Source organism: Sphingopyxis sp., from assembly GCF_025869345.1.
GTDB lineage: Bacteria > Pseudomonadota > Alphaproteobacteria > Sphingomonadales > Sphingomonadaceae > Sphingopyxis.
Window position 1 is genome coordinate 1 of record NZ_JAOZVW010000040.1, and the last position, 54,077, is coordinate 54,077.

The 54,077-nt window shown below is 65.9% G+C and carries 59 protein-coding genes and 1 tRNA gene (1 of these 60 running past the window's edge); 24 read left to right on the forward strand and 36 right to left on the reverse strand.

Features of this window, described 5'->3' with window-relative positions; genetic code table 11:
* Positions 1-202: 202 nt before the first annotated feature.
* Positions 203-538, reverse strand: coding sequence for a 2Fe-2S iron-sulfur cluster-binding protein (locus OJI97_RS04765; protein WP_297661628.1), 336 nt, complete (start codon positions 536-538; stop codon positions 203-205).
* Positions 539-1,624: an aminotransferase class V-fold PLP-dependent enzyme gene (locus OJI97_RS04770; protein ID WP_297661631.1), complete on the reverse strand. Its 1,086-nt coding sequence runs from the start codon at positions 1,622-1,624 to the stop codon at positions 539-541.
* 277 nt (positions 1,625-1,901) lie between these two features.
* Between OJI97_RS04770 and OJI97_RS04775 the strand changes: the two genes are divergently transcribed.
* Positions 1,902-2,558: an alpha/beta hydrolase gene (locus OJI97_RS04775; protein WP_297661633.1), complete on the forward strand. Its 657-nt coding sequence runs from the start codon at positions 1,902-1,904 to the stop codon at positions 2,556-2,558.
* A gap of 111 nt (positions 2,559-2,669) precedes the next feature.
* Here the strand turns inward: OJI97_RS04775 and OJI97_RS04780 are convergent, their stop codons facing one another.
* A complete protein-coding gene (locus OJI97_RS04780) occupies positions 2,670-2,834 on the reverse strand; it encodes a hypothetical protein (protein ID WP_297661634.1) in 165 nt (54 codons plus the stop codon).
* 114 nt (positions 2,835-2,948) lie between these two features.
* Between OJI97_RS04780 and rpiB the strand changes: the two genes are divergently transcribed.
* From rpiB to OJI97_RS04810, 6 genes are all read left to right on the forward strand, one after another.
* A complete protein-coding gene (gene rpiB, locus OJI97_RS04785) occupies positions 2,949-3,401 on the forward strand; it encodes a ribose 5-phosphate isomerase B (protein ID WP_297661636.1) in 453 nt (150 codons plus the stop codon).
* Entirely contained in the window at positions 3,398-4,705 is a 1,308-nt protein-coding gene (gene glyA, locus OJI97_RS04790; protein ID WP_297661638.1) for a serine hydroxymethyltransferase, read from the forward strand. Before rpiB ends, glyA begins: the two co-directional genes overlap by 4 nt.
* 5 nt (positions 4,706-4,710) lie before the next feature.
* A complete protein-coding gene (locus tag OJI97_RS04795; protein ID WP_297661639.1) occupies positions 4,711-4,929 on the forward strand; it encodes a hypothetical protein in 219 nt (72 codons plus the stop codon).
* A gap of 3 nt (positions 4,930-4,932) precedes the next feature.
* Entirely contained in the window at positions 4,933-5,397 is a 465-nt protein-coding gene (gene nrdR, locus OJI97_RS04800) for a transcriptional regulator NrdR (protein WP_297661640.1), read from the forward strand.
* Between the two features lie 78 nt (positions 5,398-5,475).
* Positions 5,476-6,621 (forward strand): TrmH family RNA methyltransferase, encoded by a 1,146-nt coding sequence (locus OJI97_RS04805; RefSeq protein WP_297661642.1) that lies wholly within the window; start codon positions 5,476-5,478, stop codon positions 6,619-6,621.
* A 31-nt stretch (positions 6,622-6,652) separates the two neighbouring features.
* Positions 6,653-6,874 carry a hypothetical protein gene (locus tag OJI97_RS04810; RefSeq protein WP_297661644.1) on the forward strand — a complete coding sequence of 74 codons (222 nt, stop codon included), beginning with the start codon at positions 6,653-6,655 and terminating at the stop codon, positions 6,872-6,874.
* Positions 6,875-6,895: 21 nt separating this feature from the next.
* Here OJI97_RS04810 and OJI97_RS04815 read toward each other — a convergent pair whose 3' ends face one another.
* Complete coding sequence (locus OJI97_RS04815) at positions 6,896-7,204, reverse strand: chorismate mutase (protein ID WP_297661646.1); 309 nt, start codon at positions 7,202-7,204, stop codon at positions 6,896-6,898.
* Between the two features lie 210 nt (positions 7,205-7,414).
* Between OJI97_RS04815 and rpsD the strand changes: the two genes are divergently transcribed.
* Positions 7,415-8,026: a 30S ribosomal protein S4 gene (rpsD, locus tag OJI97_RS04820; RefSeq protein WP_257550473.1), complete on the forward strand. Its 612-nt coding sequence runs from the start codon at positions 7,415-7,417 to the stop codon at positions 8,024-8,026.
* A 57-nt stretch (positions 8,027-8,083) separates the two neighbouring features.
* Here rpsD and OJI97_RS04825 read toward each other — a convergent pair whose 3' ends face one another.
* On the reverse strand, positions 8,084-10,006 hold the full coding sequence (locus OJI97_RS04825; protein WP_297661649.1) for an alpha/beta fold hydrolase: 1,923 nt from the start codon (positions 10,004-10,006) through the stop codon (positions 8,084-8,086).
* 189 nt (positions 10,007-10,195) lie between these two features.
* Between OJI97_RS04825 and OJI97_RS04830 the strand changes: the two genes are divergently transcribed.
* From OJI97_RS04830 to OJI97_RS04845, 4 genes are read left to right on the forward strand one after another with little or no spacing between them, the layout of a single operon-like run.
* The gene (locus OJI97_RS04830) at positions 10,196-11,881 is read left to right on the forward strand and encodes a M28 family metallopeptidase (protein ID WP_297661651.1); all 1,686 of its coding nucleotides are present in this window, start codon (positions 10,196-10,198) and stop codon (positions 11,879-11,881) included.
* A 13-nt stretch (positions 11,882-11,894) separates the two neighbouring features.
* Positions 11,895-12,878, forward strand: coding sequence for an agmatine deiminase family protein (locus OJI97_RS04835; protein WP_297661653.1), 984 nt, complete (start codon positions 11,895-11,897; stop codon positions 12,876-12,878).
* Between the two features lie 53 nt (positions 12,879-12,931).
* On the forward strand, positions 12,932-13,783 hold the full coding sequence (aguB, locus tag OJI97_RS04840) for an N-carbamoylputrescine amidase (RefSeq protein ID WP_297661655.1): 852 nt from the start codon (positions 12,932-12,934) through the stop codon (positions 13,781-13,783).
* A gap of 20 nt (positions 13,784-13,803) precedes the next feature.
* The gene (locus tag OJI97_RS04845; RefSeq protein WP_297661657.1) at positions 13,804-14,445 is read left to right on the forward strand and encodes a heme-binding beta-barrel domain-containing protein; all 642 of its coding nucleotides are present in this window, start codon (positions 13,804-13,806) and stop codon (positions 14,443-14,445) included.
* A 4-nt stretch (positions 14,446-14,449) separates the two neighbouring features.
* Here the strand turns inward: OJI97_RS04845 and OJI97_RS04850 are convergent, their stop codons facing one another.
* From OJI97_RS04850 to OJI97_RS04860, 3 genes are all read right to left on the reverse strand, one after another.
* A complete protein-coding gene (locus tag OJI97_RS04850) occupies positions 14,450-15,070 on the reverse strand; it encodes a PilZ domain-containing protein (RefSeq protein WP_297661659.1) in 621 nt (206 codons plus the stop codon).
* 293 nt (positions 15,071-15,363) lie between these two features.
* Positions 15,364-16,701, reverse strand: a complete 1,338-nt coding sequence (locus tag OJI97_RS04855) for a sigma-54 dependent transcriptional regulator (RefSeq protein ID WP_297661661.1) — start codon at positions 16,699-16,701, stop codon at positions 15,364-15,366.
* Positions 16,698-18,452, reverse strand: coding sequence for an ATP-binding protein (locus OJI97_RS04860; protein ID WP_297661663.1), 1,755 nt, complete (start codon positions 18,450-18,452; stop codon positions 16,698-16,700). The genes OJI97_RS04855 and OJI97_RS04860 overlap by 4 nt, the downstream gene beginning before the upstream one ends.
* Before the next feature lie 205 nt (positions 18,453-18,657).
* Between OJI97_RS04860 and OJI97_RS04865 the strand changes: the two genes are divergently transcribed.
* Genes OJI97_RS04865 through OJI97_RS04875 form a run of 3 tightly spaced genes read left to right on the forward strand, consistent with a single transcriptional unit; the run spans position 18,658 to position 24,024 of the window.
* A complete protein-coding gene (locus OJI97_RS04865; RefSeq protein WP_297661752.1) occupies positions 18,658-19,989 on the forward strand; it encodes a dicarboxylate/amino acid:cation symporter in 1,332 nt (443 codons plus the stop codon).
* Between the two features lie 19 nt (positions 19,990-20,008).
* Entirely contained in the window at positions 20,009-23,077 is a 3,069-nt protein-coding gene (locus OJI97_RS04870) for a TonB-dependent siderophore receptor (RefSeq protein ID WP_297661665.1), read from the forward strand.
* Positions 23,078-23,079: 2 nt separating this feature from the next.
* Positions 23,080-24,024: a DUF4886 domain-containing protein gene (locus tag OJI97_RS04875; protein WP_297661667.1), complete on the forward strand. Its 945-nt coding sequence runs from the start codon at positions 23,080-23,082 to the stop codon at positions 24,022-24,024.
* Positions 24,025-24,027: 3 nt separating this feature from the next.
* Here OJI97_RS04875 and OJI97_RS04880 read toward each other — a convergent pair whose 3' ends face one another.
* Complete coding sequence (locus OJI97_RS04880; protein ID WP_297661669.1) at positions 24,028-25,098, reverse strand: nitronate monooxygenase; 1,071 nt, start codon at positions 25,096-25,098, stop codon at positions 24,028-24,030.
* Positions 25,099-25,154: 56 nt separating this feature from the next.
* Positions 25,155-25,247 (reverse strand) — tRNA-Ser (locus OJI97_RS04885).
* Between the two features lie 239 nt (positions 25,248-25,486).
* Between OJI97_RS04885 and OJI97_RS04890 the strand changes: the two genes are divergently transcribed.
* Both OJI97_RS04890 and OJI97_RS04895 read left to right on the forward strand, forming a co-directional pair.
* Positions 25,487-26,263, forward strand: coding sequence for a DUF1134 domain-containing protein (locus OJI97_RS04890; RefSeq protein WP_297661671.1), 777 nt, complete (start codon positions 25,487-25,489; stop codon positions 26,261-26,263).
* Positions 26,264-26,381: 118 nt separating this feature from the next.
* Positions 26,382-27,317 carry a hypothetical protein gene (locus OJI97_RS04895; RefSeq protein ID WP_297661673.1) on the forward strand — a complete coding sequence of 312 codons (936 nt, stop codon included), beginning with the start codon at positions 26,382-26,384 and terminating at the stop codon, positions 27,315-27,317.
* A 209-nt stretch (positions 27,318-27,526) separates the two neighbouring features.
* On the opposite strand, the gene OJI97_RS04900 is transcribed toward OJI97_RS04895, so the two are convergent.
* From OJI97_RS04900 to petA, 3 genes are read right to left on the reverse strand one after another with little or no spacing between them, the layout of a single operon-like run.
* The gene (locus tag OJI97_RS04900) at positions 27,527-28,339 is read right to left on the reverse strand and encodes a cytochrome c1 (RefSeq protein WP_297661674.1); all 813 of its coding nucleotides are present in this window, start codon (positions 28,337-28,339) and stop codon (positions 27,527-27,529) included.
* Between the two features lie 31 nt (positions 28,340-28,370).
* Positions 28,371-29,651 carry a cytochrome b/b6 gene (locus OJI97_RS04905; protein WP_297661675.1) on the reverse strand — a complete coding sequence of 427 codons (1,281 nt, stop codon included), beginning with the start codon at positions 29,649-29,651 and terminating at the stop codon, positions 28,371-28,373.
* A gap of 13 nt (positions 29,652-29,664) precedes the next feature.
* Complete coding sequence (gene petA / locus OJI97_RS04910; protein ID WP_297661676.1) at positions 29,665-30,222, reverse strand: ubiquinol-cytochrome c reductase iron-sulfur subunit; 558 nt, start codon at positions 30,220-30,222, stop codon at positions 29,665-29,667.
* A 224-nt stretch (positions 30,223-30,446) separates the two neighbouring features.
* Here petA and OJI97_RS04915 point away from each other — a divergent pair, with 224 nt between their 5' ends.
* Together OJI97_RS04915 and hemF are read left to right on the forward strand one after the other, a co-directional pair.
* Positions 30,447-30,905: a tRNA (cytidine(34)-2'-O)-methyltransferase gene (locus OJI97_RS04915; protein WP_297661678.1), complete on the forward strand. Its 459-nt coding sequence runs from the start codon at positions 30,447-30,449 to the stop codon at positions 30,903-30,905.
* Positions 30,902-31,762 (forward strand): oxygen-dependent coproporphyrinogen oxidase, encoded by an 861-nt coding sequence (gene hemF / locus OJI97_RS04920; protein ID WP_297661679.1) that lies wholly within the window; start codon positions 30,902-30,904, stop codon positions 31,760-31,762. Before OJI97_RS04915 ends, hemF begins: the two co-directional genes overlap by 4 nt.
* A gap of 54 nt (positions 31,763-31,816) precedes the next feature.
* Here the strand turns inward: hemF and OJI97_RS04925 are convergent, their stop codons facing one another.
* Together OJI97_RS04925 and OJI97_RS04930 are read right to left on the reverse strand one after the other, a co-directional pair.
* On the reverse strand, positions 31,817-32,713 hold the full coding sequence (locus tag OJI97_RS04925; protein ID WP_297661681.1) for a hypothetical protein: 897 nt from the start codon (positions 32,711-32,713) through the stop codon (positions 31,817-31,819).
* 60 nt (positions 32,714-32,773) lie between these two features.
* The gene (locus OJI97_RS04930; RefSeq protein WP_297661683.1) at positions 32,774-33,517 is read right to left on the reverse strand and encodes a hypothetical protein; all 744 of its coding nucleotides are present in this window, start codon (positions 33,515-33,517) and stop codon (positions 32,774-32,776) included.
* 108 nt (positions 33,518-33,625) lie between these two features.
* Between OJI97_RS04930 and lipB the strand changes: the two genes are divergently transcribed.
* Positions 33,626-34,279, forward strand: a complete 654-nt coding sequence (gene lipB, locus OJI97_RS04935; RefSeq protein WP_297661685.1) for a lipoyl(octanoyl) transferase LipB — start codon at positions 33,626-33,628, stop codon at positions 34,277-34,279.
* A 10-nt stretch (positions 34,280-34,289) separates the two neighbouring features.
* The gene (locus tag OJI97_RS04940; RefSeq protein ID WP_297661687.1) at positions 34,290-34,619 is read left to right on the forward strand and encodes a hypothetical protein; all 330 of its coding nucleotides are present in this window, start codon (positions 34,290-34,292) and stop codon (positions 34,617-34,619) included.
* 110 nt (positions 34,620-34,729) lie between these two features.
* On the opposite strand, the gene queE is transcribed toward OJI97_RS04940, so the two are convergent.
* From queE to OJI97_RS04980, 8 genes are all read right to left on the reverse strand, one after another.
* Positions 34,730-35,362: a 7-carboxy-7-deazaguanine synthase gene (gene queE, locus OJI97_RS04945; protein ID WP_297661689.1), complete on the reverse strand. Its 633-nt coding sequence runs from the start codon at positions 35,360-35,362 to the stop codon at positions 34,730-34,732.
* A gap of 4 nt (positions 35,363-35,366) precedes the next feature.
* On the reverse strand, positions 35,367-36,050 hold the full coding sequence (queC, locus tag OJI97_RS04950) for a 7-cyano-7-deazaguanine synthase QueC (RefSeq protein WP_297661691.1): 684 nt from the start codon (positions 36,048-36,050) through the stop codon (positions 35,367-35,369).
* A gap of 181 nt (positions 36,051-36,231) precedes the next feature.
* Positions 36,232-36,636, reverse strand: a complete 405-nt coding sequence (locus OJI97_RS04955; protein WP_297661693.1) for a hypothetical protein — start codon at positions 36,634-36,636, stop codon at positions 36,232-36,234.
* A gap of 137 nt (positions 36,637-36,773) precedes the next feature.
* Complete coding sequence (locus tag OJI97_RS04960) at positions 36,774-37,688, reverse strand: Hsp33 family molecular chaperone HslO (RefSeq protein WP_297661754.1); 915 nt, start codon at positions 37,686-37,688, stop codon at positions 36,774-36,776.
* A gap of 5 nt (positions 37,689-37,693) precedes the next feature.
* Positions 37,694-38,620 (reverse strand): ornithine carbamoyltransferase, encoded by a 927-nt coding sequence (gene argF / locus OJI97_RS04965; RefSeq protein ID WP_297661756.1) that lies wholly within the window; start codon positions 38,618-38,620, stop codon positions 37,694-37,696.
* The gene (locus OJI97_RS04970; protein WP_297661695.1) at positions 38,617-39,804 is read right to left on the reverse strand and encodes an aspartate aminotransferase family protein; all 1,188 of its coding nucleotides are present in this window, start codon (positions 39,802-39,804) and stop codon (positions 38,617-38,619) included. The genes argF and OJI97_RS04970 overlap by 4 nt, the downstream gene beginning before the upstream one ends.
* A 257-nt stretch (positions 39,805-40,061) precedes the next feature.
* Complete coding sequence (locus OJI97_RS04975; protein WP_297661697.1) at positions 40,062-41,048, reverse strand: LLM class flavin-dependent oxidoreductase; 987 nt, start codon at positions 41,046-41,048, stop codon at positions 40,062-40,064.
* 141 nt (positions 41,049-41,189) lie between these two features.
* Positions 41,190-41,642 carry an Lrp/AsnC family transcriptional regulator gene (locus OJI97_RS04980; RefSeq protein WP_257550539.1) on the reverse strand — a complete coding sequence of 151 codons (453 nt, stop codon included), beginning with the start codon at positions 41,640-41,642 and terminating at the stop codon, positions 41,190-41,192.
* A gap of 72 nt (positions 41,643-41,714) precedes the next feature.
* On the opposite strand from OJI97_RS04980, the gene OJI97_RS04985 reads away from it, so the two are divergent.
* Complete coding sequence (locus tag OJI97_RS04985; RefSeq protein ID WP_297661699.1) at positions 41,715-42,305, forward strand: LysE family translocator; 591 nt, start codon at positions 41,715-41,717, stop codon at positions 42,303-42,305.
* A 63-nt stretch (positions 42,306-42,368) separates the two neighbouring features.
* Entirely contained in the window at positions 42,369-43,385 is a 1,017-nt protein-coding gene (locus OJI97_RS04990) for an aldo/keto reductase (protein WP_297661701.1), read from the forward strand.
* Here the strand turns inward: OJI97_RS04990 and OJI97_RS04995 are convergent.
* The 10 genes from OJI97_RS04995 to glmU form a co-directional block, all read right to left on the reverse strand.
* Positions 43,370-43,951, reverse strand: coding sequence for a hypothetical protein (locus tag OJI97_RS04995; protein ID WP_297661703.1), 582 nt, complete (start codon positions 43,949-43,951; stop codon positions 43,370-43,372). The genes OJI97_RS04990 and OJI97_RS04995 overlap by 16 nt on opposite strands.
* Positions 43,952-43,967: 16 nt before the next feature.
* Positions 43,968-44,837 (reverse strand): dienelactone hydrolase family protein, encoded by an 870-nt coding sequence (locus OJI97_RS05000; protein WP_297661705.1) that lies wholly within the window; start codon positions 44,835-44,837, stop codon positions 43,968-43,970.
* Positions 44,838-45,222: 385 nt separating this feature from the next.
* A complete protein-coding gene (locus OJI97_RS05005) occupies positions 45,223-45,882 on the reverse strand; it encodes an HAD family phosphatase (RefSeq protein WP_297661707.1) in 660 nt (219 codons plus the stop codon).
* Positions 45,882-46,487: a hypothetical protein gene (locus tag OJI97_RS05010; RefSeq protein ID WP_297661709.1), complete on the reverse strand. Its 606-nt coding sequence runs from the start codon at positions 46,485-46,487 to the stop codon at positions 45,882-45,884. The genes OJI97_RS05005 and OJI97_RS05010 overlap by 1 nt, the downstream gene beginning before the upstream one ends.
* Positions 46,484-48,307, reverse strand: coding sequence for a glutamine--fructose-6-phosphate transaminase (isomerizing) (gene glmS / locus OJI97_RS05015; protein WP_297661711.1), 1,824 nt, complete (start codon positions 48,305-48,307; stop codon positions 46,484-46,486). The genes OJI97_RS05010 and glmS overlap by 4 nt, the downstream gene beginning before the upstream one ends.
* A 16-nt stretch (positions 48,308-48,323) precedes the next feature.
* The gene (locus OJI97_RS05020; protein WP_297661712.1) at positions 48,324-48,689 is read right to left on the reverse strand and encodes a type II toxin-antitoxin system VapC family toxin; all 366 of its coding nucleotides are present in this window, start codon (positions 48,687-48,689) and stop codon (positions 48,324-48,326) included.
* A 3-nt stretch (positions 48,690-48,692) separates the two neighbouring features.
* A complete protein-coding gene (locus OJI97_RS05025) occupies positions 48,693-48,938 on the reverse strand; it encodes a ribbon-helix-helix domain-containing protein (protein WP_297661714.1) in 246 nt (81 codons plus the stop codon).
* A 32-nt stretch (positions 48,939-48,970) separates the two neighbouring features.
* Positions 48,971-49,435 (reverse strand): GNAT family N-acetyltransferase, encoded by a 465-nt coding sequence (locus OJI97_RS05030; protein WP_297661716.1) that lies wholly within the window; start codon positions 49,433-49,435, stop codon positions 48,971-48,973.
* Between the two features lies 1 nt (position 49,436).
* Positions 49,437-49,751 (reverse strand): hypothetical protein, encoded by a 315-nt coding sequence (locus OJI97_RS05035; RefSeq protein WP_297661718.1) that lies wholly within the window; start codon positions 49,749-49,751, stop codon positions 49,437-49,439.
* Entirely contained in the window at positions 49,748-51,103 is a 1,356-nt protein-coding gene (gene glmU / locus OJI97_RS05040; protein WP_297661720.1) for a bifunctional UDP-N-acetylglucosamine diphosphorylase/glucosamine-1-phosphate N-acetyltransferase GlmU, read from the reverse strand. The genes OJI97_RS05035 and glmU overlap by 4 nt, the downstream gene beginning before the upstream one ends.
* A 47-nt stretch (positions 51,104-51,150) precedes the next feature.
* Here glmU and OJI97_RS05045 point away from each other — a divergent pair, with 47 nt between their 5' ends.
* Positions 51,151-51,831, forward strand: coding sequence for an HAD-IA family hydrolase (locus OJI97_RS05045; RefSeq protein ID WP_297661722.1), 681 nt, complete (start codon positions 51,151-51,153; stop codon positions 51,829-51,831).
* A 111-nt stretch (positions 51,832-51,942) separates the two neighbouring features.
* Here the strand turns inward: OJI97_RS05045 and OJI97_RS05050 are convergent, their stop codons facing one another.
* The 3 genes in view from OJI97_RS05050 to OJI97_RS05060 are tightly spaced (each overlapping or abutting the next) and all read right to left on the reverse strand, a layout consistent with a single transcriptional unit that may run on beyond the window.
* Positions 51,943-52,956, reverse strand: a complete 1,014-nt coding sequence (locus OJI97_RS05050; RefSeq protein ID WP_297661723.1) for a nucleotidyltransferase family protein — start codon at positions 52,954-52,956, stop codon at positions 51,943-51,945.
* Positions 52,953-53,819: an HprK-related kinase A gene (locus OJI97_RS05055; protein WP_297661725.1), complete on the reverse strand. Its 867-nt coding sequence runs from the start codon at positions 53,817-53,819 to the stop codon at positions 52,953-52,955. The genes OJI97_RS05050 and OJI97_RS05055 overlap by 4 nt, the downstream gene beginning before the upstream one ends.
* Positions 53,816-54,077, reverse strand: partial view of an HPr-rel-A system PqqD family peptide chaperone gene (locus OJI97_RS05060; protein WP_297661727.1) — the 3' portion only. 20 nt of this gene lie beyond the right edge of the window; 262 of the gene's 282 nt are visible here — the last part of the coding sequence; the start codon falls outside the window, past its right edge — the gene reads right to left on this strand; its stop codon occupies positions 53,816-53,818. Before OJI97_RS05060 ends, OJI97_RS05055 begins: the two co-directional genes overlap by 4 nt.

The following is a 54,077-nucleotide window of genomic DNA, read 5'->3' on the forward strand; positions in this document are numbered from 1 at the left end:
CGTCATTCCCGCGAAAGCGGGAACCCAGAGCGGGCGTCGGCTGACCCCACCCTAGGTTCCCGCTTTCGCGGGAATGACGAAAATAGGAGATGAAAACTGTCACTTACCTGCCGCCTATGAGCTCTCGTCATCCCGGACTTGATCCGGGATGACGATGGAGGATAGGTCAGCTTCCGATCGAAAACGATCCCCGCCGACCCGATCAGCGCGGCCCCTGCATATTGCGGCTCTCCGCCGGGATATGCACCGTCAGCCCATCGAGATCGCCGGTCAGGACGATCTGGCAGGCAAGCCGGCTGGTGCGCCGGGCCCCGGCGGCCAGGTCGAGCATATCTTCCTCCTCCTCGCTCGCGGGCGGCAGGCGGTCGAAATCCGCTTTCGCGACGATGACGTGGCAGGTCGAGCAGGCCATCTGCCCCTCGCACGTCCCTTCGAGCGGCATCAGATGCGCCTGCGCGACGTCGAGCAGGACGTCGCCCGCATTTGCTTCGGTCTCGGTGCGCCCCTTGCCGTCGGCGTGGATGAAGGTCACGCGCACTCAATTCACTCCCTGAAGCCGCGCCGCATCCTTGATCGCGGTCAGCCCGGCGCGCAATTCCGCTTCGCTGGTATAGCGTCCCCAGCCGAGCCGGATCGAGGCGCGGGCGTCGGCTTCACTCACCCCCATCGCGCGCAGCACATGGCTGACCTTGCCCGATCCGCTGCCGCACGCGCTGCCGAGCGAGAAAGCGACGTTCCGGGCGTCGGACATCAGCCGCAGCCCGTTCACCCCATCGCGCCGGACATTGAGATTGCCGTGATAGCGCGGGGCCGCGGCGCCGCCCAGCGTCCATTCGGGCAGCATGTCCATCGCCAGCGACCAGAGCCGCTCGACATGCGCGGCGTCCGCATCGAAGCGCTCGGCCGCGAGCGCCGCCGCCGCGCCGAATCCGGCGCACAGAGCCGGGGAGACGGTGCCCGAGCGCATCCCCTGCTCCTGCGCGCCGCCGAGCATCAGCGGTTCGAGGTCGACGCCGTCGCGCACCCACAGCGCGCCGATCCCCTTCGGCCCATGAATCTTGTGCGCCGAAAGCGCGATCAGGTCCGCGCCATCGGGAATCGCGACCCGGCCGTAACCCTGCACCGCGTCGCAGAGCAGCAAGCTGTTCTTCGCGTGCGCGGCGGCGGCGAAATCGGCGACCGGCTGGATCGTTCCGACCTCATTGTTCACCAGCATCGCCGCGACGAGGCCGTTTTCGGGGATCAGCGCGTCATCGGGCGGCAGCGCCAGCCCCGCACCATCGACCGGCAGAATGTTCGCATTCAGCCGTTCGAGACATTGCAACGACGCGGCATGTTCGATGCTCAGCCCCGCAACGCCGCCGGGTTTCGCCTCCGCGCCGCGAAACAGGGCCCAGTTGAGCGCCTCGGTCGCGCCCGAAGTGAAGAAGACGCGTCCGCCCCGCGGCAGCAGCGCCGCGACCTGATCGCGCGCGACCTCGACCGCCGCCGCCGCGGCGCGGCCCGCCTTGTGCGTGCTGGAGGGATTCGCAAAGGTGTCGCCTTCGTCGCCCAGCCAGCGCAGCATCGCCTCCCGCGCCTCGGGTGCGAGCGGCGTCGTGGCCTGGTAATCGAGGTAGATCATCTTGCGAGCCTCTGCCCCCTAATCCCGTTCGTGTCGAGTAACGCATGAAATCCTCGTCACCCCGGACTTGATCCGGGGTCCCGCTTATCACCGCCGCTGAGCGGGACCCCGGATCAAGTCCGGGGTGACGAAACGAAGGATGGCAAGGCCTCTTATTGCGAACGATTCGCAAAAGTTGCAACTTGCCACCTATTTTCTATATAGGCGCCGCTTTCGCTCCGCCACCCCGTCTCCCGGCGAATCACTGGCAAGCCCAAGAACCATAGAAGGTGCGCCCATGCCCGACGTTATTTTTCCCGGCCCCGAGGGCCGCATCGAAGGCCGCTTCTCGCCTCCGCCACGCCCGCGCGCGCCGGTCGCGCTGATCCTGCACCCGCACCCGCAGGGCGGCGGCACGATGAACGACCGCATCACCCAGGCGATGTACAAGAGCTTCGTCGCGCGCGGCTTCGCGGTGCTGCGCTTCAATTTTCGCGGCGTCGGCCGCAGCCAGGGGACGTTCGACAACGGCATCGGCGAGCTCAGCGACGCCGCCTCGGCGCTCGACTGGGTGCAGTCGATCCATCCCGAGGCGCAGACGACCTGGGTCGCGGGCTTCAGCTTCGGCGCCTGGATCGGCATGCAGCTTCTGATGCGCCGCCCCGAGATCCGCGGCTTCCTGTCGGTCGCGCCGCCCGCCAATATGTATGACTTCAGCTTCCTCGCCCCCTGCCCCTCGTCGGGGATCATCGTCGCGGGCGGGCAGGACGAGATCGTGCCGCCGCCCGCGATCCAGAAGCTGGTCGACAAGCTGCGCACGCAGAAGGGGATCACCATCCACCACGACGAAATCCCGCGCGCGAACCATTTCTTCGAGCACGAGCTCGACCAGCTCATGAAGTCGCTCGATAATTATCTGGATATGCGCCTCGCGCCCGATTCGCCGATTCGGTGACGAATCAAACCTAGTCATTGCGAGCGGCGAAGCCGCGCGGCAATCTAGAGCCTGCGTAAACCGCCCTGGATTGCTTCGCTCCGCTCGCAATGACGAAGGTTTTTGTCGGATCTATTTCGCCGGCACCAGCCAGATCGCGATATTCGCGAACATCACCAGCGCCGCGACGAACATCAGCAGCGCGCGCTTGCGGTCGCCGGTGCGGAAAATATAGACGGCGCCGCCGGTCAGCGCGACCCCGGCGAGCATCAGCAGGGACATGATGGTGTCGGACATGGGGCGGCTTTATCGCCCGCGTCACAAATTTGCCACCTGGCTTATGGTCAATCCGGGCGGCTTCGCCTAAAGCGCGCTCATCGATTCCCTGTCACCCCTGCGGGAGCCGCCCCGATGCGCATCGCGATAGCCTCTGACCACGCCGCCTACGAGCTGAAAGCCGTGCTCGCGGCTTGGCTGCGAGACCTCGATCACGAGGTGCTGGACCTCGGTCCAGCGACGGCGGACCGGGTGGATTATCCCGACTTCGGCTACAAGCTCGCCGAGGCCATCGCCGATGGCCGCGCCGAACGCGGTATCGCGCTCTGCGGTTCGGGGATCGGCATTTCGATCGCGGTCAACCGCCATCCCGCCGCCCGCTGCGCGTTGGTGAGTGACCCCTATTCGGCGGCGCTCTCCCGGGAGCATAATGACGCCAATGTGCTCGCAATGGGCGCGCGGCTGATCGGCGAGGATATGGCAAAGGCCTGCGTCGCATCCTTTCTCGTCGGTGATTTTGCCGGCGGCCGCCATGGCCCGCGCGTCGACAAGCTTTCCCACCCGCCCCAACTGGAGACCAGCCGATGACCACCGAAACGCTCGACAAGCCCATCAAATCGGCCGGCTATTTCACCGACGGTGTCGCCGCGACCGACCCTGCGGTCGCGGCGGCGATGAAGCATGAACTCGACCGCGAACAGCATCAGATCGAACTGATCGCGTCGGAAAATATCGTCTCCAAGGCGGTTCTCGAGGCGCAGGGCAGCGTCTTCACCAACAAATATGCCGAAGGCTATCCGGGCAAGCGCTATTATCAGGGCTGCGGCCCGTCCGACGAGGTCGAGACGCTGGCGATCGATCGCGCGAAACAGCTTTTCGACTGCAATTTCGCCAACGTCCAGCCGCACTCGGGCGCGCAAGCGAACGGCGCAGTCATGCTCGCGCTGACCAAGCCCGGCGCGACGATCATGGGCATGAGCCTCGACGCAGGCGGCCACCTGACCCACGGCGCGGCGCCCGCGATGTCGGGAAAATGGTATGATGCCGTTCAGTACGGCGTGCGCGCCGACGACCATCTCGTCGACTTCGATCAGGTCGAGCGCCTTGCGAAGGAACATCGCCCCTCGCTGATCATCGCGGGCGGCTCGGCCTATCCGCGCACCCTCGACTTCGCGCGATTCCGCGCCATCGCCGACGATGTCGGCGCGCTGCTGATGGTCGACATGGCGCATTTCGCGGGGCTCGTCGCCGGCGGCGTGCATCCCTCGCCGATGGAGCATGCGCATGTCGTCACCACGACGACGCACAAGACGCTGCGCGGCCCGCGCGGCGGCATGATTCTGACCAATGATGAGGCGATCGCGAAGCGCATCAACTCGGCGGTATTCCCCGGCCTCCAGGGCGGCCCGCTGGTCCACGTCATCGCCGCGAAGGCGGTTGCCTTCGGCGAAGCGCTGCGCCCCGAGTTCAAGGCCTATGCCAAAGCGACGATCGCCAATGCGCAGGCGCTCGCGAACCGGCTGAAGGCGCGCGGCGCCGACGTCGTCGCAGGCGGCACCGACACCCACCTCGCGCTGATCGATCTCCGCCCGCTCGGCATCACCGGCCGCGACGCCGACGAAGCGCTCGAACGCAGCGCGATCACCTGCAACAAGAACGGCGTTCCCTTCGATCCGCTGCCGCCGGTCAAGACCAGCGGCATCCGCGTCGGCTCGCCGGCGGGCACGACGCGCGGCTTCGGCATCGCGGAATTCGAGGAGATCGGCGACATGGTCGCGGACGTGCTCGAAGCGCTGCGCGACAAGGGCGAGCATGGCGACGCCGATGTCGAAGCCGACGTCCGCAGCCGCGTCCGCGCGCTCTGCGAGCGCTTCCCCATCTATCAGGGCTAAGCGCGATGGCGCGGCAGCACCCCGAGGAGCCGACGCTGGCCGAGCGGACGATCGAAGAGGTCAAGGCGATGGGCAGGCAGGGGATCGACCATCCCTCGACGCGCCCCGTCCTGACCGGCGGAGTCGTCGGCGCGATCGCGGGCGCGGTGCTGCCGGTCGTCACCTGGCCGGTGGGCCTGTTCGCGGGCGCCGCCATCGTGCTCTATTCGCGGGTGAAACGCTGACCGATGCGCTGCCCCTATTGTGGACATGAAGACAGTCAGGTGAAGGACAGCCGTCCGACCGAGGACGGCGCCGCGATCCGCCGCCGCCGCCAGTGCGAGGATTGCGGCGCGCGCTTCACGACCTTCGAACGCATCCAGCTTCGTGAGGTCGCGGTGCTCAAGGCGGGCGGCACCCGCGAGCCCTTCGACCGCGAGAAACTGATGCGCAGCGTCCAGATCGCCTGCCGCAAGCGCCCGATCGACGGCGCGCGGATCGAGCGGCTCGTCTCGGGCATCCAGCGCCAGCTCGAAACCTCGGGCGACAACGAGGTGCAGGCGTCGCAGATCGGCGCAATGGTGATGGAAGCGCTGAAGGGCTTCGACAATGTCGCCTATATCCGCTTCGCCAGCGTCTATCGCGATTTCACCGAAGCCAGGGATTTCGAGGAATTCGCCTCGTCGATCACCGAGGCGGCGCATAAGAGCTAAATCCCGCCCCACCCCGATTCCCCGAGCGAAGCCGAGGGGCATTTTCGAGCGAAGCGAGAACGCGGCAACGGACAATATATGAGCTTCTGGACATACCTCCTCCATTGCGCCGACCGCACCTATTATACCGGCCACACCGATGACCTCGACAGGCGTCTCTATCAGCATCAGGAGGGCATTCTCGGCGGATACACCTCGACCCGTCGACCCGTCGAATTGGTCTGGGCGGAAGCCTTCGCAACCCGCGAGGAAGCCAAGGCGGCGGAGCTCAAGATCAAGAACTGGTCGCGTGCGAAGAAGGAAGCATTGATTGCGCGGGATTGGGATCGCCTGCAGCGCGCGTCGATTCCACCGGCCGAACGCCGCGCCCGCCTAATCGGTGTCCCCGAGCAAAGCCGAGGGGCCATGCCGAGCGAAGTCGAGGCTGCGACGGTGCGGGTTCTCGCTTCGCTCGAACGAACCCCTCGGCTTCGCTCGGGGAATCGGGGAGAGGATGGCTCCGTTTCGGCTCCCCCTCCCGTCATCGTTCTCGTCCACCCCCAGCTCGGCGAAAATATCGGCAAGGCGGCGCGGGCGATGCTCAATTTCGGGCTCACCGAACTCCGCCTCGTCGCCCCGCGCGACGGCTGGCCGAACCCCGATGCGGGCCCGGCGGCATCGGGCGCCGATGTCGTGCTGGCCGAGGCCACAGTTTACGACAGTCTCGCCGCGGCGGTCGCCGACTGCACCACCGTCTATGCCACCACCGTGCGCAAGCGCGGCGTGACCAAGCCGGTGCTGACGCCCGAAGCCGCCGCGAAGCAGGTCCATGCGAGCGCGGGCCGCTCGGCCTATGTTTTCGGGCCCGAACGATCGGGACTCGAAACCGACGACGTCGCCTTGGCGCACAGCATCGTCACCGTGCCGATCAATCCGGAGTTCGGCTCGCTCAACCTTGCGCAGGCGGTAATTCTGCTCGCCTATGAATGGTCGAAGGGCGTCGCGCTGGCGAGTCCGCCCGATGTTCCGCTCGATCCGCCCGCACCGCAGGGCGAACTCGAACAATTGGTCGAGCATCTGAGCCGCGACCTCGACGCCGCCGGCTATTTCTTCCCGCCCGAGCGAACCGACGCGACGCTGCGCACCTTGCGCACCGCGCTCACCAAGACCGGATGGTCCCATAACGACATCAGGATGATGCACGGCATCATAACGGCGCTTGGCCGGACGAAAAAACCGTCCTAGGGACGCGCATTCTTTCAAAAGCGAGTAATATATGATCTCCACGATATTGTCCCTGGCCCTGGCCGCGACCTCCGCCAACGCGGCCGGAGACGTTCCTGTGAAACCCGCCAAACCCAGGAAGATTTGCGAGAAGGTAGAGATTACCGGCAGCCGGGTGTCGAAACGCATATGCCGGACGGTCGAAGCCCCGAAGCCGAAGGATGAAGCGGTGCAGACCAGCACCGAAAAGACGGCGGCCGCCGAAACCAATTAGGATTCTGGCGCGAACCGGCGATCAGGCGCGCAGCCGATCCCACTTGACCGCTTCATAAGCGATCGACTGTTCGACCAGTTCGTTCCACACCGCGCGAAGCCGCTCGGGCTCGAGACCGGCGGCGGCGGCGGCGCGCGCGACATTGTCGAGCACCTCAGCCTTGCGCGCTTCGTCGCGAACGGTGCCGCGGTCGTTCTTGATGCGCGCGGCGGCATCCATGTACCCGAAACGGCGGACGAGCAGCGCGACCAGCGCGCGATCGACCTCGTCGACTCCGATCCGGACTTCGGTCATCGTTTCGCACTGCTCGGGAAGTTTGGCGGAGGTCATAGGCGCTGCCTTTAGCGGCTTTTTCCGCGCTGTCGAGGCATCGCGCCGATGCGCGCGCCGCGCTTGACTTTCCGCGCTTCCCCGTCTAACCGCGCGCCTTCGCAATGGACCCCGCACCCCGGTGAAGCGGCGGTCGCATAGGACATATGCCCTATGGTGCGACCCGGGAACCGCCGAAATCCTTCGGCACACAGCATATTGGAGACGACAATGTCGAAGCGCCAGAGCGCCAAGTATAAACTCGACCGCCGCATGGGCGAGAATATCTGGGGCCGCCCGAAGAGCCCGGTCAACCGCCGCGAATATGGCCCCGGCCAGCACGGTCAGCGCCGCAAGGGCAAGATGTCGGACTTCGGCATCCAGCTCCGCGCGAAGCAGAAGCTGAAGGGCTATTACGGCGACATCACCGAAAAGCAGTTCAAGAAGAACTATTTCGAGGCGTCGCGCATGAAGGGCGACACCGGCCAGAACCTGATCGGCCTGCTCGAACGCCGCCTCGATGCGGTCGTCTATCGCTCGAAGTTCACGCCGACCATCTTCTCGGCGCGCCAGCTCGTCAGCCATGGTCACGTCTATGTGAACGGCGTGAAGTGCAACGTCGCCAGCCGTCTCGTGAAGCCGGGCGACGAAATCACCCTCGGCAAGAAGGCGCAGGAAATGGCGCTGGTCGCCGAAGCGCAGAGCCTGCCCGAGCGCGACCTGCCCGAATATCTGTCGGTCGACGGCACCAAGACGACCTACGTCCGCGTTCCGACCCTCGACGAAGTGCCCTATCCGGTGAAGATGGAACCGAATCTGGTCGTCGAATTCTATTCGCGCTGATCGGCTCGATTGCGAAATTACGAGGGGCGGCCCGGAAACGGGCCGCCCCTTTTTCGTTCAGTGCGGCAGGAATCCGGTGATCCGCGCAAGCATCGCAGTCCGCGTGTCGCTGTCGCCCAGGTTATGCGCCAGCCCTGGATATTCGATCAGTTCGACCTTCTTTCCTGCCGAGAGCAGCGCCCCGCGCATGATCCGCGCCTGGTCGATATCGACATTCTGGTCCAGCGTGCCGTGGAACATCAGCACAGGTGCCGCGATCCGGCCGGCATTGCGCGCCGGCGATCCCTCGATGATATGCGGACCCGAACCGATGAAATCGCGAATGATCGCGCCGCTGGTATAGCGCGCACTTTCGGTCTTCAGCTTGCCGAGATCGGTCACCGGCGCGATCGCAACGATGGCGCGAAACAGGTCGGGCGCGACGACGCCCGACTGCAACGCGGCATAGCCGCCATAGGACCAGCCCACGATCGACAATTTGGCGGGGTCGGCCCCCTGCGCCAATATCCAGCGGCCGGCGTCGTTCACGTCTCCGATCGCGACCTTCCACGACTGGAAACCATTGTTCTGATACCATTGATCGCCATAGCCCGACGAACCGCGGTAATTGGGCTGGACGACCGCAAAACCCGCCTGGGCGAAATATTGCGCGAGCCAGTCGAACCCCCATTCGTCGCGCGAAGAGGGGCCACCATGCGGCATCACGATCGCCGGCACCCCCTTGGCATCGCTGCGCCCCGGCGGAAGGGTCAGATAACCGGGGATCATCGTGCCGTCGGACGCGGGATAGCGTATTGCCTTGACTGGCGAGAGCGTCAGTTCCGACAGCAAAGGCCGGTCCTCGAGCAACGGCCGGAGTTGCTTCGCCGCAGGCGTATAGCGATAATAGCGCCCCGGATCGACATCCGATCCGGCCCATAACAGCCACTGAGACTCGTCGGCCGACGCATCGATAAAATAGACTTGCCGGCCGCCGAGCGCCTGCGACAGCGAACTGGCCATTGCCGCGACATGCGTGTCGGTCGTCACCATCTGGCGGCGGTCGGTGGCATAGGTCGCGCCCACGACGCGCTGATCGCGGCCGACGCGAACCAGTCCGTCGACATCGACCTCGGGATGGCGATAGAGTGTTTCGCCCCTCCCCGTTCCGTCGAGCTTGACCGCCATGACGGCGAGACGCCCGTCGATCTTGCCGAAACCGATCGCACGGTTGGTTGCGGCATCGACCACCCAGGGCTCGAATCCTTCACGCGACAGCGTATCGAGCGATGACAATGGTTGCCAGTCGCCGCCATCCGCGGACTTATAGAAGTAACGCACGACGGGACTGAGATTGTCCGTCCGTCCTGTCATCGGCTGGGTGCCCATGATACGCACCTTGCCCTTGCCGTCGGTGATATATTCGATGGTGTCGCGTCTGGGTTTCTCGACGACCTTCACCGACCCTTCGACCACATTCACGAGATCGACGCCCATTCCCTCCTCGTCCTTGGTGATCAGCGAGGCGGTATGGCGGTTCGCTTCGGGAACGTGGCTGCGCATCATCAACACGCTGGCGGGCGGTCCCGGCTGCCAGTCGATGATACTGCCACCACGAAAATCGAAGCCCAGCGCATTGTCGCCCCGCCGCGTACTCAGCGTCTTGACGTTGCCGCCCGCCGCATCGACGGCGAGCAGGGAAGAAAAGCCATAGATGAACTCGCCTACCTTTTGCCGGCCGCCGATCTGACAGATCAGCCGTGCGTCGGTCGCCCATCTGCACCATCGCAGGATTTCGGGATCGCCGCTGGCGCGCAGGATGCGGCGGGGAGAGGCGCCATCGGCAATATCGACCACGAACAGGTCATTTGCCTGCCCCTTGTTCGGCGCGAGAAAGGCCAGACTCTGCCCGTCGGGGGACAGGCTAACCTGCGTGACGCCGTCGAGCGTGCCGAAGCGGCGCGCGATGTCGCCTTCCTGCGCCTGCGCAGTCCCCGCCACGATCCCCAAACCCAGCAAATATAGCCGGTGCCCCCGCATCTCTATCCCCCTGTTATTCAATTCCCTTTCTCTTCCCTAAAGCCCGGCGTCCGCTTTTCCAAGCGCCGGGAAGGGCGCAAGCGGCGCTTGCGCCTTCAACGCCGGGCTGGCACAAGTCCGCGATCGAATACAAAAGCCTGAGGAATTTCCATGCTTCGCTTCCCCCGTACCGCCGCGGCTTTCGCGGTTCTTTTGTCCGTTGCTGCGTGCAGCGGCTCCGACAAGGCGGCCGGCCCCGATGCGGCCTCGCTTCCCGACGTCCAGTTTCCCGAGCTGTCGCTGCAGACGCTGCAGGACGTGACCAAGGAATTGTCGTCGGACGCCTATGAGGGCCGCGCGCCGGGCACCGCGGGCGAGGAAAAGACCCTCGCCTATCTGATCAAGCAGTTCGAGGAAGCGGGGCTCAAGCCCGGCAACAACGGCAAGTGGACGCAGGACGTGCCGCTGGTCGAGATCACCGCGCAGAATGCGACGCCGCTCAGCTTCACCGGCGGCAAGGCGCCGGTCACGCTGAACTATGGCAACGACTATGTCGCCTTCAGCTATCGCGTCCAGCCGAAGACCGAGGTCAAGGACAGCGACGTCGTCTTCGTCGGTTACGGCATCAACGCCCCCGAAAAGGGCTGGAACGATTATGCCGGGCTCGACGTCAAGGGCAAGACCGTCATCATTCTCGTCAACGACCCCGACTGGCAGACGCCCGAAGCCAAGGGCGAGTTCGGCGGCCGCGCGATGACCTATTATGGCCGCTGGACCTATAAATATGAGGAAGCGGCGCGCCAGGGCGCCGCCGCGGCGCTGATCGTCCACGACACCGAACCCGCCGCCTATGGCTGGAACGTCGTGGAATCGAGCAACACCGGCACCCAATATCTCGCCGAGACCAAGAACGGCGGCGCCGACCAGACCGTGGCAAACGGCTGGATCCAGCTTGCGAAGGCGAAGGAACTGCTCGCGAGCGCCGGACAGGATTTCGACAAGCTGCGCGCCGCGGCGGGCAAGAAGGGCTTCAAGGCCGTCCCGCTGACCGGGGTGAAAGCTTCGTTCGGCTTCGACAACCAGATCGCGAAGAAGATGTCGCATAACGTCGTCGGCGTGCTGCCGGGGACGAAGCGCCCCGACGAATATGTGCTCTATACCGCGCACTGGGACCATCTTGGCCGCTGCACGCCGGTGAACGGCGACGATATCTGCAACGGCGCGGTCGACAATGCGACCGGAACCGCCGCGCTCGTGACGCTGGCGCAGGCCTATCAAAAGGCCGGTGCGCCCGATCGCAGCGTCGTCTTCCTGGCCGTGACGGCCGAGGAATCCGGCCTGCTCGGCTCCGAATATTATGCCGCCAATCCGATCTTCCCGCTCGCGCAGACGGTCGGCGGGGTCAATATGGACGCGCTCAACCCGAACGGTCCGGCGAAGGACATCGTCGTCGTCGGCCGCGGCAAGTCCGATCTCGACACCTATCTGGAAAAGATCGCCCAGGCGGCAAAGGTCACGATCGTCGATGAGCCGACCCCCGAAAAGGGCTTCTATTACCGCTCCGACCATTTCAGCTTTGCGAAGCGCGGCGTGCCCTTCTTCAACTTCGGCGCCGGCGAAGACCTGGTCGATGGCGGCAAGGAAGCCGGCAAGAAGGCGGCCGAGGATTATGAGAAGAATCGCTATCACGCCCCCGGCGACGAATATGCGGCGATCAAGAATTGGGACGGCATGATCGCCGATCTCAAGCTCTTCTATGCCGCCGGGCGGATGCTCGCCTCGACCGACGCCTGGCCGAACTGGGTGAAGGGCGACGAGTTCCGCGCCGCGCGCGACAAGTCGCGCCCCGCGAAATAATCGGACGGCGCCCATGACGCTGCGCATGGTTGCCGAATGGGCGCCGCACGAAGCGGTATGGATCGGCTTTCCCCACCTCGACGAGGAGTGGGCGGGCCGGATCGACGCGGCACGTGCCGATGTCGCCGCTTTCGCGAACGCCGTCCATGACGGCGGCCGCGGCGAGGAGGTGCGGCTGGTCGTCAACGATGCGCGCCAGGCGGACATCGCCGCCGGGCTCGTCGAGGCGGGCGTGCGCATTCTCGTCCAGCCGCTCGGCGACATCTGGCTGCGCGATACCGGGCCGATCGTCGCGGGCACCGGCGCGACGCGGCGCGCGCGCAATTTCGAATTCAACTGGTGGGGCGAGAAATTCGTCATGCCCGGTGACCGGGAAGTCGGCGCCGCGCTCGCGCAAGCTGGCGGGCTGCCGGTCGACGACCAGGACTGGGTGCTCGAAGGCGGCGCGATCGACGTCGACGGCACCGGGCTCTGCGTCACCACCGAGGAATGCCTGCTCAACTCGAACCGCAATCCGACGCTGACGCGCGAGGACATCGCGGTCAGGCTGCACCAGTCGCTCGGCATCGAGCGGCTGCTGTGGCTCGGCAAGGGGCTGATCGGCGATCATACCGACGGCCATGTCGACAATCTGGCGCGCTTCGTCGGCGAAGGCCGGCTCGCGACCCCCGTCGCGGCGGGCGGTGACGACCCCAATGCCGAAATCTACGCCGATGCGCGCGCCCGCGCGGCGGCGTTCGGGGATATCGAAATCGTCGACCTCCCCTCACCCGGCCGTGTCGAGATCGATGGCGATCTCGCGGCAGCGAGTTATATGAACTTCTACATCGGCAACAGCACCGTAGTCGCGCCGACCTATGGCGTGCCGAACGATCAAGCGGCGGTCGATGCACTTGCCGCGCTCTTCCCCGACCGCCGCACCGTGGGCGTTCCCGCACGCGGTATCCTCGTCGGCGGCGGCAGCTTCCACTGTTCGAGCCAGCAGCTTCCCCGGTAGATTCAAGGCAGATTCGCGCTGGCAAGATGCGCCGCCTCCCCTATATCCGCTCCATGACCCGCACCATCTCCGTCGCCGCGCTGCAGCTTGCCCTGCCCGGCCCCGTCCAGCCGAATATCGACGCGGTCGCCGCGCTCGTCGAGGAGGCGGCCGCGAAGGGCGCGCAGATCGTTCTGCCGCCCGAACTCTTCGAAGGCCCCTATTTCTGCCAGGTCGAGGAGGAAGAGCTCTTCGCCAATGCGCGGCCGACCGCCGAGCATCCGAGCGTCATCGCGATGCGGGCGCTGGCGGAAAAGCTGAAGGTCGCGATCCCGACGAGCTTTTTCGAAAAGGACGGCCCGCATTATTACAATACGCTCGCGATGATCGGACCCGACGGCGCGATCATGGGCACCTATCGCAAGAGCCACATTCCCGATGGTCCCGGCTATGAGGAAAAATATTATTTCCGCCCCGGCAATACGGGATTCAAGGTCTGGGACGTGTTCGGGACGCGGGTCGGTGTCGGCGTGTGCTGGGACCAATGGTATCCCGAATGCGCGCGCGCGATGGCGCTGATGGGGGCCGAACTGCTTTTCTATCCGACCGCGATCGGATCGGAACCCTATGACGCCGACCTCGACACCAGCCGCATGTGGCGCCGCGCGATGCAGGGCCATGCGGTATCGAACTGTATGCCGGTGATCGCCGCGAACCGCATCGGCGCCGAGGGCGAGGCGAACTTCTATGGCCACAGCTTCATCACCGACGAATGGGGCGACCTGACGCAATCATTCGGCGCGAGCGAGACCGGCGTTCTTATCCAGACGATCGACCTCGATCGCGCGGCGAAGCATCGCGCCGGCATGGGCTTTTTCCGCGACCGCCGGCCGCAGCTCTATGCACGGTTGGCCGAAGACATCTGACAGACCCAAAAGGGGGCAGCATGGACATACCCAAGGACATCTTCACCGAGCCCGAGGACGTCGATCCCGATACGCTCGCCAATCTCGGCCCGCTGCGACGGCTTGCGGGCGTCTGGGAAGGGACGCGCGGCGTCGACGTGAATCCCAAGGCCGACGGTCCCGAGACGCGCAAATATTACGAGCGGATCGAGATGCATCCGATCGACCCGCAGGCGAACGGGCCGCAGCTCTTTTATGGCCTGCGCTATCACGTCCATATCAACACGCCCGAGGAGGACATCGCCTTCCACGACCAGGTCGGCTATTGGCTCTATGAAGCGGCGACGGGCCTGATCATTCAGACGCTCGCTATCCCGCGCGGCCAGATCGCGATCGCGGCGGGGAATGCCAAGCCCGATGCGAAGCAGTTAATCGTCAAGGCGACACGCGGACAAAGTGAATATGGCATCTGCTCGACAACCTTCCTCGAACAGGCCTTTCGCACCGACAGCTATGAACTGACCGTCGATTTCCACGACGACGGGACGTGGAGCTATGTCTCCGACACGATGCTGATGGTGAAGGATCAGGGGCTGTTCCGGCACCGCGACCACAACCGGCTGAGCAAGATCGCCGAGCCCGACCTCAACCCGTGGGCCAAGATCGTGAAGGGCGCGGCCTGAACGGTCAGTTCTGAAAGCGGCGGATGCTTTCGAGGTCGGCGCGGTCGAGCGGCTGGGTCAGCCACAAACCGCCGCGCGTTCCGCGCGACCAGCGCACGATCGCCTTGCGGCGGATTCCGCTCGCGAGCACGAGGTCGAGCTCCTTGCCGACTTCCAGATGCCCATCGTGGACGAAACCCGCGCCGCTCTGCGACAGGTCGACGAGTTCGATCTCGCTCGTGCCTTCGTCGGTCACCACCTGCGCGCTGCTGTGGACGGGAAGCCGCGGCTGGCGATAGCCGCTCGCGCGCTGTTCGGCGGCTAGCTGCTTGAGCACGTCGGCGACGTCGACCTCCTCGTCGAACGCGACGCCGCAACGGCCGCCTTCGGACCACACCACCTTGCCGCGCACGGTCACCGCATCCGAAAGCGCGATTTCGAGCCGTTCGCCGACCGTGATGGGCACATCGGCGGCGAGCATCATGCCGTTGTCGGACATGTTGCGCACACGCCACAGGCCGACGTCGCCATCGCGCGTCACCTTCGCGATGCGCCACACGGTGCGATAGCGGTCGGCGCCGCGGCGATCGACTTCGCCGGGCGATAGCGGCTCGGGCGTTGCGTTGGAGAGGAGCGGTTTCTTCATGCCATCCTCGTTGAAAGCAGCACCGGAAGAAGGAGAATATGTCATACGATACTCAAAACATCTCGATGCCGGTGCCGAATATTAGCGAAATTCTGCATAATATTCAATGGCACTAGAAATCGCAGTTAATATAAATTCAACGAACTGGCCTTCGCTCGAACAACCATGGCGGGCGATTATGAATAAAATCCCCAATTTGCAGAATTTAACGGCACCATAGTGGCAGCATTAAGCGATCACAGTCGCGGCCCGTCGAAAAGCGCCGAGGCGGATCGGCCGAGCCCGAAACGCCCTCAGTTCCGATAGATTTTCGGATCGATGCCGTGGCGCGCGATCTTGTCGTAGAGCGTCTTGCGCGGGATGCGCAGGAACGCCAGCGTCGCCGCGATATCGCCGCCCGCACTCGCCAGCGCGTCGCGAATGGCGTGCGCCTCGAACTGCGCCACTCGCTCGGGCAGCGCCGGCGGTATCGCGCCATCTTCCGGGACCGGCGCCTCCAGTCCCAGCACCTCGCTATAGGCGAAATTGCGAAGCTCGCGGACATTGCCCGGCCAGTCATGTTCGATCAGGTGCCGGCGCGCGGCATCGCCCAGGGTGAAATCCCGCGCGCCCATGCGGCCGGTCGCTTCCTCGACGAACGACGCAAAAAGCTGCGGGATGTCGGCCCTGCGCTCGCGAAGCGGCGGCATCCGCAGCCGCACGACGTTGAGGCGATAGAAAAGGTCTTCGCGAAACTCGCCGGCGCGGACCGCCTGCTGCAGGTCGCGACGCGACGATGCGATGATGCGCAGGTCGACCCCGCGCGGCTCGCTCGCGCCGATCGGCCGGATCTTGCGCTCCTCGACGACGCGCAGCAGCATCGACTGGATCGCGAGCGGCATATTGTCGATGCCGTCGAGGAACAAAGTGCCGCGATGGCTCTGTTCGATCCACCCTTCGCGGGCGATCGGGCCATAGCCAGGGGCGCCGCGATCGTGGCCGAACAGTTCAACCTCGGCGAGCCCTTCGGGAAGCGCACCGCAATCGACCGCGACGAACGGGCGGCCCGAGCGTGGCCCCTTGCGGTGGAGGAGCAGCGCCGCAAGCTCCTTGCCCGTCCCCGTCTCGCCCTCGACGAGCACGTCGATGTCGGCGCGCGCGATCTGGACGATCGTCGCGCGAAGCTGCGCCATGACCGGACTGTCGCCGATCAGCGGGCTGTCGACGCTGGTTTCGGCCGCTGCGCGCAGCATCCGGTTGTCGAGAATCAGACGCCGGGAGGTGAGCGCCTTGCGCACGGCGGCGATCAGATGATCGGTCGCATAGGGCTTGGCGAGGAAGTCGAATGCCCCGCCCTTCAGCGCCCCGATCGCCATCGGCACGTCGGCGTGCCCGGTGATCAGGATGACGGGGATTTCGGGGTCGATCGCCCGGATGCGCGCAAAGAATTCGAGCCCGTCGAGGCGCGGCATGCGGATATCGGTGACCACCGCGCCGCTGAACGCGTCGTCGATCGCCGCGAGCGCCGTCTCGGCATCGGCGAAGGCCCGGACCTCGATATCGGCGAGTTCGAGCGACTGCACCGTCGCCGCGCGCAAGGCGTCGTCGTCGTCGACGAAAATGACCTGCTGGCGAGTCACGAATTCGCTCATGCGCGGCGAACCTCCAGCCGAAAGGCCGCGCCGCCCAGCGGCGACGCGATGCTGTCGAGTGCGCCGCCGAATTCGCGCGCGATATCGCGCGCGATGCCCAGCCCCAGCCCGAGCCCATCGGCCTTTCCGGTGACGAAGGGCGTGAAGAGATTGTCGGCGACGTCGGACGCGATCCCCGGCCCGTTGTCGGCGACGGTGATCGCGATATCGCCCTCCGCTCGCGTTTCGATACGGATGCGCGGATCGGGCCGGCCGGTCAGTGCATCGAGCGCGTTCTGGAGCAGATTGACGAGAATCTGTTCGAGCCGCACGCGGTCGGCGATGCAGCGCATTCCCGGCGCCTCGCCGACGCGCTCGACCGTGACGCCATGTTCGCGGATACGATCGCCGACGAGCAGCAGCGCACCGTCGATCACCCGCGCGACCTCGACTGGGCCGGGCGCGGGCGTGCTGCGCCGCGCGAAGCTACGCAATTCGGCGATGATCGCCGCGATCCGCTCGGTCAGCGCAACGATCGTCCCGATATTGTCGCGCGCCTTGCCCGGATCGCCGCGGTCGAGAAACGTGCCGGCGTTTTCGGCGAAACCGCGGATCGCCGCGACCGGCTGATTGATCTCGTGCGCAACGCCCGCGGTGATCTGTCCGATCGTGCCGAGGCGGCTCGCCTGCGACAATTCCTCGCGCGCAGCGCGGAACCGCCGGTTCGCCTCGACCAGATCGGCGGTGCGCGCCGCAACTTCGATCTCGAGCATGTGGCGCGCCTCCACCTGCAATCGCTGCTTCTCGCGCGCGCGGAACACCCAGGTCAGTAGCGCGGCGAGCAGGATGAAGGCGATCAGGATCGCGGTGCGCGCGGTCGCGTTGGCGCTCGCCTCGGCGGGCGCGAGCGGCTGGAAGGCGTGCAGCCGCGCGCCCGCCATCGGCACCGGAACCGCCGCTTCGCGATAGCGCGCGTCGCCGTTCGCCCAGGTCGCGCCGTCCTTCGCGAGAGGCAGCGGCGTAAGCGGCAGATCGCCGAATTGCAGCACCGCGCGGATCGCCGCGCGCGTCCGCTCGTCGATGGGCGCGAGGGTGCGAAAGCGCCAGTCGGGGCGGCTGGTGATGATGACGACGCCATGATCGTCGGTGACGAAGGTCGCGAGCGGCTGGCGCGCCCATTCGGCTTCGAGACCGCCGAACTCGACCTTGACGACGATCACGCCGAGCGCCCGGCCGCCCTCCTCGACGCGGCGCGCGATGAACAGGCCGGGCCGGCCGCTGACGGTGCCGAGCGCGAACAATTCGGCGCTGCCCCGGGCCATGGCGTCGCGGAAATAGGGACGAAAGCCGTAGTTCTGGCCGACGAAGCTCTGCGGGCGGCGCCAGTTGCTCGCGGCGATCGTCCGGCCGTCGCGCGCGATCAGATAGATGACCGCGGCGTCGGTGCGGTCGGCGAGCAGTTCGAGCTTGTCGTTCATCCGCCGCGCCGCCGCGGCATCGCCGCTGCCCAGCACGGTGCGGACATCAGGATATTCGGTGAGCACCAGCGGCAGCAGGCGGAATTTCTGAAGCTCGCCCGCCAGGCGGCGCGACGCGCTGCGTGCCTGCTGCTCGGCGGCGGCGTCGGAGGCGACGCGCGCATGGCCCGCCGCCCAGCCGAAGGCGGCGACCGCGATCATCGCCAGCAGCAGCAGGGCGAGCAAAGCGGCCCAAATCAGGCGCCGCCCCGTGCCCGGCGCGCGCGAATCATCGAGGAGAGCCGGAGTCGCCATATGTGCGGATTATCGCACATATTGGCTCATGGTAAGCGGAAAATCGCACAGTCAAAGCGGGGAAATATCGCAGCCCCCTCCGCAATGACCTTATTTTCAGCCATTTTTCGGATAATGCGAAGTTCGTGGACCGGCGATGGGGCCGGCCATAATTTTGAGGAAGCAACGGCGAAAGGCCGTGCTCGGGAGGATGTACGTGGCAGCCATCATATTCGACGAGACCGGACAGGCGCCGGCGGGAGCGACGCCGCTCTACCGCCACCTCTATGTCCAGGTGCTCGCCGCCATTCTTCTGGGCGTGATCATCGGCCATCTCTGGCCCGCGACGGGCGAGGCGCTGCGACCGCTCGGCGACGGCTTCATCAAGCTCGTCAAGATGATCATCGCCCCGGTGATCTTCGTCACGCTCGTCACCGGCATCGCGGGGATGACCGAATTGCGCTCGGTCGGCCGCGTCGCGGGCAAGGCCTTCGCCTATTTCCTCTTCTTCTCGACGCTGGCGCTGGTCGTCGGCCTGATCGTCGCCAACACGGTGCAGCCCGGCGCGGGCATGAACATCGACCCGGCGACGCTCGATACCGGCGCGGTGACCGGCTATGTCGAAAAGGCGAAGCACAGCGGACTGGTCGATTTCGTGATGTCGGCGATTCCGACCACTTTGGTCTCGGCGCTCACCGGGGATTCGCTGCTCCAGGTGCTGCTGGTATCGATCCTGTTCGGGATTGCGCTGTCGATGGTTGGCGAGCCCGCCGCGCCGGTGCGCGATCTGTTCGAACGCGTCGGGCTCGTCATCTTCCGGCTCGTCGCGATCCTGATGCGCGCCGCGCCGATCGGGGCGTTCGGCGCGATGGCGTTCACGATCGGCAAATATGGGGTCGGGTCGCTCGCGAACCTCGCCGGGCTGCTCGCGACCTTCTACCTCACCTCGGCGATCTTCGTGGTCGTCGTGCTCGGCATTACGGCGCGGCTCGCGGGCTTTTCGATCTTCAAGCTGATTCGCTATCTGCGCGCCGAGCTGCTACTCGTGCTCGGCACCTCCTCATCCGAAAGCGCGCTGCCCAGCCTGATGGAGAAGATGGAGCGCGCCGGCTGCGCCAAGTCGGTCGTCGGGCTGGTGGTGCCGACGGGCTACAGCTTCAACCTCGACGGCACCAACATCTATATGACGCTCGCCGCGCTGTTCATCGCGCAGGCCTGTAACGTCGACCTGTCGCTCGGCCAGCAGGTCGCGCTGCTGCTCGTCGCGATGATCAGCTCGAAGGGGGCCGCGGGCGTCACCGGCGCGGGGTTCGTCACGCTCGCTGCGACGCTGTCGATCGTGCCGTCGGTTCCGGTCGCAGGCATGGCGCTAATCCTCGGCATCGACCGCTTCATGTCGGAATGCCGCAGCCTCACCAATTTCATCGGCAACGCAGTCGCGACGGTCGTCGTCGCCCGCTGGGACAATGCGCTCGATCGCGATCAGCTGCGACTGGCGCTGGACGGCGGCGCACCGTCTCCACTGGCCGCGCCGCCCGTCGAACAGGACATGGATTGAAAGCAAAGGGAGAAGGATAATGAGGGGTTCGACATCGGCATTGCTGCTCGCGAGCACGGCGATCTGCCTGTTCGCTTGCACTCCCGCCCGGGCGCAGGATAACGCACCCGCCGCGCAGGACGACGCGGCCGATGGCGAGAGCCAGGGCGGCGACGGCTCCGACATCGTCGTCGTCGGCTCGCGGATCGAGGGCGCGCGCGTCACCGAAGCGCTGCCGGTGGTGGTCTTTGATCAGGATCGGATCGACGCCGCCGGTGTGGTCAGCGGCGACGAACTGATCCGCAGCATTCCGCAGATGGGCGACGTCAGCTTCAACCCCGGCAACAATGCGCAGACGAGCAATGCGGCGCGCGGCGACGTCGGTTCGGTCAATCTCCGCTCGCTCGGCGTCGGCAACACGCTGGTGCTGCTCAACGGTCGCCGTATCGTTACCCATCCCGCGAGCCAGGGGCTGTCGGACACGGGCACCGTGCCGGTGCTGAGCTATAACTCCAACGCGATCCCGACGACCGGGCTCCAGCGGTTCGAGGTGCTGCTCGACGGCGCCGCGGCGCTTTATGGCTCGGATGCGGTCGCGGGCGTCGTCAACACGGTGCTCAAGGACAATTACGACGGCCTGAGGCTACAGGCGCAATATGGCGGCGCCGAGGGCACCCATCTGCGCGAGTTTCAGGGCAATATCCTGGCGGGCAAGAGCTTCGATCGCGGTAACATCACCGTCTCGTTCGAATTTACCGATCGCTCGGCCCTGCGCGCCGAGGATCAGGATTTCACCGCGTCGGCCGACCTGCGTCCGCTGTTCGCCGATTATCCCGATTTCGCCGATTCGACGACGCCCGACGGACGCGCGACGCGCGGTCCGTGGCCCGCGTTGCAGGTTCAGATCGCCGGCGGACGGCCGCGCCTCGGCTCGACCAACATGACCACGGCGGCAGGCTCCTTCACCGTCCGCCCGCCGAGCTTCGGCGGCTGCACCTATCAGCTTTCGCCCGACCTCTGCCTGGTGAACACCTCGCTCGCGACGAACAATACGTTCCGCAACCTGCGTTACGACACCGCGATCGGCACCACCGTCATGCCGCGCGTCAAGCGCTACAACGGCTTCGCCAACGGGCATTACGACCTGACCGACACGCTGACTTTGTTCGGCGAGTTCGGCTATTATTATTCGGACACGCTGCGGGGCCAGCCGGCAGTGATCAACCTCAACCAGATCTGGATCCCGGCGACCAACTATTACAATCCCTTCGGGCCGGTTGGCAGCCCCAACCGCATCCCCGGGCTGACCAACGTCCCCGACGAGGGCCTGCCGGTGCTGCTCACCAATTACCGCTATGTCGATGCGGGGCCGCAGACGGTGCATGTCACCGGCGAACAGCTTCGCGCCCTCCTCGGCATCCGGGGCGAGACCGCGGGTTTCAAATGGGACAGCGCCTTCACCTATTCGGAGGCGAGCGCGCACGACAGCAGCTTCGCGGTGCGCAGTTCGGCGCTGCAACAGAGCCTCGCGCTGTCGACGCCCGACGCCTATAATCCGTTCAACGGCGGCTGCGCGACGGCGACCACCTATGGCGACTGCACGCCCAGTTCGCAGGTCGCGCTCGACGCGATCGGTTTCCAGCTCCAGCGCCGGTCGAAGACGACGCTGACGATGGGCGATTTCCGCGCCTCGCGCCCCGACCTCTTCAAGCTGCCCGGCGGCGACGTCGGCATGGCGTTCGGCGTCGAAGTCCGGCGCGAGACCCAGCGCGACGACCGCGACGCCGCGGTCGACGGCTCCGATCCCTTCGTCGACATGGTGTCGGGCGCGATCACGATCAGCGACGCCGCCGCGGTCAGCGACAATCCCGACACCTATGGCAAGCGCACCGTCGCCGCGGCCTATGCCGAGCTGGCGGTGCCTTTGGTGTCGGAGGATATGAACATCCCGCTGATGCGGCGTTTCGACCTCCAGCTCGCCGGACGCTATGAGCATTACAGCGACTTCGGCAGCGTCGCGCGGCCGAAGATCGCGGCGGCGTGGGACGTGGTCGACGGCCTCCGCTTCCGCGGCTCCTTCTCGCAAGGCTTCCGCGCGCCGAACCTCGAACAGGTCAATGCGGTCGAATATGCCCGCCTCGCGACCAGCCAGGATTTCCTGCGCTGCGAGGTCGATCTGCGCGCCGGGCGGATCGACAGCTTCACCGCCTGCGGCAACAATGTTGGCTATTCGCGCCGCGTGTCGGGCAACCCCGACCTCAAGCCCGAAAAGAGCACCAACTATAATCTCGGCGCGGTGTTCGAACCGGCCTTCCTCCCCGCCGATCTCGGCCGGGTGACCTTCACGGTCGACTATTGGTCGATCCGGCAAAAGGGCATCGTCGGCATCCTCGGCAACAATACCGCCGTCGCGCTCGACTATCTGCTGCGCCTGCAGGGGTCGTCTAATCCCAACGTCATCCGCGACGCCGCCAACGCCGACGATGTCGAAGCCTTTGCGGGAACCGGCATCGCACCCGTGGGCCGCATCCTGACGGTGCGCGACCAGTTCATCAACCTTCAGCCGCAGACGGTGCGCGGGCTCGATTTCGCTTTCTATTGGCAGTCGCCGAAGACGAGCATCGGCAAGTTCAACCTGGCCGTGAACGCGACCCGGCTGCTCAAATTCTCCCGCGCGCCGGGCGATGCGGTCGACATGCTCGTCGCCGCGCGCGAGGCGGGCGACATCAACGCCGCGACCCCGCTGCCCGAGACCGAGGATCTGATCGAGGCGAACGGCCGCCCGAAATGGCGCGGTTCGGCATCGCTGACCTGGTCGCTCGGCCAGTTCCAGCTCGGCGCCTTTGCGCGCTATACCGGCGCGGTCGACGAAACCGGCTTCGTCGACGCCGACGGCAATCCGTGGCGGGTCAAGTCGCAGCTCACCGCGAACCTCTATGCCCAGGTCCGCATCCGCGACCGGGGCGGGATCGGCGGCGACATGCGCTGGCGCGTCGGCGTCCGCAACATCGCCGACAAAAAGCCGCCGCTGTCGTCGGAAGGCTATCTGGGGTCGCTCTACAGCCCCTATGGCCGCTATTGGTACAGCTCGGTAACCACGGAGTTCTGACGATGAAATACGGGTCCGGTATCTGGCTCCTGATCGGCTGCGCCGGGCTCGCCGTCGCGCCGGCGGCAGCGGCAAAGGAGAGCGCGCCCGCGCCGACCGCCGCCGGCGCGGCTTCCGCTTCCCTCGCTCCGAAAGCGGCGCCGCGAACGATCCTGTTCATCGGCAACAGCTTCACCCAGGGCGCGCATTCGGCGGCGCGCAACTGGCACGCGAGCACCGTCACCGATCTCAACGGCGCCGGCTATGGCGGGGTTCCGGCGCTGTTCAAGGCCTTTTGCGAGCAGATGGGACTCGATTACACCGTCAGCCTCGAGACGCAGGGCGGCAAATCGCTCGGCTTTCATTATGACGAGCGGCGCGCGCTGTTCGACAAGCCGTGGGACGTCGTCGTCCTCCAGGAATATAGCGTTCTCGACCGCGCCCGGCCCGGCGATCCGGCGGCCTATATCCGCGATGTCGGCCGAATGGCCGCGCTATTCCGCAAGCGCAATCCGGCGGTCGATATCCGGCTCGCCGCGACGTGGACGCGCGCCGACCAGACCTATACGCCCAAGGGGCATTGGTACGGCAAGCCGGTGAGCGCGATGGCCGACGACCTGCGCGCCGCCGCCGAACAGGCCCGCGCCGCCAACCCCGCCGTCCGGGGCATTTTGCCCGTGGGCGAGGCGTGGAACCGGGCGATGACGACCGGCGTCGCCGACCCCGATCCCTATGACGGCATCGCCTATGGCCAGCTCGACCTTTGGACCTACGACCATTATCATGCGAGCGTCGCGGGCTATTATCTGTCGGCGCTCGTCACCTTCGGCGCGATCACCGGCGTCGATCCGGTCAGCCTTGGCGCACACGAAAAGAGCGCCGATGCGCTCGGCCTGTCCGACGCGCAGGCGGCCGCGTTGCAGGCAGTCGCGCGCGACGAGCTGGCACGATCGAATGCCGCGCGCTAATCGCTACGCACGCCGCGCCGCTTCCAGTTCCGCCGCCAACGCCGCGACAAGGTCGGCCGCCGGCATCGCGCGCGCCAGCGGCGCGCCCTGCCCCGCCCATTGCGCCCCGAATCCATACTCGCCCCGCGCCTTGGCGGCGGCGTGCAGCGCTTTGCCCAGATCATAAGTGATCGGATAGGCGGGGATTTCGGCCGGGTCGATCGCGGTATCCTGCGCCGCGAAGCGATTGGACAGGATACGCGCCGGCCGGCCCGATACGGCGCGCACCATCGCGGTATGACGCGCGGCGTCGCCGCGCAGCGCGGCGCGGTAGGCGGCATCGGCCAAACTCTCGTCACAGGCGACGAAAGCCGTGCCGAGCTGCGCGGCAGCGGCGCCAAGGTCCAGCGCCGCCGCGATGCCCGCGCCGTCCATGATCCCGCCCGCCGCGATCACCGGCCGGCCGAGCGACCGTGCGAGCAGGCGGGTGAGCGCCATCGTCCCGAGCCGGTCGTCGCGCGCGTCGGGATCGAACATCCCCCGATGACCGCCCGCCTCCCATCCCTGCGCGACGACGGCGTCGATTCCGGCCGCCGTCACGGCCTCCGCCTCGGCGAGGCTGGTCGCGGTGGCGAGCAGGACGATCCCGGCGGCACGCAGCGCCGCGATCGCCTCGTCCGTGGGCAAGCCGAAATGGAAGCTGACGACCGCGGGGCGCTCTGCGACCAGCATATCCAGCATCGCGTCATGGCCGACAAAGCTGCGATAGATTTCGCCGAGAGCCTCCGGCGGTTCGGCACCGAACTCGGCGAACAGCGGGCGGAAGCGTTCGATCCACCGGCGTTCCCGATCGGCATCCGCAATCGCGGGCCGGTGGCAGAATAGATTAACCTGAAACGGCCGCGCCGTGCGTGCACGCACCTGGGCGATCATCCGCCGCGCCCCATCGACATCGGTCGCGCCGACCCCGATCGACCCTAAGGCCCCCGCCTCGCTGACTGCCGCCGCCATGTCGGGCGACGACACCCCCGCCATCGGCGCCTGGACGATCGGCAGATCGATGCCGAGAAGCGAGAGGAGATCGTGGCGGGCCATGGGCGAGCCCTATGACCGTTTTGGCCGGACTTCAAAAGCAAAGGTGTTGGGAAGGGTGGCGGAGACGGAGGGATTCGAACCCTCGGTACCGGATTTACCAGTACGACGGTTTAGCAAACCGTTGGTTTCAGCCACTCACCCACGTCTCCGCATGGTCTGCCGCGCTAACGGCAGGCTGGCTTAGGCGGGTCGCTATAGCCATGCGCTTCGCGCCCCGCAACGCCTAACATTGGTCCCTTTCGACCTTATTTTGACGGCTTCACGGCAAAAAGGATTCGGTCCAACGCAAAATCGACTCAAGTCATCGCCCGTTCATTGCCCGCGATTCACAGTCGGAGTCATGGTAAACCCGTCCGGCGCATCAGGCGCCGACCGATTTGGGGGACATATGCGTAAGACGCTCGCCACTTTTGCCGCCACCACCCTGGCATCGATCGGGCTTATGCTCGCGCCGGTCGCGGCGAATGGCCAAATGACCTCGGTCGACCCCAACACCGCGATCGATTCCGATCTCGACAATCCCCAGCCCGTGACTCCGGCGCCTTCCGTGAACGATCCAGCACCTGCCGATCCGACCCTGAACAGCGACCTTGCCACCGGCGACGAACAATATTCGACGACACCCGACACCGGCGTCGCGACCACCACCGCCGATAGCGCGACGGCGGCCGCTTCCGATGGTTCGACCTACAAGAAAGACGACCTGATCGGCGCCGCCGAGGGCGTGTTCGGCAAGGGCGCGCAGGGCCTGGCGGGACTGATCGAGGACATCCTCAAGAAGCAGGGCGAGCCCAACGCCTATATCGTCGGGCGCGAGGCCGGCGGCGCGCTGGGCATCGGCGTCCGCTATGGCTCGGGCACGCTGCACCACAAGATCGAGGGCGAACGGCCGGTTTACTGGACCGGCCCGTCGATCGGCTTCGACGCGGGCGCCAACGCGGGCAGCACCTTCGTCCTCGTCTACAATCTCTTCGACACCGAGGATATCTACAAGCGCTATCCGGCGGGCGAAGGGGCAGCCTATCTCGTCGGCGGCTTCAACGCGAGCTATCTGCGCCGCGGCGATGTCGTGTTGATCCCGATCCGGGTCGGCGTCGGCGCGCGGCTGGGGATCAATGTCGGCTATATGAAGATCCGCAAGAAGCAGAATTGGGTGCCCTTCTAAGGCGCCGAGAGCTTGCCAAGGGGGCGAGCATAGCCCGCGCTTCGGCGCGGGCTTTTTCTTTGGAAGCCCACGGGACGAACCTGATTGCCCACGGTCGGCTGCCGTGCAAATATGTGGTATGGCGTCCTTGCTGTCCTCGCTCCTCACCGCCGTGTCGGCGCTGGCGCTCGGCTCAACCGGGAGTTGGGACTTGAGGGCCGGCGATCAGACGTTCTTCCGCATCGAAATCAGGGAGACGCCGGACGGCGCGACCGCGACGTGGGAGCGACCCGAGCATTTCCAAACCGATGGTGAGAATTTTTCGCGTGTCAGCGGCCCGGTGATCCGGCGCCAGACACGCAGCGTTCGCTCGGTGGGCGCCGATATCGAAATCGTCTTCGATGATCCGACGCCCGGATCCGCACCGGACATTCTGCGCCTGCACCCGGTCGATACGGATCATATGGAGATGACGATCGCAGGCGCTCCTTTCGAACCCTTCCCCCTGATCAGGACGCGCGCGGATGCGGCTTCGCTGGGGCCATGGGATTCGGGGCGCAGCTATGCCATCACCTTCGTTCGTCCGAGCAACGCGGAAATGAGCGCGATTTTCGATGCCGATCAGGCCGATCGCGAAAGCGCCGACATCGATTGGTCCATCGTCGGCCCCGCCGACGACGAGCGGCGCGGCAGAGCCAGGCGATTGCTGGATTCGGGCGCGCTGCAAAGCGGCGACGATTATTATCACGCCGCCTTCGTTTTCCAGCACGGCAGCGACGCCAATGATTATCTGATGGCGCACCTGCTCGCGACGATCGCCATCGCAAGGGGGAGGTCCGATGCCGTCTGGATCGCCTCGGCGACACTCGACAGATATTTGCAGGCTATCGGCAAGCCGCAAATTCTAGGCACGCAATACACCATTTCCGCTGGCGCTCCGGCGACACAGGAGCCCTACGATCGCGCCCTGATATCGGATGCGATGCGCAAGGCACTCCATGTTCCGTCGATCAAGGAACAGGAGGAGCGGCGACGGCAATACGGGGAAGCGGCCCCAGCGCCCCAAAAGAATTAGAGGCGGCGGGTCTGGCTGTCTTCGGGCCGCGAAGCGATCGCAGACCTGATTGAACAAGCGACCGTGTCGTCGATCAAGCCCCGGCAATATCGAGAAATTTCAGGTCCGGGCTACGGAAGCCTCGGATGATGCGGATCGACGCCGCATGACCGACGACCCCGCCGAGGACGGGAGGACGACCCCATGTGGAGTCGCCCTCCCCTCGTTTATCAATGCTTCTTGTCGGCCCAGATGTTCCGGTACGACATATAGGTCAGGCCGGTGAAGATGAGCAGAAAGATGAAGGCTGCCCAGCCCACCTGATGGCGCTTCACCAGCTTCGGCTCGGCGGTCCACACCAGGAAGGCGGCGACGTCGCTGGCCATCGCCTTCACATCGTTCGGCGAACCGTCGGCGAAGGTCACCTGGCCGTCGTGCAGCGGCGGCGCCATCGCGAGGTTGAGGTTCGCGAAATAGGGGTTGAAGTGCAGGCCCGTCGGCGGCTGCAGTTCCTTCGGCAGGTTCGCCGGGGGATTCTGGAAGCCGGTCAGCAGCGAATAGACATAGTTCTTGCCGCCTTCGCGCGCCTTGGTGATCAGCGACAGGTCGGGCGGCAGCGCATTGTTGTTCGCCGCGCGCGCCGCGGTTTCATTGGCATAGGGCGCCGGGAAATGATCCGACGGCAGGCCGGTGCGCGTCGACGGTTCGCCGGTGTCGGGGTTGATCGACGGGATCGTGTCATAGCTCTTGGCAAAGCTCTTGATCTGCCCCTCGCTATAGCCGAGATCCGCGATGTCGCGGAAGGCGACGAGGTTCAGGCTGTGGCACGCCGAACAGACTTCCTTATACACCTGCATCCCGCGCTGCAGCTTGGCCTTGTCCCAATGCGGGAGCAGGCCGTCGCTGGACAGCGCCAGATGCTTCGGCTCCTTGTGGAACGCGTGCGAGGCGTTGGGTTCATTGGTGAGCGGTGTCGTGAAGATCGCGCACAGCAGGGCTGCAATGAAACCCAGACCGACGAGAAAACCGAGCGGACGAACCATGGCTGTATCAGCTCCTATTAAAGTCCGGCGCTCAGGCCGTGGCCGCCGACTTGTCGTCGGCATGCTTTGCGAGGACCGCTTCGGTGATCGAGTTCGGCATCGGCAACGGCCGTTCGATCCGCGAAATGATCGGCAGGATGATCAGGAAGTGGGCGAAATAATACGCCGCGCAGAACTGGCTGAGGAACACATAGGGTTGTTCAGCCGGGCTCTTGCCACACCATCCGAGGACGAACACATCGAGGACGAGCAACCAGAAGAAGATGCGGTTGAGCGGACGATAGTTCGACGATTTCACCGGCGAGCTGTCGAGCCACGGCAGGAAGAACAGCAGCGCGATCGCCGCGAACATCGCGATGACGCCCCACAGCTTCGCGTCGATCCACAGGAAGTTGAAGGTGAAGGCGCGCAGGATCGCGTAGAAGGGCCAGAAATACCATTCGGGCACGATATGCGCGGGGGTCGAGAGCGGATTCGCGGGGATATAGTTATCCGCGTGACCGAGCAGGTTCGGGCTGAAGAAGGTCAGCGCGACGAAGACGAGCAGGAACACGCCGACGCCGAAGCCGTCTTTCGCGGTGTAATAGGGGTGGAACGGGACGGTGTCCTGTTCGTCCTTCACCTCGATGCCCGTCGGGTTCGACGACCCCGGAATATGCAGCGCCCAGATGTGCAGGATGATGACCCCCGCGATCACGAAGGGCAGCAGATAGTGCAGCGAGAAGAAGCGGTTGAGCGCGGCATTGTCGGGCGCGAAGCCGCCGAGCAGCCAGACGCGGATCGGATCGCCGACGACCGGAATCGCCGAGAAGAAGCCGGTGATCACCTGCGCGCCCCAGAAGCTCATCTGGCCCCAGGGAAGGACATAGCCCATGAAGGCGGTCGCCATCATCAGGAGGAAGATCACGACGCCGAGCAGCCACACCATTTCGCGCGGCGCCTTGTACGATCCGTAATAGAGGCCGCGGAAGATGTGCAGATAGACGACGATGAAGAACATGCTCGCGCCGTTCATATGCGCGTAGCGGATGAACCAGCCGGCGTTCACGTCGCGCATGATATGCTCGACCGAGTTGAAGGCGACGCCCGCATTGGCGGCATAATGCATCGCCAGCACGATGCCGGTGACGATCTGGATGACCAGCGCGGCACCCGCGAGGACGCCGAAGTTCCAGAAATAGTTGAGGTTGCGCGGAACCGGATAGCCGGGACCAGTGGCATTATAGACGAGCCGCGGAATCGGCAGCTTCTCGTCCATCCACTTCATCAGCGGATGCTGGGGTTCATATGGTTTGGCCCAGGGAAAGCTCATCTTATCTCGCTCCTCAGCCGATCGTCACGACGGTGTCGCTGTTGAATTCATAGGGCGGCACAGCCAGATTCTTGGGTGCCGGGCCCTTACGGATGCGCGCCGCGGTGTCGTAGTGCGACCCGTGGCACGGGCAGAAATAACCGCCGTAATCGCCGCGATTCTCACCCTCGGCGGCGCCGAGCGGCACGCAGCCGAGATGGGTGCAGACGCCCAGCGTGATCAGCCAGTTTTCCTTGCCGGGCTTGGTGCGCTCGTCGATCGTCTGCGGGTCGCGCAGTTCGCTCAAGGGAACCTTCTTCGCTTCCGCGATCTCGACCGGGGTCAGGTTGCGGACGAACACCGGCTGTTTGCGCCAGCTCGTCTTGATCGCCTGCCCCGGCTGGATCGCCGAAATGTCGATTTCGGTCGACGACAGCGCGAGCACGTCGGCGGAAGGATTCATCTGGTTGACCAGGGGAAGCACCACCGCCGCCGCACCGACACCGGCGAAACTGACCGCCGCGATATTGATGAAGTCCCGGCGCCGCACGCCATCTTCGATGCCGGCGGTAGTTTCGGTTTCACTGGCCATTCGACTGCCCTTGCATGGGTGAACTGACAAAGTCCCCGAAGAAGGATGGCCCGCCCCGTTGCGCGCGCACAAAACGGCGCAGCCCGGCGGCCCCTCCGGGAATTGCGGGCCTGATAGCCGCACAGTCCGGGCTTGCCAACAGGCAATTTCCCCTTCGTCTCATCGATCGGCCCTTCGGACCCTAAGCTCTCGATTCCTTCGCCCGCCGGGACTATGGCGACGGCATGGAAATCGCCCTGTTTCAGCCCGATATCGCGGGCAATGTCGGCACGATCCTGCGCACCGCCGCCTGTTTCGGGGCGCCCGCGCATATCATCGAGCCGTGCGGTTTCCCCTTCGGCGACGCGGCGCTGAAGCGCGCCGGAATGGATTATGCGGTGCGCGCCAATGTCCGGCGGCACCCCGGCTGGGATGCATTCCGCCAATGGGCGCAGATCGGCGGCCAGCGCCTCGTCCTGCTTTCGACTGCGGGCGCGACTCCGCTGCCCGGCTTTGATTTCGATCAAGGCGATGTGCTGCTGTTCGGATCAGAGAGCGCCGGCGTTCCGCACCATGTCCACGAGGCCGTCGCCGCGCGGGTCGCGATTCCGATGCAGCCCGGCTTTCGCTCCTTGAATGTCGCGGTCGCGGCTGGCATCGCGCTCGCCGAGGCGCTCCGCCAAACGAAAGGCTTTTCCGCATGATTTCGCTCGATCCCCAGCAACAGGCGGCGCGAAGCTGGTTCGAGTCGCTGCGCGACCGCATCTGCGCCGCGTTCGAAGCGATCGAGCGCGAGGCCGGCAGCGACGCGAGCTTCGCCTATACCCCATGGGACCGCGAGGCCGAAGGGATCGCGCCCGGCGCGGGCGGCGGCGGCGTGCGCGCGGTGATGACGGGGCAGGTCTTCGAAAAGGTCGGGGTCAACGTCTCGACCGTCGGCGGCGAATTCGCACCCGATTTCGCGGCGTCGATCCACGGCGCGGGCGAAGACCCCAGTTTTTTCGCGACCGGAATCAGCCTGGTGGCGCATATGGCGAACCCGCATGTGCCCGCGGTGCATATGAACACGCGCTTCCTCGCGACGACGAAGCGCTGGTTCGGCGGCGGCGCCGACCTCAATCCGCCGATTCCCTATGCGGAAGACACCGACGCCTTTCACGCGCGCTTTCGCGCCGCCTGCGCGCCCTATGGCCCCGACGTCTACGAACGCTACGCCAAATGGGCCGACGATTATTTCTATATCCCGCATCGCGGCGTGCATCGCGGCGTCGGCGGCATCTTCTACGACCATCTCGAATGCGGCGACGATGCCGAGTTCGACCGCAATTTCGCCTTCACCCAAGGCGTCGGCGAAGCTTTCCTCGATATCTTCCCGCAGATCGTGCGGCGCCGCATGACCCTGCCCTTCACCGACGCCGATCGCGAGGAACAGCTCGTCTGGCGCGGGCGCTATGCCGAATTCAACCTCGTCTACGATCGCGGAACGCTGTTCGGGCTCAAGACCGGCGGCAATATCGACGCGATCCTGATGAGCCTGCCGCCGCTCGCCAAATGGAGCTGACGCGAAAAAGGGCGCCCCGCCTGCGGAGCGCCCTCATTTCGGATCAGCCTCCGGTCAGGCGAAAACGCCGGCGTTGCTGTCGGTGTTGACGCAGCGATAGATCGCCGCCGGCGTCGCGACCGACAGCAGGATCAGCGGAACATAGATCAGCAGGCCGAAAATAACGGCGAACAGGATCGTGCCCGCGCCCGCGCCGGGGCTTCCCATCGCGCCGAAGATGCCCCCCGCCGCTCCGGCGATACCGCCGAAGATCAGGTTGGCGACCATCAGGAAAACGAACGACAGGATCGCGATGATCAGGTTGAAGCCGACGATCGTCCACTGCGACGCGCCGGTCAATTTCCAGGACGCGCCCAAGGCGGCGAACGGGTTCGACCGGCGGTGCGCCGCCATCCACGGTCCCGCGACCCCCAGCCGCCCGAACAGCCACAGGAAAAAGACGAGGATCGCGATATAGACGATGATCCCAAAGACGATCAGTCCGCCCGAAACGCCGCCGTTCATGAAGATTTCGGGCGACAGGCCGCTCACCCCGAACAGTGCGACCGCGAACAGCCCGACGATCAGGAGAATGATATACATCGCGATGACCATCCCGATGTAGAGGATGAACAGCGCCCCGACATAGGCAGCGCCGGCGCCGAGCGACCAGCCGATGTCCGCGGCCGGATCGCCCCCGACCAGACCGCTGCGCCAGATGAGAAGGCTCGCCGCGAACATCACCGTCCCCGCGATGATCGCAAAGAAGAAGATTTTGCCGAAGATACCCAGCACGATGGAGGGATCGTTGGGCGACGCCATCATCGACGCGAAGGTACTGCCGAGCAGCAGCCAGCCCAGCAACGCGATCGCCACCAGCGCCCCGCCCAGATACAGCAACATCCGCGCCCAATTGGCGCCCAGAAAGGCGAACGTCTCCGAAAAGGCCGCCCCTATGCTCATTTTGGCCATGTCTCTTCCCCTGTTGTTAACCCCGACTGTCCTTCACATATTTCGTCCTGATGGGATGGATTACTGGAAAATATCCCCCGCGCCCCGCGCCGCCAGTTGCCGATAGACCGATGCGAGCACCGCCGTGTTGAGCAGGCCGAAGCCCGCGGACACGGCCGAATTGATTACGCTGCCGATCAGATAGCCGAAAGAGCCGCGGACGCCGAAGATGCCGGTCACCTGCTGAACGATCAGCGAAATGACGATCAGGACGATCAGGAACAGGAAAACGAAGAAGGCGACCCGCCAGCCGTTGCCGCTCGTCAATTGCCAGCTGCCCATCAGGGCGGCGAACGGATTCTTGATATTGCGATCCGCCAGCAAGGGATAGGCGGCGGCGAGCCGGCCAAAGAGATAGATCGCCGGCACGATCAGCAGCAGGAACGCAATCCCCATCAACAGCGATTGCACCACGAACATCGCGATCATCGTCGGGATCATCGCCAGCGTAAAGAGCAGCGCCTCGCCGACGCTGGTGCCCGCCCGGGCAAGCCACAGCCGCAGAATCGCGAGCGATCCCAGCGTCGATGCCATGGTGATCGCCAGAAGCCACGGGAATTGCTGCTTCAAATCCGCGATGAGCATCGCATTGAGCTGTTCCGGGGTGATATTGCCGGGCGGCGAAAGCGGCACGGGGCCGAGCAGCGCCATCATCATGCCGGGCAGGAAAAAGAACAGCCCGGCCAGCACGCCGGTCAGCGGCAAGTGCGCGCGAACCAGCATCGTCGCATCGTCCCACGCCGCGCCCATGTCGAATTTTGTCATTGATACCCCATCATTTTCTTTTCCCGGTTGCGGTCGAAACTGACGGCCTTCGCCCCCAATGTCCAGCCTCTTGCATCTGCGCCCGCGAAGCGGCACTTACCCCTCGCAATGACCCGGCTTTCCACCCCCGAATGGACCGTCGCACCCGGCCGGACCGATTATGCCGCCGCGCTCGCCGACATGGAGGCGCGCGCGGCGGCGATCCAGGCGGGCACGGGGCGCGAGCGCGTCTGGCTGATCGAGCACCCGCCGCTCTATACCGCCGGGACCAGCGCCGATCCCGCCGAATTGCTCGACCCGCGCTTTCCGGTGTTCGATGCCGGGCGCGGCGGGCGCTATACCTATCATGGTCCCGGCCAGCGCGTCGGCTATGTCCAGCTCGACCTCGCGAAACGCGGGCGCGACGTGCGCGCCTATGTCTCGGCGCTCGAGGGCTGGGTGATCGATGCGCTCGCGCTGCTCGGCGTCGCCGCGCGCCGCGCCGAGGGGCGCATCGGCATCTGGACCGACGATCCGGACGGGCGCGAAGCCAAGATCGGCGCGATCGGCGTCCGGGTGAAGCGCTGGGTCACGCTCCACGGCTTTTCGCTCAACGTCGATCCCGACATGACGCATTTCTCGGGGATCGTGCCGTGCGGGATCGCCGAGTTTCCGGTCACCAGCCTCGCGATGCTGGGGAAGCAGGCGTCGTTCGCCGAGGTCGATCGCGCGCTGGCCGGCGCCTTCCCCGCCTTTCTCGACAAGCTGCGGGCGAGCGACTAGGAACGGCGCCATGACGCGGATCATCCTCAGCTCGCTCCTCCTGCTTTCGCTCGCGGCCTGCGGCAGCGAACCATCGGGCAAATCGACGGCCAAGCTCGATGCGGTGGAGGTTCAGCCCGGCTCGATCAGCGATTCGATGATCATCCTCGACAATGCGGCGGGCGACGGGACCGCGGTCGACAACAGCGTCCCCGACGATGGCGCCAAGAAGGACAGCGCCAAGCCCGCGACCGACACGGCGGAGGGCGACGAGGTCGCATCGGACAATCCCGATGCCGTGGAGGCGCCGTTGGCGCAGAAGGCGGTGACCGCCGACAGCGCGGCGAAGAAGGCCGAATAGCCCGAGTCCGCTCGTCATTGCGAGCGGAGCGAAGCAATCCAGAGCGGTTTACGCCTGCCCCGGATTGCCGCGCGGCTTCGCCGCTCGCAATGACGGTGGATGTAATCTCTCTATCGCAGCCCCAGCGATTTGTGCGTCTGCAGCGACAGCCGCCAGCGCGGATCGGCCATCACCAGATCGATGCAGGCCTGCACATTGGCCGCCGCGTTGGGATCGTCGAGCGGCTGAATCAGCCGGTGCGCGAAATCGAGCTCCGCGAGCGCCGCGACGTCGCTGCCCGGCTGCGGCCAGACGAGTTTCAGTTCGTCGCCGCTGCGCTGGACCAGCTCGCTGCCCGCCTTGGGGCTGACGCAGATCCAGTCGATGGTGCGCGGCACCGCGTGGGTGCCGTTGGTTTCGATCGCGATCGTGAAACCCCGTGCGTGCAAGGCGTCGATCAGCGGCGCATCGACCTGGAGCATCGGCTCGCCGCCGGTCAGCACGACATAGCGGTCGCCCGCCCCTTCGCCCCAGCTTTCGCCGATCACCCGCGCCAGCGCCGCCGCATCGGCATATTTCGCACCGAGCGTGCCGTCGGTGCCGACGAAATCGGTATCGCAGAATTTGCAGACCGCCTTCGCGCGATCCCGCTCGCGCCCGGTCCACAGGTTGCAGCCCGCGAAGCGGCAGAAGACCGCGCGGCGCCCCGCCTGCGCGCCCTCGCCCTGCAGGGTCAGGAATATCTCTTTGACGGCATAGGCCATGGGATCAGGCGTAGCGCGTCGGGTCGGCGAGCCCGGCCTCGGCGAAGCCCTTGCTGCGCAGCCGGCAACTGTCGCACGCGCCGCAATGCAGGCCGTCCGGGGTCGGGTCGTAGCACGACCAGCTCATCCCCGCGTCCATGCCGAGCCGCGCCGCCTCGGCCGCGATATCGGCCTTGGTCATATATTGGAGCGGGGCCTGGATGCGAAAGGCGACGCCCTTGTCGCCGTCGCGCGTCGCCAGCGCCGCCAGTTTCTCGAAGCCCGCGATGAAATCGGGGCGGCAGTCGGGATAGCCCGAATAGTCGAGCGCGTTGACGCCGATCATGATGTCCTGCGCCTGCCGCGCCTCGGCCAGCCCGAGCGTCAGCGACAGGAAGATGAGGTTGCGCGCGGGCACGTAAGTGACCGGAACCTCGTCCCCCACCCCGTCCTTGGGCACGTCGATGTCGGCGGTCAGCGCCGAGCCGCCGAAACGGCGAAGGTCGAGCGGCAGCACGATATGCTCGGCCGCGCCGACCTCGGCCGCGATGCGCGCCGCCGATTCGAGCTCGACGCGGTGGCGCTGGTTATAGTCGACCGTGAGCGCGACGATCCGCGCCCCGGCTTCGCGCGCCAGCCCCGCGCAGACCATCGAGTCGAGCCCGCCCGACAGGAGGACGATCACCGTCTTTCCGGAAAGATTTTGCATCGGCGCCAGATAGGCCCCTGCCTTCGCGGGTGCAAGTGTTGCAGCGCACCAAAGAAATGGGCCGCGCGGCGGTTGCGGCACGGCCCAGTTCGGCATGAAGCCGTTAGGGAGAAGGACACACATCGGTGCGTCGCCTGTCCCGTTTAGCAGGGCGTGGTTAACAGGCCGTTACCGGCGCGGATCAGCAGCCGCCGGTGCGCCGCGCCTCGATCGCCTGCGAGAAGGGGCGGCCTTCGGCGATCCCCTGGGTGTCGATCTGGACCAGCCGGTTCGTTTCGCTGCGGATCGTCGTGCGGCCGTGCCCGGCGCCCGGACAGGTGTAATGGACCGTCACCGAATTCGGCGTATCCTCGATGATATAGCGCGAGCAGTTCGCGCGCGGATGCTCGATCTGGATCATCCGGCGCGCGTCGCCGAGGCACATCGTCTGCAACACCGCATCCTTGCCGCGCTCGCGGAGTTGCCAACTGCCCTTTTCGAGCCGGTCGAGCATTGCGAGCGACGGCGTCTGCGCCGGAACCGCGGTCGCTACGGCAAGGCCGAGCGCCGCAACGGACGTTCTGAAAAGCGGGAAAAAGATCGCCATATTTCCTTCCATCTGGTCGTCCTTCATGGACGGAAATGCGACCCCATCAAGCAAGAGGTAGCAAGCCAGATGGTGGATTTCAACCGCTTGGCGCTGATTTGCCCCGTTTCACCGTCGGGATGACCCAAATGGTGGTGCTAAGCCGCCGAACCATGCGCGGCGATCTCGTCGAGCGAGATGGGGAAGATGCGCGAGCAGAAGGCGCAGTCGACATTGACCAGCCCCGCCGCGTCGGCCATTTCGCCGCGCTCGGCTTCGGGAAATTTCGACAGCACGCCGGCGAAATAATCGACGCTGCACCGGCAGCCGCGCGAGACGAAGCGGCCGGCCTCGACGCGCACTTCGTCCTCGTGGAACAGCCGCCACGCCAGCGTCTCGAGCGAGGTCGCAGGGTCGGTCAGTTCCTCGCCCTTCAACGTCTCGGCGATCGTGCGCGCATGGTCCCACTCGGGATGGTCGTGGCGGACGTGCAGGCGATCGCGCCCGACCTCACCCTCAGGAAGATGCTGGAGCAGCAGGCCGCCCGCGACGCACCCCGCCTCCGCATCGTGGCGCGCGGCGAGCTTGATCAGGCTGGGGATCTGTTCCGACTGTTCGAAATAATGTTCGGCGGCGTCGCCGATCGACGCGCCTTCGAGCGGGACGATGCCCTGATAGCGCTCGGCGTTCGCCGCCTGGTCGAAGGTGATGGCAAGGAAGCCTTCGCCGAACAAGGCGAACAGGGTGGGATCGGTGCCCACCTCGGCCAGCCGCTCGGCATCGAATTTCAGATAGCCGCGCAGTTCGCCGCCCTTGTAGTCGCAGACGAGCAGTTCGACGGGCCCGCCGCCGGTCTGCGCCTGCAAGGTGAGCTGGCTCTCCTCGCCTTTCAGCGTCGAGCCGAGCAACGCGGTCAGCACCAGCGCCTCGGCGAGCAGCTTTTCGGCGACGGGTGGGTAGCTGTGCGCCGCCATCACCGTGTTCAGCACGGGGCCGAGGCGGATCAGGCGCCCGCGCACATGGCGATCGGCGATCGTGAAGACCAAAGGCTGGTCGAACCAGGTTTCCGAAATCTCGCTCACAACCTGCCGAGCGCCCACAGCAGGACCGATTTCTGCGCATGAACGCGGTTCTCGGCCTCGTCCCAGACGCGCGACTGCTGGCCGTCGATCACCGCGTCGACGACCTCCTCACCGCGATGTGCGGGCAGGCAATGGAGAAAGAGCGCGTCGCTTTTCGCCGCGCCCATCAATCGCTCGTCGACCTGATAGGGCGCCATCGCCGCGAGCTTGTTGTGCGCATGGTCCTGCCCCATCGACACCCAGGTGTCGGTGACGACGAGGTCGGCGCCGGCGACCGCTTCGCGCGCATCGCGGACGATGTCGATGCGCGCACCGCGCGACCGCGCCGCCGCGACGAAACCCGCGTCGGGTTCATAACCCTGCGGCACCCCGGCGCGAACATTGAAGCCGAACAGCCCCGCCGCCTCGATCAGCGAGGCGAGGACGTTGTTGCCGTCGCCGAGCCATGCAAGCTCCAGCCCCGGCAGCGCCTTGCCGCTCTCGACGATCGTCAGCAGGTCAGCGACGATCTGGCACGGGTGCGACAGGTCGGTCAGCCCGTTGATCACCGGAACGTCGGCGTGGGCGGCCAGTTCCTCGATCTTGTCATGATGATCGGTGCGGATCATGATCGCGTCGGCATAGCGCGACAGCACGCGCGCGGTGTCGGCGATCGTCTCGCCGCGGCCGAGTTGGCTCGTCCCGGCGTCGAGGATCATCGGCACCCCGCCCAATTGACGGATCGCGAGGTCGAACGAGCAGCGCGTGCGCGTCGAATTTTTCTCGAACACCATCGCCAGCACATGATCGGCGAGCGGCTTGTCGGCGTCGGGCCGCGCCTTCGGCCAGCCCGCGCGCGCCGCCTTGCGGTCGATCGCATCGGCGAGCATCGCCGCGACGGCGTCCCCGCCCGCGTCGGACAGGTTCAGGAAATTGGGCATCAGGCGTCCGGCGGCGTATAGCTCGCCGCCCCCGCCGACAATTTCTCGATACACTCGTCGATATGGCCCTGCTCGATGTTGAGCGGCGGCAGGATGCGGATGACATTGTCGCCCGCCGCCACCGTCAGCAGCCCATGATGGTCGCGCAGGTGCGCAACGAAGGCGCGGCTGTCGGACTTCATCTTGACGCCGAGCATCAGTCCCATGCCGCGCACGCTTTCGAACAGCGTGTCGTGGTTCGGGATCAGTTGTTCGAGCGCGCCGCGCAGCCGTTCGCCGGTCGTCCGGACCTGCTCGAGAAAGCCGTCTTCCAGGATCACGTCAAACACCGCCTGCCCCGCCGCCATCGCGAGCGGGTTGCCGCCATAGGTCGAACCGTGGGTGCCGATCGTCATGCCGCGCGCCGCCTTTTCGGTCGCGAGGCAGGCGCCCATCGGGAAACCGCCGCCGATGCCCTTCGCGCTGGCAAGAATGTCGGGCGCCAGGCCGTATTGTTCATAGGCATAGAGCGAGCCGGTGCGCGCGACACCGCACTGGACCTCGTCGAAGATCAGCATCAGGTCGCGCTCGTTGCAGATGTCGCGCAGGCCCTGAAGGAAGGGCTGCGACGCGGGGCGGATGCCGCCCTCACCCTGCACCGGCTCGACAAGGAAACCCGCGGTGCTGTCGTCGACCAGATCGAGCGCGGCGTTGAGATCGTCGAAGGGCGCATAGGCGAAGCCGGGGAGCAGCGGATCGAAGCCCTTGCGCAGCTTTTCCTGATTGGTCGCCGAGATGGTGCCGAGGGTGCGGCCGTGGAAGGCGTTGTTGAAGGTGATGAGCGTATGCTTGTGGGCATTGCCCGCGCTCGAATGATAGGCGCGCGCGGTCTTGATCGCGCATTCGACCGCCTCGGCGCCCGAATTGGTGAAGAACACCGTGTCAGCGAAGGTGTTGTCGACGAGCCGCTGCGCGAACGCCTCACCCTGCGGGCTGCCGTAGAGGTTCGACACATGGATCAGCGTCGCGGCCTGATCCTGGATCGCCTGGGTCAGGTGCGGGTGACCGTGGCCGAGCAGATTGACCGCGATGCCGCTCGCAAAGTCGAGATAGCGTTCGCCGCGCTCGCCGATCAGATAGGCCCCTTCGCCTCGCACCGGACGCACGGCGCACCGGGGGTAAACGGGCATCAGCGGCGTGATCGACATGTCAGGCACCTTTCCGTGAGGAACAAAGGAAAAAGGCGACCCCGGATGGGCCGCCCTTGTTCGGGCCGTCCCTATACTGCCGCGGCCGGAGCCGCGTCAACATGGGGGTGCTACGATGATCCGGACCTAGCCCAAGCCGATTCCCCGAGCGAAGCCGAGGGGCTCGTTCGAGCGTAGCGAGAACCCGCAGCGTCGCCGCCTCGACTTCGCTCGGCAAAGCCCCTCGGCTTCGCTCGGGGAATCGGGGCATATCTTGATCAGAGCGCCCTCGCCGCCTCCATCGCGAGCGCGACCGAGCGTTTGCGCGCATCATGGTCGTACATCGATGAGGCGATGATGACCTCATCGACGCTGGTGCGCGCCTGAAACGCCTTGAGCCCCGCGGCGACGTCCTCGACGGTGCCGACCGCCGAGCATTGCAGCACATGGTCGAGGATCGCGCGCGCATTGGGCGGCAGGCTGTCTTTGTAGCCCGCGAGCGGCGGCTTCATCTTGCCCGGATTGCCGGTGCGCAGCGCGACGAACGCCTGCTGCTGCGACGAGGCGAGCAGTTCGGCCTCCTCGCGCGTATCGGCGGCGAAGACGTTGAACGCCGCGGCGGCGTAAGGCTCGGCAAGCTGCTCCGACGGCTTGAACTGGCGGCGATAGATGTCGAGCGCCTCGTCGAGCGCGTCGGGCGCGAAATGGCTAGCGAAAGCGTAGGGCAGCCCCAGCATCGCCGCGAGCTGCGCCCCGAACAGGCTCGATCCCAAGATCCAGAGCGGAACCTTCGCCCCCTCGCCCGGCACCGCGCGGATGCCGAGCCGGTCGTCGCCCGCCAGAAAGGCCTGCAGTTCGACGACATCCTGCGGAAACTGCCGCTCGTCGCTCGCGAGGTTGCGGCGCAGCGCCCGCGCGACGACGCCGTCCGAGCCGGGCGCACGACCAAGGCCGAGATCGACGCGGCCGGGGAACAAGGCCTCCAACGTCCCGAACTGCTCGGCGATCACCATCGGCGCATGGTTCGGCAGCATGATCCCGCCCGCGCCGATGCGGATGGTGGAGGTCGCCTGCCCGATATGCCCGAGCACGACCGAGGTCGCGGCGCTCGCGATCCCGGCCATGCCGTGATGCTCGGCGACCCAGTACCGCTCATAGCCTAATGCCTCGGCATGGCGCGCAAGATCGGCGGCGTTGGCGAGCGATTGCGAGATCGTGCCCGTGTCGGTCACGGGGACGAGGTCGAGGAAGGAGAGTTTCACCATGCAACTGATATGCGGTTTGGAAGCCGCCGGTTCAACATCCCTTCGTCATTGCGAGCGAAGCGAAGCAATCCAGAGCGGTTTACGCGGGCTCTGGATTGCCGCGTCGCCTCCGGCTCCTCGCAATGACGATCGGATATGGTGCTACGCCCGCTCGTCCTTCGGCGAATCCATCAGCACATAGGTGGTGATCGAATGCACCTGCGGCAGCACGCCGAGCACCTCGGTATGGAAATGCTTGTAGGCCGCCAGATCCGCCGTCTCGACGCGGAGGAGATATTCGATCGTCCCGGTGATATTGTGGCATTCGCGCACCTCGGGCGCTTCGGCCATCGCCGCCTCGAACCCCGCCTGCGATTTCTTGGTGTGCGACGACAGGCCCACGGTCACATAGGCGAGGAAGGTCAGGCCGCGCTTCGCGGGATCGATCACCGCGCGATAGCCCTTGATCACGCCGCTGCGTTCGAGTTCCTGCACCCGGCGCAGACAGGCCGAGGGCGACAGGCCGACGCGATCGGCCAGCTCGATGTTCGAGATTCGCCCGTCGCGCGACAATTCCTGCAATATATTGCGGCTTATCGCGTCAATTTTGCTCATAGGTTGCATCATATACAGAATTTCGGTTCAACTTTGCAATCCGGCGTTCTGAAAGCCCGATATATTGCGTGCATGGAACAAACCGCCCTCGCCGCGCTGTCCGCCTTCGCCGTCGCCACCTCGATCACGCCGGGGCCGAACAATATGATGCTGATGGCATCGGGGGCCAATTTCGGCCTGCGCCGTACCGTGCCGCACGCGCTCGGCGTCGGGATCGGCTTCACGCTGATGATCGTGCTCGTCGGCGTCGGGCTGATGGAATTGTTCGACCTGTTTCCCGTTCTCAACACCGTGCTCAAGCTGGTCAGCATCGTCTATATGCTCTGGCTCGCGTGGAAGATCGCGAATGCCGCCGCGCCGAGCGATGGCGAGCACCCGCAAGGCACGCCGATGAGCTTCTTTCAGGCGGTGCTGTTCCAGTGGGTCAACCCCAAGGCCTGGTCGATGGCGCTGACCGCGATCGCGCTCTATGCGCCCGACCGCAATCTGGCCGCGGTGCTGCTCGTCGCGCTCGTCTTCGGAATCATCAACCTTCCCTCGACCAGCCTGTGGGCGGTGATGGGGGTGTCGCTGCGCGGCTGGCTGTCGAGTCCGGGGCGGCTGCGCGCCTTCAACTGGACGATGGCGGCGCTGCTGGTGGGGTCGCTCGCGCTGCTTCTCTGACCCGATTGCAAGGTTGCGGATCGCAACCTAAAGACGGCGCTCCCCCTACTGGAGAAGAGAGCCATGCAAAGCCGCCGCCTCGGAAAAAGCGCCATCCACGTCTCCGACATCTGCATGGGGACGATGACGTTCGGCAGCCAGACCGACGAGGCGGAAGCGCATCGCATCCTCGACCGCTGTTTCGACGAGGGGATCGATTTCTACGACACCGCGGAGGGCTATCCGGTGCCGCCCGACACCAAATGGGTCGGCCGCACCGAAGAGATCGTCGGGCGCTGGCTGAAGACCAAGAACCGCGATGCGATCATCCTCGCGACCAAGGTGTCGGGGCCGAGCCATCTCTGGTTCAAATCGCCGTGCCGCGGCGGGATGACGGCGCTCGACCGTCACAACATCCGCAGCGCGATCGAGGGCAGCCTGACGCGGCTGCAAACCGACTATGTCGACCTCTATCAAACCCACTGGCCAGACCCCGACGCGCCCTATGACGAGATGATGGACGCGCTCGACGAACTGGTGCGCGAGGGCAAGGTGCGCATCCTCGGCTGCTCGAACGAGACGAGCTGGGGGCTGATGAAATCGCTCGCCGCGTCGGAGCGGCTGGGCGTCGCGCGCCACCACACGATCCAGAATAATTTCAGCCTCAACAACCGCCGCTTCGAGGATGAACTGGCGCAGGTCTGCCGGCAGGAAGGCGTCAGCCTGATCCCTTATTCGCCGCTCGCCGGCGGGGTCTTGTCGGGCAAATATCAGGACGGCGCCCGGCCCAAGGGCGCGCGCTTCTCGCGCTATCTCGCGATGGAGGGCCGGCAGGCGGCGATGGGGCAGCGCTTCGTCAACGAGCGGAGCCTCGCCGCGACCGCGCGCTATCTGGCGATCGCCGAAGAGCATGGCCTGCATCCGGTGACGATGGCGACCGCCTGGTCGAAGCAGCACGACTTCGTCGCCTCGACGATCGTCGGGGTGAGCGCTTACGATCAGGTCGAGCCGATCCTCGCCGCGAAGGAACTGGTGCTCGGCGACGATCTGATGAAGGCGCTGCACAGGGTAGGCAGGGACATCCTCTATCCGATGGGCTGACCGATCCGGCGGAGCGTCGGCCATTCGAGGACGAGCGCTTCTCCGATCTTCAGGCCTCGCCACGCCTTCGACACCGCGTCGAAGGCTGCGAATATATCCGCCTGTCTTGCGTCGAGCCGCGCGCGCTCTTCATCGCCGAGTGTGGCCCGCGTCCGTGCCGCCTCGCCGAGCGCTGCCTGCTGCGCCGCACTGTCGGCGCGCGTCCGGCTGCGCCAGCCGATATCGAACAGGAAGGCCGCGAGCTCGGACAGCTCGCCTTCGCGTCCTTGCGCCTTGATCAGCGCGGCGCCCTTCGCAGCCTGTTTGCGTGCTGCGCGGCGATGGCTTCTGGCGTCGGCCCCTTCCGGCCCACCGATGTGGAACGAGCCGGCATTGCCGCCCGCCGCAATCTGTCCGAACACACCGTTCTTCAGCCCAAGAACCGCCTCGACGACGAAATGCACCATATCGTGCGGCAAGTCGGGATCGAAGCCCGGTGCCGGATCCATCACCAGCATCGGCCCCGACGGGCGCTCGATCCGCATCGCATAGCGCCGCGCGCCCGACCGGATGAAATGCACCTTCATCGCAGCATCGGCGGCATCAGAGACTCGCCTTGAACAATTCGAGCATCCGTCCCCACGCCTTCTCCGCTGCCGCCTCGTTATAGGCGCGGCCGTCGGGCGGGCACCAGCCGTGCATCGCGCCCTTGTAGACCTCGACCTCGTGCCATTCCGGGCGCGGGCCGAGCGCGGTTTTGAGCCGGTTCTTCTCTTCGGGGTCCTTTTGGTCGTCATTGTCGGCGATGGCGAACAGATAGCCCGCCTGCGTTTCGGGAATCAGCAGATGCGGGCTGTCGGGCTTGTCGGTGCCGACCGACGCGCCGTGGAAGCTCGCCGCTGCCTTGACCCGCGTCGGGCTGAGCGCCGCGGTATAGATGACCATCGGCCCGCCCATGCAATAGCCCGCGGTGCCGAGCCCCTTCGCGGTATCGACCTCGGCCTGCGCGTCGAGGAAGGCGAGATGCGCTTTGGCGTCGGTCTGCACGAGCGTGCGGTTCAGTTGCTTGAGGTAGCCGAACAGCGTCTCGCGCACCCCCGGATCGTCGAAGTCATGCCCGGCATGGACGACCGGCGCCTTGGCCCAGCGATAAAAGGGATTCACGCACAGCACGGCATAGCCCTCGCCCGCCAGCCGCTCGGCCATCTGGCGAAAGGCAGGGCGCAGGCCGCGAATATCGGGCCAGATCAGCACGCCGGGATGCTTGCCCTCGGCCGGCGCGACGAACCAGGCGTCGACGGTCCCGTCGGCAGTCTTGATCTCCACGTCGCGTCCCTTGACCGGCCCGGCGGCGCAGGCCGCGGCGGGCAGGATCGAGGCAATCGCGCCCGCACCGACCAGCGCCCCGAAATCGCGGCGGCGGACGGGGATGCCGGCGCGGTCCAGATCGGCTTCGGTGATGTCGTCGCACATGGGCTTTCTCCTCTTTCCGGCATCGATACGCAGCGGAATGCCAAAGGCTGCGGCCGCGAAAGGCGATTCTCTGCGCGTGGCGAGAAACCGCGCAACTCCACGCTGAAAATGCGGGAGCGAAGCCGATGCCTATGAACCCAGCTAAGCACGGCCGGGCCTAATAGGAAAGGCCTTCTCCTCCTCTCCCCGTCATCCCGCAAACTCTCCCCGTCATCCCCGCGAAGACGGGGATTCAGCTTGCTTGTTGTCCCGCCTTCTTCGCGCCTTTGCGCCTTTGCGTGAGATTTTCAAAAGACTCACGCAAAGGCGCAAAGGCGCGAAGACAATAAGCGGGATCCCCGCCTTCGCGGGGATGACGGGGAAGAAACGGGGACGACGAAGGAGGTCAGCGGATGGCGATGAGATCGTCGTAGCTGTGCGCAACCCGATGGACGCCGACCTCGCGGAGCTTCGCGCCGTGCGCCGTCCGGTCGAGGATATGCCCAGCCCCGCAGAAACCGATCACCGTCATCCCCGCCGCGAGCGCCGCGCGGGCGCCGATCGGCGAATCCTCGATCGCCAAACAGGCGGCAGGATCGAGGCCGAGCCCCTTCGCCGCGGCGAGGTAGATGTCGGGGTGCGGCTTGCCGCGTTCCCAGCCATCGGCGCTGTAGACATGCCGCCCGAAATGATGCGCGAGCCCGAAGCGGTCGAGCGACGCCGCGATATAGGCGGGGCTGCTCGACGACGCGATCGCGCGCGGCCGGTCGCCGAGCGTATCGAGAAACGCCGGTGCGCCGGGGACGGGCGCAAACCCCTCCGCGAAACGGATTTGCGCCCGCGCGCGATGCTGCTCGCGAAAATCGGCGGGCAGCGGGCGCCCGAAGCGGGCGACGATGCGCCGCTCGGTCTCCTGCCAATTATGCCCGCAATAATCGCGCAGGCACTCCTCATAGGTCGTGGACAGCCCGATCGCGGTCAGGCTTTCGGCGAGCGTCCGGTTCGCGCGGACCTCGCTGTCGGCGATGACGCCGTCGAAATCGAAGATGATGGCGGCGGGGGGCATCAGAGCCGCCTATCGAGGAAATCGAACAGCTCGCCCGCCCATTTCCGGCGCTGCTCGATAAGGGCAAGATAGGCTTCGGGTCGCCATGCCTGCAGATCGGCAATGACGTCCGCCAACGCCACGATATCGTCAAGGCCCGTTTCCGCCAGCGTGCTTGCACGGCCGCCGGCATCGACAGCGCCCCAGATCAGGATGGCGCCGTCAACGGGCTGCGCCACGCCCTTCAGCGTCACATGTAGGCGCTCGCCCCGCGCCGCAGCGAGAAAAGCGGCGAAGGCTGGTTTGCGATGGTGGTCGAGCTGCCGTGGCTCGGTCAGGGTCAGATAGCGATAGCCTTGATACTCGATCTCGCATTTCTGTTCGACGACGTGAAGTCGCCCGGTACGCCGGTCGCGAAAAAGGAAATCGAGCGTGTGCCGCTTTCCGTCATGATGCACCGTCGGCCGCCCCAAATTCTCATAGGGTGCGCGAATATCCCGACACCAGAGATCGACCAGCGTTTCGGAAAAAATGCCGAACAGTCGCGCGAGATATTTGCCACGCGCCGCCTCGGCGTCGCTCTGGCGAAACACCGCCTGAAAGGGAAGCGCAGCTTCCGCGCTCACTCCACCGTCACCGACTTGGCGAGGTTGCGCGGCTGGTCGACATCGGTGCCCTTGGCCACCGCGACATGATAGGCGAGCAACTGAACCGGCACCGCATAGACCAGCGGGGCGATCAGCGGGTGGACCTTGGGCATCTCGATCGTCGCCATGCAGCCGTCGCCCGCTTCGGCGAGCCCCTCGGCATCGCTGATCAGCACCACTTTGCCGCCGCGCGCCATCACCTCCTGCATGTTGCTGACGGTTTTTTCGAACAGCGGGCCGCTCGGCGCGAGGACAATCACCGGAACCGCTTCGTCGATCAGCGCGATCGGGCCGTGCTTCATTTCGCCCGAGGCATAGCCTTCGGCGTGGATGTAGCTGATTTCCTTGAGCTTCAGCGCGCCCTCGAGCGCGAGCGGATAATCGGGTCCGCGGCCGAGGTAGAGCACGTCGCGCGCCGGGGCGACGAGGTGCGCCATCTTCGCAATCTCCTCGTCGTGCGACAGCGCGGCGTTGAGCGCGGCGGGCGCCTCGATCAGGTGGCGGACGATTTCGCGCTCCTCGGCCTCGCTGAGCTTGCCCTTCTTGAGCGCGAGATGCGCGGCGAGCGCGGCGAGCACCGCGAGCTGGCAGGTGAAGGCCTTGGTCGAGGCGACGCCGATCTCCGGCCCCGCATGGGTCGGAAGCAGCAGGTCGGCCTCGCGCGCCATGCTGCTGGTCGGCACGTTGACGACGACCGCGATCGTCTGCCCGTTCGCCTTGCAATGACGCAGCGCCGCAAGCGTATCGGCGGTCTCGCCCGACTGCGAGATGAAGAGCGCGAGCCCGCCCGGCTGGAGCACCGGGTCGCGATAGCGGAATTCCGACGCGACATCGATGTCGACGGGGACGCGCGCGAAGGTCTCGAACCAATATTTGGCGACCATGCCGGCGTAGAAGCTGGTGCCGCAGGCGACGATGGTGATGCGCTCGATCTTGCTCAGATCGAAATCCATCTGCGGCAGCGCGACCGTCTGTTCGAGCGGGCGGATGTAGGAAGAGAGCGTCTGCGCAACCACCGTCGGCTGCTCGAAAATCTCCTTTTGCATGAAATGGCGGTAATTGCCCTTCTCGACCGCCGCCGCGGTGACACCCGACGTCGTAACGACACGCTCTACGGGATTATTTTCTCTATCGAAAATCTTCGCGCCGTCGCGGGTGATGACAACCCAGTCGCCCTCCTCCAGATAGGCGATCTTCTGCGTCAGCGGCGCGAGTGCAAGCGCGTCGGAACCGAGATAGGTCTCCCCATCGCCGTAACCGACGACGAGCGGCGAGCCGAGACGCGCGCCGATCAGCAGGTCGGGATGCTGGCGAAACGCGATGGCAAGCGCGAAGGCACCGCGAAGCTGCGGCAGCACCGCCTTGACCGCGTCCGCGGGCGACTGACCCGCCTCGACCTGTTCGGAGACGAGGTGCGCGACGACCTCGGTATCGGTCTCGCTCTCGAAGCTGCGGCCGCGCGCCTGCAAGGCTTCGCGCAGCGGCTTGAAATTTTCGATGATTCCGTTGTGAACCAGCGCAATCTCGCCGGTCGCGTGCGGGTGTGCGTTGCTCGTCGTCGGCGCGCCGTGCGTCGCCCAGCGGGTGTGCGCGATGCCGACGGTGCCGGGCGCGGGATTGCCCGCGAGCTCCTTGACGAGATTGTTCAGCTTCCCCTCGGCACGGCGACGGATGAGCCGGCCGCCGTCGACCGTGCAGACACCCGCCGAGTCATAGCCGCGATATTCCATGCGCCGAAGCCCGTCGACGAGGCGATCCACGACCTGGGTCTTGCCGATAATTCCGATGATTCCGCACATAGTTGGCTGGCTTTCTTCAGAGTATGTAGGGGACACGGATGCCCGGCATATTGGCTGGGAAATCCTTGGTATTGCGTGTAATCAGGATCGCCCCGTTCACTTGCGCAGTGGCGAGGATATAGGCGTCCATCAGCTTCATCCGGGACCGAAAGCGGATATCGGCGGCCGCCAGTGAAATTCTGGGGTCGATTTCCACCACCTCGAATGGCGCGATCAACTGCTTGATCACGTCACGCTTTTCGAGCGGTTCGCCGGCCAGAATTTCCGTCCACACGATCCGGCTGATCCGGTGACGCCTGTAGCGGGAAATCTCGGCGATGGCAGGGGCTCTATCCCACAACCAGTCGATCAGGATATTTGTATCGAAAAAGGGGTCCGACACCGCTCAGATATCTTCGTATGGGCGGCGATCTTCGCGCATGGCGCGCTGATATTCGACGGCATCGCCAATATCGTCGCGCCCCTTCCAATAGCCCGCCCCCCGCATGATCCAGTCCTTGCTGTTGTCGTTCTGAGCGAGATACAGCTTCACCGCATCGCGGATCGCCGCCGCGCGCGAGCGCTTGGACTTCGCCGCCAGCGCGTCGAGCTTTTCGATGTCCTCGTCGGGAATGTCGGTCAGGATTCGCATTTGATATACTGATATCATATCATGATATCATGTCAATCGAAGAGCTTCCGATAGACGAGAAAGCCCGGCTTCTCGGCGATCCGGTCATAGAGTTTCATCGCGGTCGCGTTCGTTTCGTGCGTCTGCCAATAGACGCGCGACAACCCCTGCGTGCGTGCCGCGGCATAGACCGCCTCGATCAACGCGCGGCCGACGCCCTTTCCGCGCGCATCGGCCGTGGTGAACAGGTCCTGCAAATAGAGCGACGGCAGCAACGCCGTGGTGCTCCGGTGGAGCAGATAGTGGGTGAGGCCCAGGAGCGCGCCGTCCTGCTCGGCGACGAGCGCGAACATCGGCTCATAGGGATCGAAGAAGCGCTCCCATGTCGCGGCGGTGATTTCGGGCGCCAGCGCAGCCGCGCCGATGCGCCCGTAAAAGGCGTTATAGCCGTCCCAGAGCGGCAGCCAGCGGTCGTAATCGGCGCGCCGGACGGGCCGGACGATCACCCCGCCGGCCACGTTAGGCGCGCCCGAAATTGCGGTCGACGAAGGTCATCGCGAATTGCGCGGGGTCGGCGGGGCGGCCGTTGCCGGCCTCGAACCGCAGCTTGCCCTCCTCCCAGATCTTGCGGATCTGCGCGGGCAATTCGGGCGCGAATTTCATCTGCTTCACGACGATCTCGGTCCAGCTTCCGGTCTGCCCCAGGCTCTGGCGCAGCGTCGGCTCCATCGCCACACAATAGGCCCGCGTGGGCTCGTCGAGATGGCCGATCGCGTTCAGCACCCAGGCGTCGACATAGCGCAGGAAGGGCTTGTCGTCGTAGCGGTCGCTCATTTCTTCGCCTCCGCCGCCTTCTTCCTGCGCATCGCGTCGTGGAAGCGGTCGGCCCAGCCGGGTTTCACCGACTGTTCGGCGCGGACGAGGCGAAGCTCGCCGTCCATCACGTCGGCGGTCACCGTGCTCCCCGCGCCGACGATCGCGTCGCGGCCGATCTTCACCGGCGCGACGAGCGCGCTGTTCGACCCGATGAAGGCATGGTCGCCGATCTCGGTCCTGTATTTGAAATAGCCGTCGTAATTGCAGGTGATCGTCCCCGCGCCGATATTCGCCCCCGCGCCGACGCTGACGTCGCCCAGATAGGTGAGGTGGTTGGCCTTGGCACCCTTGCCGAGCACCGCTTTCTTCGTCTCGACGAAATTGCCGATCTTCGCTTTCTCGCCCAGCACGGTGCCGGGGCGGAGGCGCGCGAAGGGACCGACCTCGCAGCCCTCGCCGATCGTCGCGCCCTCGATATGGCAGTTGGCGCGGATCGTCACCTTGTCGGCGACTTTCACGCCGGGGCCGAAGAAGACGTTGGGTTCGATCGTCACGTCGCGGCCGATTTCGGTGTCCCACGAGAACCAGACGGTGTCGGGTGCGCGCAGCGACGCCCCGCCCGCCATCGCTTCTTCGCGCTTGAACGCCTGCCATTGCGCTTCGGCGGCAGCGAGTTCGGCGCGGCTGTTGATGCCGGCAACCTCGTGGGCATCGGTCTCGATCGCCGCGACGCGCGCGCCTTCGGCGATCGCGCCGGTCGCGACGTCGGGCAGATAATATTCGCCCTGCGCATTGTCGTTGCCGACCGCGTCCAGCAGGCGCCACATGTCGGACGCGCCCGCGACGATGACGCCCGAATTGCACAGATCGACCGCGCGCTCCCCGGCGCTGGCGTCCTTATATTCGACCATCTTGCGGACCGTCCCGTCGGCGTCGGCGATGATCCGGCCATAGGCGCCGGCATCCGCCGGGCGAAAGCCCAACACCGCGACGCGGGCGCCCGAATCGAGCGCCGCGCACAGCCGCCGGACGGTATCGGCGGTCAGCATCGGGCAGTCGCCGAAGCAGACGAGAATCACGCCCTCGAACCCGGCCAGCGCCTCGCGCGCCTGAAGCGCCGCGTGCGCGGTGCCCAATTGCGGCTCCTGAACCGCGGTGACCGCGCCGGTTCCGGCGAGCGCCACCTCAACCTGATCGCGCTTGTCGCCGACGACGACGACCGTGGCCGCCGGCGCCAGCGCGGCGAAGCTGTCCATCAGGTGGAGCAGCATCGGCCGCCCGGCGATCGGGTGCAGCACTTTGTGGAGGCCGGACTTCATGCGGGTGCCCTTGCCCGCGGCAAGGATGATGGCGGCGATCTGCTGGGTCATTCGCGCGCCATGCCAGCAAATCATTGCGGATTCCAGCACATCACGCCATGCCGACCGATATGAGCGATTTCCCCTTCCGCGTCGTCGGCTTCGACCTTGACGGCACCCTCGTCGACACCGCCGCCGACCTGACCGCCGCCGTGAACCATGCCCTGTCGCTGATCGACCGCGCGCCGCTGAGCGAAGCCGAGGTCCGGCCGATGATCGGGCTCGGCGCGAAGCATATGCTCGAACAGGGGCTCCGCGCGACCGGCGGCGCGGAGGAGGGTGTCGTCGAGCGGCTCTATCCCGATCTGCTGCGCCATTATGAAGCGCATATCGCCGTGCACAGCCGGCCTTTTCCCGGCCTGACCGCCGCGCTCGACCGGCTCGACGCACTCGGCGTCCGCACCGCGGTCGCGACCAACAAAGCCGAGGGGATGGCGCGAAAGCTGCTCGGCGAGTTGGGTCTCGCCGACCGCATGGCGGCGATTATCGGCGGTGACACGCTGGGGCCCGGCAACCGCAAGCCCTCCCCCGCCCCGATCCTGGCGATGATCGCGCAGAGCGGCGGCGGCCGCACCGCCTTCGTCGGCGACAGCATCTACGACGTCATGGCGGCGCGCGCCGCGGCGACGCCGAGCATCGTCGTCGGCTTCGGCTTCCTCGACCGGCCGGCCGAGGAGCTGGGCGCCGATCATGTCATCGACCATTATGACGAACTGGTGCCGCTGCTCGCGGGGCTTTAGAGCCAGGATCGTCATTGCGAGCGAAGCGAAGCAATCCAGAGCGGTTTACACTACTCTGGATTGCCGCGTCGCTTCGCTCCTCGCAATGACGATTCTTGCTCGCGTCCGATTTCAACGCTTCCGCCACTTGGTCCACAAATGCCGCGACAGCATCAGCGGCGGCATCCGCAGCCAGTGCGAACGGATGTAGAAGGCCTGCTGGAGCGCGAAATGCGTCGCATGGCCCCAATCGTCGCGCGCGAGCAGGCGGCGCTTGAACCATAGGTCGGCGGGGTCGTGCCTGTCCCATCCCGAAGGCAGCGCCGAACCGTAAAGGTCGCGCGCCAGCCTCGCCGCCCGATGCACCGGCGCGTGGAGGCCGTGCCGGTCGGCGCGGGCATCGAGCTTGCCCCAGAAACCGGGATCGGCCGCGGCGAAATCGCGCGTCAGGGAATGAAAATCCCACAAATTGCGAAGCCCGCCCTGCAGATCGCCATCGGCGAGCAGATGCGCGGCGCAGTGACAGGCCATGTCGGTCGGGCACAGCACCGCAAAGCCGTTTTCGGTCGTCACCGCATCGCTGACGAGCGACAGGGCATCGGGCGCGATGCGGTGGGTCTGGGGCAGAATCGTGTGATGCACGTCGATCATCCGGTCGCGCGCCTTGTGGATCAGCGGCGGCAGTTCGTGCATATGCTCGCGGTAATAGGCGTCGTCATAGGGGTCGGACTTGACCCACTCCCACCCCGCCTCGAGCAGTTCATTCTCGGCGCGGCCGATGTCGCTGACGAGGACGAGAATGTCGAGGTCGCCGATCTGCCGCCCCTCAGCGCAGGAGAGGCCTGCGGCGGCATAGGCGGTGCCTTTGAGCAGCACGAACTCGATCCGCTCGCTCGCCAGCGCGCGGCGCGCCATTTCGGCTTCCCACATGGATTGGGCCTGCGCGACCGCCGCCGCCGCGCGCTGATCGGCGAACAACGCGGCGACGGCAGGCGGCAGCGCCGCACCTTCGAGCCGGTGCGCGAGCGTCGCCAGCATCGCCTCGGCGCGCGCGACCGAGATCACGCCATCCCATTCGCGCGGCGCCAGCGCCGCCGCCTCGCGCCGCCCGGCGAGCAGATCGACGAGGGTGCGGATGGCGCTCACCGGACCGCCTCGGCGAAAAGCTGCTCGACCAGCGCCAGGCCGGTCGTGCTGTCGGGGTAGGAGATGCCAAACGCCGGCGTCTCGCGCACCAGCCGCGTCAGCGCGGCAAAACCCGGTTCGCCGAGCGCGACATAGTTGGTCGAGGCTTCGGTCAGGCGCACGAAGGCCTCGCCCTCGCCCATCGGCTCGATCGCCGCTTCGCCGCCGAAGCGCGGAAAGAGCAGCAGCGCCGGGCGCGCGGGCTCGTGCATCGCGGCGATGGCGTCGGCGCGCGGGATCAGGTGGCGGATGTCGCCCTTCGGCGTTCCCGCCAGCAAGGGGCCAAGGCGTGCGGTATCGACCCGCGCCGCAACCTCGGCGATCGCCGCATTCTTGAGGCTGACCGCGCGCGGGAACGCCAGCGCGTCGCCGCCCGCCGGGTCGATCAGCGTGAATTCGTCGCCCATCAGCCGCCAGCCATCCTCGCCGAGCAGCGCCGCCAGCGTCGACTTGCCCGATCCCGACTCGCCCGACATGATGACGGCGCGTCCGTCGCGCGCGACCGCGCTCGCGTGAAGCAGCAGATGCCGCCGCCAGCCGAGCGCAACCTGCAAATTCATCCCCATCTCGGCGGCGAGCAGCCCCATCGACAGCGGCAGCGGCAACGCATCGGGAATCACGAAATCGCCGCCGATCTGCACCGAGGGGCGCAGCCAGCGCCGCCACGGGCGCGCCGCGAACAGCCGCACGGTCGCGTCGGCGGGACGGGTATCGTCCCGCGGATAGCCCGCATAGAGCCGGTCGAGCACCGCGACCGGCGCGCGCCAGTCGCTGCCGATGCGAAACTGGACCGGACCGACCGCGATGCGCGTGCTGTGCCTCACGCCTCCGCCACCAGCCCCATCGCGGCGAGTTCGGCCAGCCGCTCGGCAATCAGCGGCATCGGATCGCCCTCGCCGCCGAGGTCGAAGCGCGCCGCCAGCCGCTCGGCAACCGTCGCCGCGTTGCAGCGATCATCCGCCATCGCGGCCAATATTTCGGGCATCGGCTGGATCATCAGGTGCGTCTGCATCGATCGGCGGTCGAACAGCACGGTCAGATCGCCGAGCGCCTCGATGCGCAACGTCTCCGGCGGCGCCGCG

What these genes read in the sequence shown, in the direction of transcription:
- OJI97_RS04890 (WP_297661671.1), top strand. Translation starts at nt 25,487, where the DNA reads ATGCGTAAGACGCTCGCCACTTTTGCCGCCACCACCCTGGCATCGATC.
- petA (WP_297661676.1), bottom strand. Translation starts at nt 30,222, where the DNA reads ATGGCCAGTGAAACCGAAACTACCGCCGGCATCGAAGATGGCGTGCGG.
- OJI97_RS04895 (WP_297661673.1), top strand. Translation starts at nt 26,382, where the DNA reads ATGGCGTCCTTGCTGTCCTCGCTCCTCACCGCCGTGTCGGCGCTGGCG.
- OJI97_RS04850 (WP_297661659.1), bottom strand. Translation starts at nt 15,070, where the DNA reads ATGAAGAAACCGCTCCTCTCCAACGCAACGCCCGAGCCGCTATCGCCC.
- OJI97_RS04845 (WP_297661657.1), top strand. Translation starts at nt 13,804, where the DNA reads ATGGACATACCCAAGGACATCTTCACCGAGCCCGAGGACGTCGATCCC.
- OJI97_RS04990 (WP_297661701.1), top strand. Translation starts at nt 42,369, where the DNA reads ATGCAAAGCCGCCGCCTCGGAAAAAGCGCCATCCACGTCTCCGACATC.
- glyA (WP_297661638.1), top strand. Translation starts at nt 3,398, where the DNA reads ATGACCACCGAAACGCTCGACAAGCCCATCAAATCGGCCGGCTATTTC.
- OJI97_RS04930 (WP_297661683.1), bottom strand. Translation starts at nt 33,517, where the DNA reads ATGACAAAATTCGACATGGGCGCGGCGTGGGACGATGCGACGATGCTG.
- OJI97_RS04805 (WP_297661642.1), top strand. Translation starts at nt 5,476, where the DNA reads ATGAGCTTCTGGACATACCTCCTCCATTGCGCCGACCGCACCTATTAT.
- OJI97_RS04855 (WP_297661661.1), bottom strand. Translation starts at nt 16,701, where the DNA reads ATGAGCGAATTCGTGACTCGCCAGCAGGTCATTTTCGTCGACGACGAC.
- OJI97_RS04775 (WP_297661633.1), top strand. Translation starts at nt 1,902, where the DNA reads ATGCCCGACGTTATTTTTCCCGGCCCCGAGGGCCGCATCGAAGGCCGC.
- OJI97_RS04925 (WP_297661681.1), bottom strand. Translation starts at nt 32,713, where the DNA reads ATGGCCAAAATGAGCATAGGGGCGGCCTTTTCGGAGACGTTCGCCTTT.
- OJI97_RS05000 (WP_297661705.1), bottom strand. Translation starts at nt 44,837, where the DNA reads ATGTGCGACGACATCACCGAAGCCGATCTGGACCGCGCCGGCATCCCC.
- OJI97_RS05025 (WP_297661714.1), bottom strand. Translation starts at nt 48,938, where the DNA reads ATGCGAATCCTGACCGACATTCCCGACGAGGACATCGAAAAGCTCGAC.
- glmU (WP_297661720.1), bottom strand. Translation starts at nt 51,103, where the DNA reads ATGACCCAGCAGATCGCCGCCATCATCCTTGCCGCGGGCAAGGGCACC.
- OJI97_RS04810 (WP_297661644.1), top strand. Translation starts at nt 6,653, where the DNA reads ATGATCTCCACGATATTGTCCCTGGCCCTGGCCGCGACCTCCGCCAAC.
- OJI97_RS04940 (WP_297661687.1), top strand. Translation starts at nt 34,290, where the DNA reads ATGACGCGGATCATCCTCAGCTCGCTCCTCCTGCTTTCGCTCGCGGCC.
- OJI97_RS04830 (WP_297661651.1), top strand. Translation starts at nt 10,196, where the DNA reads ATGCTTCGCTTCCCCCGTACCGCCGCGGCTTTCGCGGTTCTTTTGTCC.
- OJI97_RS04980 (WP_257550539.1), bottom strand. Translation starts at nt 41,642, where the DNA reads ATGAGCAAAATTGACGCGATAAGCCGCAATATATTGCAGGAATTGTCG.
- glmS (WP_297661711.1), bottom strand. Translation starts at nt 48,307, where the DNA reads ATGTGCGGAATCATCGGAATTATCGGCAAGACCCAGGTCGTGGATCGC.
- OJI97_RS04905 (WP_297661675.1), bottom strand. Translation starts at nt 29,651, where the DNA reads ATGAGCTTTCCCTGGGCCAAACCATATGAACCCCAGCATCCGCTGATG.
- OJI97_RS04875 (WP_297661667.1), top strand. Translation starts at nt 23,080, where the DNA reads ATGAAATACGGGTCCGGTATCTGGCTCCTGATCGGCTGCGCCGGGCTC.
- rpsD (WP_257550473.1), top strand. Translation starts at nt 7,415, where the DNA reads ATGTCGAAGCGCCAGAGCGCCAAGTATAAACTCGACCGCCGCATGGGC.
- nrdR (WP_297661640.1), top strand. Translation starts at nt 4,933, where the DNA reads ATGCGCTGCCCCTATTGTGGACATGAAGACAGTCAGGTGAAGGACAGC.
- OJI97_RS04955 (WP_297661693.1), bottom strand. Translation starts at nt 36,636, where the DNA reads ATGGCGATCTTTTTCCCGCTTTTCAGAACGTCCGTTGCGGCGCTCGGC.
- OJI97_RS05005 (WP_297661707.1), bottom strand. Translation starts at nt 45,882, where the DNA reads ATGCCCCCCGCCGCCATCATCTTCGATTTCGACGGCGTCATCGCCGAC.
- lipB (WP_297661685.1), top strand. Translation starts at nt 33,626, where the DNA reads ATGACCCGGCTTTCCACCCCCGAATGGACCGTCGCACCCGGCCGGACC.
- OJI97_RS04985 (WP_297661699.1), top strand. Translation starts at nt 41,715, where the DNA reads ATGGAACAAACCGCCCTCGCCGCGCTGTCCGCCTTCGCCGTCGCCACC.
- OJI97_RS04880 (WP_297661669.1), bottom strand. Translation starts at nt 25,098, where the DNA reads ATGGCCCGCCACGATCTCCTCTCGCTTCTCGGCATCGATCTGCCGATC.
- OJI97_RS04780 (WP_297661634.1), bottom strand. Translation starts at nt 2,834, where the DNA reads ATGTCCGACACCATCATGTCCCTGCTGATGCTCGCCGGGGTCGCGCTG.
- OJI97_RS04835 (WP_297661653.1), top strand. Translation starts at nt 11,895, where the DNA reads ATGACGCTGCGCATGGTTGCCGAATGGGCGCCGCACGAAGCGGTATGG.
- OJI97_RS04860 (WP_297661663.1), bottom strand. Translation starts at nt 18,452, where the DNA reads ATGGCGACTCCGGCTCTCCTCGATGATTCGCGCGCGCCGGGCACGGGG.
- OJI97_RS05035 (WP_297661718.1), bottom strand. Translation starts at nt 49,751, where the DNA reads ATGAGCGACCGCTACGACGACAAGCCCTTCCTGCGCTATGTCGACGCC.
- OJI97_RS04915 (WP_297661678.1), top strand. Translation starts at nt 30,447, where the DNA reads ATGGAAATCGCCCTGTTTCAGCCCGATATCGCGGGCAATGTCGGCACG.
- OJI97_RS04900 (WP_297661674.1), bottom strand. Translation starts at nt 28,339, where the DNA reads ATGGTTCGTCCGCTCGGTTTTCTCGTCGGTCTGGGTTTCATTGCAGCC.
- rpiB (WP_297661636.1), top strand. Translation starts at nt 2,949, where the DNA reads ATGCGCATCGCGATAGCCTCTGACCACGCCGCCTACGAGCTGAAAGCC.
- aguB (WP_297661655.1), top strand. Translation starts at nt 12,932, where the DNA reads ATGACCCGCACCATCTCCGTCGCCGCGCTGCAGCTTGCCCTGCCCGGC.
- OJI97_RS04975 (WP_297661697.1), bottom strand. Translation starts at nt 41,048, where the DNA reads ATGGTGAAACTCTCCTTCCTCGACCTCGTCCCCGTGACCGACACGGGC.
- OJI97_RS04970 (WP_297661695.1), bottom strand. Translation starts at nt 39,804, where the DNA reads ATGTCGATCACGCCGCTGATGCCCGTTTACCCCCGGTGCGCCGTGCGT.
- OJI97_RS04770 (WP_297661631.1), bottom strand. Translation starts at nt 1,624, where the DNA reads ATGATCTACCTCGATTACCAGGCCACGACGCCGCTCGCACCCGAGGCG.
- OJI97_RS04795 (WP_297661639.1), top strand. Translation starts at nt 4,711, where the DNA reads ATGGCGCGGCAGCACCCCGAGGAGCCGACGCTGGCCGAGCGGACGATC.
- OJI97_RS04870 (WP_297661665.1), top strand. Translation starts at nt 20,009, where the DNA reads ATGAGGGGTTCGACATCGGCATTGCTGCTCGCGAGCACGGCGATCTGC.
- hemF (WP_297661679.1), top strand. Translation starts at nt 30,902, where the DNA reads ATGATTTCGCTCGATCCCCAGCAACAGGCGGCGCGAAGCTGGTTCGAG.
- OJI97_RS04995 (WP_297661703.1), bottom strand. Translation starts at nt 43,951, where the DNA reads ATGAAGGTGCATTTCATCCGGTCGGGCGCGCGGCGCTATGCGATGCGG.
- OJI97_RS04815 (WP_297661646.1), bottom strand. Translation starts at nt 7,204, where the DNA reads ATGACCTCCGCCAAACTTCCCGAGCAGTGCGAAACGATGACCGAAGTC.
- OJI97_RS05045 (WP_297661722.1), top strand. Translation starts at nt 51,151, where the DNA reads ATGCCGACCGATATGAGCGATTTCCCCTTCCGCGTCGTCGGCTTCGAC.
- queC (WP_297661691.1), bottom strand. Translation starts at nt 36,050, where the DNA reads ATGCAAAATCTTTCCGGAAAGACGGTGATCGTCCTCCTGTCGGGCGGG.
- queE (WP_297661689.1), bottom strand. Translation starts at nt 35,362, where the DNA reads ATGGCCTATGCCGTCAAAGAGATATTCCTGACCCTGCAGGGCGAGGGC.